Source organism: Bradyrhizobium sp. AZCC 1577 (genome assembly GCF_036924575.1).
Taxonomy (GTDB): domain Bacteria; phylum Pseudomonadota; class Alphaproteobacteria; order Rhizobiales; family Xanthobacteraceae; genus Bradyrhizobium.
The window spans coordinates 6,483,341-6,540,812 of record NZ_JAZHRQ010000001.1 but is presented as its reverse complement, the minus strand read 5'-3'; the positions used below and the strand labels follow the sequence as shown (position 1 = coordinate 6,540,812).

The window sequence follows — 57,472 nt, the reverse complement described above, 5'->3', positions numbered from 1 at the left end:
TCCCCGCCGCATATGACCCACGCAAGGGACTGGGCTCGACATGTCCTGTCATTCATCGCCGACGTCGATTGAATTGCTGACCGTTTGACCGTTGAGTGTCTGGTTTGTCTGCCGACCGCCCATTTATCGGCGCGCAGTCCTTTGGAGGTTCATGCCTTCCATACAGCGCGTTGTCCATGTGCTCACTTGAACTGCGCACGATGCTCGGTTGGAGCCCGTGCAAGTTGAAGCCTAAGGCTGCCAGGAGCGGACAAACTGAATGATGTGAAACGGCGCACATTTGGTGCGAGCGGATTGGACTAAGATTATTGCTGGAAGTCGTGGTGCGATTGTCCCTGTTTTCTAGGGAGCTTGCCATGAACAAACTGTCCTTGATCGCGCAGGTCGCAGCTGCGTTCGAAATGGCAAATGCAACAACCAGGAAGCTTCCCAATTGCATTAGCCCGGAATTGCCGGAACCAAGGAGCAATGTCGCGCTCTGAAGGTTCGCTCTTAGAGGAAAACCGATGAGAGCTCATGTAGATCAGCAATTGGATCGGGTGCGACATGGATTGCCCGAGCTGCGGCAGAGTCAACCCAGAGGGTAAGAAAGTCTGCGGCGACTGCGGCGCGCCGCTATTCGTGCGCTGCCCTGCGTGCGGAGCCGACAACCCGTCGGGTAAAAGGTTCTGCGGCGACTGCGGCGCAGCGCTTACGCCGACGGAAGCCGCGCGAGTATCGGCAGCGGCTCGACCGGCGACGTCCACCGTGGTGCGGGTCACGGAGCCATCGACCTTGTCATCCGCGCCAAAATCTTCCGCCGAGCGCCGCCAACTCACAGTGATGTTCTGCGACCTCGTCGGCTCGACGGCGCTTGCGATCATGCTCGACCCGGAAGATCTACGGGAGGTCATCGCCGAGTACCGCGATGGTGTGGCGGCCATCGTCCGCAAGTACGGGGGCACGATCAGCCGCTACATCGGCGATGGCATGCTGATCCTGTTCGGTCATCCTTCAGCGCGTGAGGATGATCCCGAGAGCGCGGTGCGCGCCGCGCTTGAGATCGCCGCGGCCCGGCACGCGCCGAGCGCCCCACCGGATCTCGAGCTGCGGGTGCGTCTCGGGCTCGCGACTGGTCTGGTTATCGTGGGGGACCTCATCGGCAGTGAGGCCGCCGAGCCGCAGGCGGTGCTCGGCGAAACGCCGAACCTGGCCGCCCGACTGCAAGCGCTCGCCGAGCCCGACGGGGTGGTAATCGCCGAGGACACGCGGCGGCTCATCGGCGGGCTCTTTGATTACGAGGATCTCGGCGCGGTGATGCTGAAGGGCTTCGCCGCCCCGGTGCGCGCCTGGCGGGTGCTGCGTGAGGGAACGGCGGAAAGCCGCTTCGAGGCGTTCCACGCGGCAGAGCTCACGCCATTGGTTGGGCGCGAGGAGGAGCTTGAGCTGCTGGTACAGCATTGGCAGCGTGCCAGGACGGGCACTGGCCAGGTAGTGTTGCTGGCGGGGGAGCCGGGGATTGGCAAATCGCGCCTCGTCGCGGCTCTCCAGGAGCGCATCGGGGACGAGCCGCACACTCGCTTGCGATATTTCTGCGCGCCGCATCATCAGGATAGCGCGCTGTATCCCTTCATTGCTCAGCTGCAGCGAACCGTCGATTTCGAGCGCGAGGACACGCCGGAGCACAGGTTCAGCAAGCTGCGGGCGGTGCTATCCCCAACATTGCCGCCCGACGAGGACATAGCAATCCTTGCCGAGCTGCTATCGATCCCGACCAGCGAGCGATATCTGCTGATTGCCCTTACGCCCCAGCGAAAGAAAGAGAAGACCTTTGACGCCCTGTTTCGGCAGCTTGAAGGTCTGGCCCGGCGACACCCAGTCATGATGGTCTTCGAGGACGCGCAATGGATCGATCCGAGCTCGCGCGAGTTGCTGGACCGGACCATCGATCGGGTGGCGACCCTGCCGGTGCTGTCGCTGATCACCTTCCGCCCCGAGTTTCAGTCTGTATGGACCAGAAAGTCACACGTCAGCACGATGGTTCTGAACCGCCTTGATCAGAACGCTGGCGCCGCGCTGATCCGGAGCATGACAGGCGACCGGGGACTGCCGCCCGAGCTCGTCACTGAGATCGCCGAGCGAACGGACGGTGTGCCGCTGTTCGTCGAGGAACTGACCAAGGCTGTGCTCGAAGCGGGTGCCACCGGGGTCGAGCGCGCCGTCTCCACTGCACCGCTCCCGCGGCTCGCAGTGCCGCCCACCTTGCACGCTTCGCTGATGGCGAGGCTCGACCGTATTGGCCCGGTCGCCAAGGAGGTCGCGCAACTCGGCGCGGCCATCGGCCGGGAGTTCTCCTACGATCTGCTCGCCGCCGCCGCGCGCCGGAGCGAGAGCGAGCTGCGATCGGCGCTAGACCGGCTGACAGGTGCCGGGTTGGTGTTTCGGCGCGGCGAACCACCCGATGCCCACTTCCTCTTTAAACACGCATTGGTGCAGGACGCGGCATACGGCACGCTGCTGCGCGGCCAGCGTCGCGAGTTGCACGGCCGTATCGCTGGCGCACTGGAGGCGAAGCTCGCGACAACGGCAGAAGCACAACCCGAGATCCTCGCGCACCACTTTGGAAATGCCGGTCTGATCGAGAAGGCGGTTTCCTATTGGCAGGAGGCCGGCGAACGTTCCAAGGCGCGCTCAGCCACGGCAGAAGCGATCAGACAGATGCGGAAGGCGCTCGATCTATTGTCCGATCTACCGGACACCGCCGAGAGCCGCCGCACCGAACTCCAACTGCAACTCGCAATCGGCGGCGCACTGATCGCCGCAAGGGGCCATGCGGCCGAAGAGACCGGAAAGTCCTACGCGCGGGCGCGTCGTCTCTGCGAGCTTCTGAACGACACGCCGAACCTGCTCAAGGCGTTGTGGGGCGAGTTCGTTCATCACCACGTGCGCGCCGAGACGAAACTGTCGCATCGCGCCGCCGAAGAACTGCTTGAGTTGGCCGGACGACAAAACGACAGGGCCGCCCGGGTGGCCGGTCATCGGGCGGTCGGCGATAGTTGGCTCCATCGCGGAGAGTTGCGCCTGGCGCGCGCGCACCTCGAGCAGGGGCTTGCACTTTACGATCCCACGCAGCATCGATCTCTGACGCTTCTGTTCGCCGAGAACGCCCGGGTGGCGATGCTCTCCTTCCTGTCGCTGACACTCGGGCTTTTGGGCTTCGCCGATCAGGCCCGGGCGCGGAGCAGGGAGGCCCTGGCAGAGGCGCGCGAGCTGTCGCATCCCATCAGCCTCGCATTCGCGTTAAGCGTCGCCTGCCGGCTGCATTTCGTGCTCGACGATCCACGGACCGTGCGCCTGCTCGCGGATGAGCTCATCGCGCTTACTACCGAGCAGGGCTTTGCCTTCTTTCTCGCGATGGGAACGGCATATCGCGGCTGGACCTTGGTCGAGGCCGGCGAACCAGACGCCGGGATGGATCTGCTGCGGCTCGGGATCAAGGGATTCCAAGCATCCGGCGCGGCGTGGACTCTTCCGTTCTACCTCGCGCAGCTTGCCACGGCGCACGTGAAGACCGGAACGCCCGAAGACGGGCTCGGCCGACTATCTGAGGCTTTGTCTCTAACCGAGAAATCGGGCGTGCGGTGGTTCGAGGCCGAACTGCGATGCCGGCGAGGCCAGCTGTTGCGGACCATTCACCAGGACGCTGAGGCCGAGGCGGAGGCCGACTTTCTCCGCGCGATCGCGATCGCGCGCCAGCAGGAGGCGAAGCTCTGGGAACTCCGCTCCGCCATCAGCCTCGCCCGACTCTGGTGCGACCAGGACAGGCGCAATGAAGCACGCTGTCTCCTCGCGCAGGTTTATGGCTGGTTCACCGAGGGCTTCGATACACCCGACTTGAAGAATGCGGGAGCCTTACTCGACGAACTAAGCGCATAGAAGTCGAAGCCCGGCTGATCGTCATTGCCCGCCCGAATTCTGACTGCCTTGAAGCACATTGGATGTCGTCTTTTTGCGGAAGAGCGGACCTGCTTCCTGCAGAGGCCGACTTCCGAGTCTGATCCTGGCTGTGTGAAAACGCGGCTACTTTGCTATGATTCTCTCGTGATTCTGCGGGGGAAGCTGATGAGGCGCTTCGTTGAGGAGGCCGATCGTGGGCAATGGACGCTACTGCCCGAGTGCCTCGATGATTTCATTGACGAGGGCAACCCCGTCCGCGTCATCGACGTGTTTGTCGGTGCGCTCGATTTGGCGGAGATGAGCTTTGAAGGAGTGGAGCCGGCGGCGACTGGTCGGCCCTCGTACCATCCCTCGGTTCTGCTTAAGCTTTACATTTACGGCTACCTAAACCGGGTGCAGTCGAGCCGCCGGCTCGAACGAGAAGCCGGACGCAATGTCGAGGTGATGTGGCGGCTGGGCCGGCTCGCTCCCGATCACAAGACGATCGCGGACTTCCGGAAGGATAATGGCCTGGCGCTGCGCAAGGTCTGTGCGCGCTTCGTCGAACTCTGCCGTGAGATGGGCCTTCTCGCGACGGCGAGCGTCGCCATCGATGGCAGCAAGTTCAAAGCCGTGAACAACCGGGATAAGAACTTCACACGGGCGAAAGTGGAGCGGCGGCGTGCCCAGCTGGAGGAGAGCGTCGCGCGCTATTGATACCGCCGATCGACAGGAACCGACGGAGGCGCTGGCGGCGAAGGTGACAAGGCTTACCGAGAAACTGACGAAGCTGAAGGAAGAAATGGCAAGCTTGCCGTCTACGAGAAGCAGATGCTCGCGTCGCCCGACCAGCAAATCTCTCTGACCGATCCCGACAGCCGATCGATGGCGACGAGCGGCCGTGGTTCCGGCGTCGTCGGCTACTGGACCACAGCCTGTCAAGATTGTGCGCTTAAATCGCAGTGTACGACAGGACCGGAGCGGCGGATTCCGCGATGGGAGCATGAGCATCTGCTCGAAGCCGTGCAGCGGCGCCTTGATGCAAACCCGCATGCCATGCGCGTGCGTCGCGAGACGGTCGAGCATCCGTTCGGCACGATGAAGGCCCGCATGGGGCGACACACTTCCTCACCAAAACGCTTCCAAAAGTAGCCGCCGAGATGGCTCTCTCGGTCCTGGCCTATAACCTGACACGGGTCATGAACATCGTCGGGACCAAGCCGCTGATGGCTGCGATCGTCGCCTGAGACCGAACCGGTCCTGGCCTCTCATCGACTTCCTGGAAGAGCGTTTTTGCACGGCCAAGACCCATTTCGGAACTAAGGCGGTGACGGATCTTTGGGCTTCCGCAGTGGTCGCGCACGGACGTGTCAAAAAAACTTGGCCAGATGTCGGCAGGCGTTAATTGACTTCGTCCTTAGGGCTTAAACCAGCCCGCCGGGCTTGGGTCAAAGTGAGTGGATATGCAATGGCAAAGAACACTATTTGTCTATGGTACGATGGGGATGCTGAGGCAGCCGCTCGTTTTTATGCCGAAACCTTTCCTGATAGCACTGTGGGTGCCGTCCACCGTGCGCCGGGTGACTACCCATCCGGCAAGAAGGGAGATGTGCTTACGGTCGAATTCAATGTTGCCGGCGTCTCGTGTATCGGCATCAACGGCGGTCCCATGTTCAAACACAACGAAGCCTTCTCGTTTCAGATCGCCACTGACGATCAAACTGAGACCGACCGCTATTGGAATGCCATCGTCGGCAATGGCGGCCAAGAGAGCGCCTGCGGCTGGTGCAAAGATAAATGGGGCGTTTCGTGGCAAATTACGCCCCGCGTGCTGACCGCAGCAATGGCGGCAGGTGGCAACGAAGCCAAGCGCGCGTTTGATGCGATGATGAAAATGAGGAAAATAGACATCGCTGTGATCGAGGCGGCGCGCCGCGGCTGAGTCGAGGCAGGAAGTCCGTGATGGCTGCTATTGGTCACGTATGAGACATACCCGCCTATCCTGAGAATGTCCGTTCACCGGGGTACACCGGAAGTCGCCGTTGGTCCGGTCAACCGCCACCCATAGCGGACATTCGCCTGTAAATCACAGGCCGTCCGGATCGGGCGGCGGCGACGGAAACGGAGCTCTACGCAGCCTCAACCCTTCCAGCCGGCCTTGCGCAAGCCTTCGACGAGATGAGCGTGGTCCTCCGGACGAAACCACGGAGCTCTGTTGCGGACATACATGTCAAATGCTAGCGGTGCGCGCGAGACGGCCTTCTCCAATGCTCCCTTCGCTTCCGTTGTGCGCCCAAGTTGGCCCAGCGCCGCCGCGGGCCAGCGGTAGATCATTGGAAAATCGGGATACGACCGGATCAGCCGTTTCGCGGCTTCGATCGAAGCCTCGTATTCGCCGCAGAAATACAGACCACAGGCAACGTGCAACAAACGTACTGCCAGATACGGATCGCGGGGATCGAGCCTAATACAGGTTTCGAGAGCCGCGAGCCCTTCCCTTTGCCGTCCTGCGAAGATCAACGTCGCGCCTCTGTGGCCATGCGCGATGGCCAGATTTGGACTCATAGAGAGAGCTCGCTCGATCTCCGCCAACGCACCGTCGGCGTCGCCGCGCGCTTGCAAGGTCCAGCCGAGGCATGAACGGGATTCTGCATCGGCGCCATCGAGCGCGACCGCCCGACGGGCCAGGGTTTCGGCCGAGCGTTGCGCGTTTGGCAGATCCAGCTTTTGGTAAATCGCGGCCGCTTGCAACTGGTACAAGGCGAGCGCGCTGTAGCCCCCGGCGAAGGTCGGGTCGAGCTCGATTGCCTGCTTAAAAAAAACCTCTGCCGTCGCATCGTCGTCTGGGGTAGCTTTGCTCAGATGCCACAGACCGCGTTGATAAGCCGCCCAGGCATCGAGGCTCTCCGGTGGCTTGCGCATGGCGCGTCGCAGCTCGGCGTCTGCAATGGCGGGGGCCAGGGCGGTCGTCAGCGCTTCGGTGAGCTCGTCCTGCATCGCGAAAATATCGGCGAGATCGCGGTCGTAGCGCTCGGCCCACACATGCTTGCTGGTTCCCGCCTCTATCAATTGCGCAGTGACGCGGATCCGATTGCCGGACTTGCGCACGCTACCTTCGAGCACATAGCGCACGCCGAGCTCGCGTCCGACTTGTTTCACATCGACCGCTCGACCCTTGTAGGTGAAGGAAGAGTTCCGGGCGATGACGAACAGCGACGGATAGTGCGATAGTGCCGTGATCACATCCTCCGCGATCCCGTCGGAGACGAACTCTTGCTCGGGATCGCCGCTCATGTTGGTGAATGGCAGCACGGCGACGGACGGTTTGTCGGGCAAGGCGAGCGCCGGGATCTCAGTTTTGCGCGTCGCGGGCCGCTGGCTGGGATCGATGATGATACGGTAAACGTGGACAGGCCGGGCGATATTCTTCAGCGTTTGTTCGCCCGCGTCCTCGACGTCGAAAGACACCTTATCGCGCGCGTGACTGAGGACTGTACGCGAGATACATATGCCGCCGGGTTCGGCCAGCTCCTCAAGTCGCGCCGCGATGTTCACGCCATCGCCATAGAGGTCTCGGCGTTCGATCATCACGTCGCCAAGGTTAACCCCGACGCGAAACTCAATTCGTTTTTCCTGCGGCACGTTGGCATTGCGGTCAACCATGCCCTGCTGAACCTCGATCGCGCAGCGTACTGCATCCACCACGCTTGGAAACTCAATTAGAATTCCATCACCGGTCGTTTTCACGATGCGGCCGCGATGTTGCTTGTTCTTTGGATCGATCAGCTCGCGGCGAAGGAGATTGAGGCGAGCAAGCGTACCCTCCTCGTCCGCACCCATCAGCCGGCTATAGCCGGCGATATCGGCGGCGAGAATAGCGGCGAGCTTGCGTTTGGTCTGATCTGAGGCCATTGGGGGCTTCCCCCAGTTCCTCTCCATATTATCACGGAATGTTGTGCCTCTGGGATAATTCACGCGGGATGGCCGCCGAGAGACTCGGACCTTGCGCTGATGCCGGATGCGGATCCCAGCGCCACCACGATGAGGAACGCCATCGTCATCCAGCCAGCGTTGCACAGGTCCGGAACCTGGCGCCTGTCGAAGTAACGGGTCGAGCTGACATGTCCGCTCATTGCGGCAAGCCAGACGTGGCCCTCAACACGCGGGACTTCCAACTCAGACATCCGGACTTAATAAGCTATTTGACTTTATCGTGACGATCGAAGATGTGGCGCACGCGAAGCCAGCTCCAGACTTGCCCCTATCACGCACTTGTTTTAGCGCAATAGGATGCGGGCTCCGGCCTATTTGGCTCTAAGCGCTCTGAGAGCCGCAATAGCCTCAGCCGCAGATTCTCGTGCGTGAGGCTCGCAAGACATCCAAAACCGATATTTGCGCGGCTCGCGGCGTTTTGAGGATCGGCCAAGTAAATGCCATCGCGCGCGTGATACTGCCATCTTATCAACGAGCCAAATCCGACCGAGGCTCAACGGAATAGGCGTTTCTTCAATTCGCTTCCATTTGCTGGGATTAGGTTCAACGGCCCGTCGAAATCTCTTGAACAGCATTGGCTTCCCCTCGTTTTCCCGCACGTATACTACTAATAGCCAAAACCCAGCCGTCCAGCGGGCGGTTACACACGCCGCCTGTGCGGTGGTCCGGCTACCGCGCTCCCCTTCTTGAGGCCTCCGGACCGATGACTAGCCCGGGGCTTCTCTGGTACATCGGGTCATCAGGCCAATTTTAACGTTAGGGCGGCAGGTTCAGGCGGATCAACGATAGAGCGTTTGATCTAAGAACCGGGCCTACGTTATCGGGCCGGACGGCCACGTTATCAATCGGGTCGATATCCGCTGCTCTGACGAGAAGCGGCTCGTAAGGTCGCCGTTGATGACCACGCCCTTGAGCTTTGACAAGCCGACCGCTTCATAGAACGCTTTGAACCAGAGCAGTAAGGCCTGCCTCAGTTGCGGGAGCCTATCTTTTTCGAATGTCGCCTGTTGGCACGAAGCGGCCTTACGAAGCAGCTACAATCCCGCTCGTCATTGACTGAGTGGGATCGCTTGTGGAGAAAACTTGGATGCCTCAGCCGCGCTTACTGCGCGCGAGGTAACCGGCAGTGACCTCGCCTTTGTGGGTGGCAAAGGCTGCCAGGACTTCGGCTTTCTCGCGCTTCGGAACCTTGGCGAAATCCAGGCTCCGACCGAGTTCGACTGCGACCTCGTCAAATTCTGCCGGGGAGATCCGGAGCTCGCGGTGGGCCTCCTCAAGGCCAAGCGGCGTCGTCCCGGGCTTGGTGGCCTTGAACTGGAAAGGCCCACCCGAAACGTCGCAGATCCATAACGTGCGCATGAACTTGAGACCTGGCAGCCTCGTCAGGTTCTTGGTGTGCCATTGCCTCAGCTGCGGGTTCTGGGATTTCTGACCAACGATGGGATTCTTCACGACGGCATCGCTAAAGTGATCAACTACTGCCGCGATGGCGAAAACACCGCCCATCCGCTCATACAGAGCCTTTTCGGGCTTGGTCTGCTGCGCCTGCGCGTACGCGTTGCCAGCTCCGGCCAAGGCCGCCGGGGCGGCGGCCAGCGCCAGGCCGGCGATAATGTTTCGTCTTGTCATGGAAGTCGAAAGAGGTCGTGCCATTGGTTACTTCCTTTGATGATGGTTCGAAGGTGTTCCCTTCCAGCCGGTGTGGACGCTGGACTAGTTTGGCAACGACCGGTGACAAACGGGTCCGTCGGCTCTGCGCGCGGCCGCCTACTTTCCCATCAGCGCTTTGTTGCCGTCCCGTTGGATGGGATTGAATAGAAAAGGTTCCCGGTAAAAACGCCGCTGATTCACTACCTGAGCGATGGCGCTCTCAGCGCGAGTTGGGAAACAGCTGGAGTCCGTTCCTCGTGGTAAATCGGAAATCATTCAGGAGCGCGCCGAAGCCCGAAAATGATCCCGAAGCAGAAATCGGCCGTTGTTGATTTTCGCGGGAATCGAATTCAGGTCATTGCCGGGCGACCATGGCGTTCCACCATGGACAAACGCCGCTTAGCCTCTGGTAATTGCCGTCCATCACCTGGAGCGGGGCACGGCGTCCTTCGGGGGGCGCCGGCAGGCGCACGAGCAGCTGATCATCGAGGTCCATTTCGGCCGCTCGCGCGGAAAGCGCCAGCATCGCCGCAATGGCGGCCAAACGGGCGAATTTTCGAAGACGCGGCTTCTGATCGCGCATCGAATTTGCGCAGCGCGGCAACAAGTTTGCACTGCCATCAGGTCGACGGTTGTGCTCTCTTTGGCTGCGCGACCTCTCGCTGATCATTTCAGCCCCAGCCCCATGATCGGCTCGAGAGGGAGCGCTGCCCCGGCGTTGATCCCCACGATTCGAGCCGGTCGCCTTCATGAGTTCACCTGGAGTGACAGCCATGGTGCAGAACCTAGTAGTCGGATTGGTCGTGGTGGTTTTGATCATCATGGGCGTGCTTGCCTACGCCCAGAAACATGAGGGTTGCTTGCACGGGCGCTCACTCCAAACCTTCAAGCCCTGCGGATCAGTTAGCGTTGACCTGTAGCGCTGGCCGCGACGCTGCAGCCAACCTCGCGCGATTTGGTGCCGATGATCCCGGGGCAAATCGCGGTTCGCCTATTTCCGTCTGTACGGGCCGAGCCGAGCTGTTCTTCAATCGAACATGGGTTGGGTTCTTGACAAACTGAGCGACTGATCAGGCGACGCTTTGGGCTCGCTTCCGTTGGTGGTCTGTCGAAGTCTGTTCTTGGCACATCGCGTCATATCGCTGCACTGAGAAATTTTGTCTCTATCGAGGCGTAGCGGACTCTGGCAAGCCGACCGCCGGAGATTTGTAGGTTCACGGGCGGTCATGCGCCCGGCGCGAAGCGCGTGCCCAGTTCGCGACATACTGATGAAGACCGACAGGTCCGTGCCAACCACGTCGTCATAAACTACCTTTCTTCATCCGGATCCACCCAGACATAGCGCGCGTGATCTACCGTGTTTCAGGCGGCACGGATTTCAAGTCCGCCTCCCGCAACCCGCGCATTAGGTTGCGGGAAGCGTCACGGCGTTGTCAGAGATCGACGCCGATGCTGACGTTGCGGCCCGTTAGTTCGGCAAAGGTAGCTGTATGTGCATACAGCTTCGCAAATTCCGGGTCGTTTGCTACCTTCTCCTGCGTCTTGCCATACACTTCCCAACTGGCGTAGCGCGTGACAATCAACCACTCTCCCGCCCACATGCCGGTGTGGAAGCGGGACATCCGAAGAAATTCGGCACCATGTTTTTCGAAAATTGCCTTCGCTTGCTTGGCGGTCTTGACCATTTCCTCGGTCTTGTCGCTCTTAAAGCGCGTGAATTGCGTGATCGTCGGCATGCGAACTTCCTCCCCTTAGTTCCATCCCCTGAAATCCGGGGACCATTAGATCGGTCTAGGGGACGATCCCCAAGGTTCAAGGAGGCGATGCCGGTGATCCTGACAACCGATGAGGGGCGCAACGTCTGGATGCGCGCGTCATGGCAAGAAGCGAAGGCTTTGCAGCAAGCGATGCTGGACAAAGCAATGAAGGTAGTGGCACGCGGCCCCGAAAAACCGAAAAAGAGGACGTCGCCAGCGCCGCATGACCGATGGTTTTGCGTGTGGGCAAGAATGCGCCCCCTCGAGGTGCGGTTGGCGGTCATAAAGATCATCCAAATGTGATCGAGTGCTTTTCAACAACAAGTTCCATCGAAACGATTTCCCTCTTTTATCTCAATGGGAAGCGACAATGCGCAAGAACGTGCAGATCTTATCCGTGGCCGTGCTCCATTGAACCTTACATCAAGCTGTCGAACGTACCTTCGTGGAAGGAAACCAGGAGGTTTCCCATGAAGCATCTGATCATATCTGCAATTGCAGTCGTTGCCGTTCTTACTACTGCAACCACCATGCCGTCGTCGTACTCACCTTCGACCGAGCGTCAAGCCGCCAGTACAGTCATAGGTCATTGCAAGAATTTCCACAGCCTGGCCGGGACAAAAGCTTCCGAGCTATTGCCTTACTAAGCGCGAAGACATTCTGTGCAAGGTGCCGGATGCGCACGCCGTAGGACGAGGCAAAGGAATACGCCATGGCTACTATTACTGATCTGCGAGAACGTTTCAACGAAGTCGTCTCGAATGAAGAAGAGCGCCGGCCAATCCGGTCTGCTGGACATTTCACCCAAGGGCGACCTTGCAGGCTTCGTGAAGGTGCTCGACGATCACACCCTTGCGATTCCTGACAGGCTCGGCAACCGCCGCCTGGATACCTTCCACAATGTGCTTCGAAATCCGAACGTCGGAATAATCTTCCTTATTCCGGGCGTGACACACACACTTCGGGTAAGCGGGAAGGCTATCATCGTGAGAGACGATATCCTCCGAGATTCGATGAAGGTGAATGGCAAGGCGCCAAATCACGTCTTGATGGTGGGAGTGGAAAGGGTTTTCTCACACTGCCCGAGGTGCATGATGAGATCTGGTCTCTGGCAACCCGATACATGGGGCGAGCCAACCGCCGTGCCATCCTTTGCTGCAACGCTGGTCGCTCACGCCAAGACACAGCACAGCGTCGAGGAGATGCAGGCCATCATCGAGAAAGGTCACAAGGAAAGGCTGTGAGGGATGTCCGCTGGTGGCACTTTTGAGACATGCCGACCGGCCCTGACGATGTCCGTTCACCGGGATACACCGGAAGTCTTCGTCGGACGGTGAAAACGACGCTTTTGACCCAAAAGGAGACTGACGCGAGCGGGATCCCTAGGTGCGACGTGGAGTCAGGGCCAAGGCCCCAGGAACTAAGGTTTCTCACGCCAGTTGCTTGAAGAGAAGCTAAGGGAGAACTCCCATGGACATGACCGACGCCTCTGCGATGACCGAAGCTTCCGGGCTGACGAGCGACCAGGAGCGGATCGAGCACGCTTCCGAGGCCATACGTGACATGACTGACGACATGACGGGCAATTCCGCACCGCTTGCGCCAAGGTCGCGATCGCTTACCGAACCCCTGGCCGATCACTTGCGCCGGATGACGCTTGCGGCTCCCCTACACTCGTTGGTGATAGCGTTCTTGCTCGGCACGTTTGTAGGTCGACGATACTGAACTGCGCGGTAGTGAGTCAAAGACGCGATCCCGCGGGGAGGGTAGCTTCTGGCGGATTGTGTTGAAGAAGTCCGCGAACTGGCAATTTGGGATCGGACAATGCGACCGGCGCACGGGTGCTTGGTTGTGCCTAAGCGGGCAGGAGCGCAGGGATCGGGATCAGCTTTGCGAGTTTCCGGCCGAGCTGGCAGAACCAGCGATAAGCGAGGTTCAGGTGCACCTCCTCGCACAACCGCCGTTCGGAACGAACGCCGATCTTCCGCCGTTCTTCCACGTATTCGAGGACCCTGCTCGACGAGGTGCTTGTGGACGGGCACGCGGCGCAACCGTTTGCCCTTGGTGACTTCTGGCCTGAGCACGAAACACCAATGGTTCATTATTTGCTGGATGTCGGAAGTGAAATCGCGTCATGACCCAAGCCGAACAACGCTTGAGCCATAGTTATCTCCGCTCTAACTAGCGGGCCGAATCTCCGTTTGCGGGTCGCCGCGACAGCGGCCGGGAGCGGGGTGCGAACCAGGGACGTGGTCTCCAGGAGATGCACGACGGTTGCCAGAACTTTTCGTCTCCCGCCGGACACCCGCTTTCTTCCTGCGGCGCACACAATTCTCCGCGGGCGCCGCTTCGATGTGCCACGCCCATCAGTCGAGCGATTTCTCGAGCTTTTGTGCCGCCCGAAAGTCATCCATGTGATGTAGGTTCGGGCCGTGTGCGGCCTCCTTCGTCAGGAGGTGATAGATCCTTCCTACCACGATCTGGAGATGCCTCATCCGTCCGACGGGCATCGCCCGAGCCTTGCAAAGCGCTCGGACAGCATGGGCTCGGAAATAGTGAAAAGCGTCCGACATGCGGATCCAACGTCCGTCGGGGATTTTGGTTCTTCCGCCCGCCCCTCCAGGAACCCCTCGGAGATCACCTGGTTGAAAAGGCATGACAAGAATTCTCTACAAAAGCGCCAACGGTGACGTCTGGCGGCTGGTCCGCGATCCGCAATCGGGTGTCGCGATGGTGGAGCACAAGCCCAATGCCAGCTCCGGGGGACGTGCGTCCCTGATCGAAATCGGAAAATTCCTTCGAGCTGGCGCCAACGGTCCCGAACACCAGGCTCTACTCCAGTTGATCGGCACCCTGGTCAACGACTGACGAGCGTCAGGAAGGTCGACTGGCCGCCGACTGCATTGGCGGTCTGCGCGCGAGGGTCGAGTTCGACACCATGCGATCGAGGATTTCGATGCCGCGACGCGGGCGTGGTTTCTGTTCGTACTCGCGATGGACAGCCTGTGCCGCGCCATCGGCACCTCGGACATGTACCCATTCGTGTTGACGCGCCCGGTGATCGGCAAGCTGGCGTTTATTCAATAGCTGGTTCAACGCGAGCGGTCGGCGTTACCGCCGGCTCCGGCGGCGGGGTAGGGGGACAGTCGCCCAGGTGACGTTCCCTTGAAACAAAGCCGGTCTAATCGCATTGTAGCACATCACCAGCAATGGTCAGCCAAAGACGCGGGTGGAGATAGTGTGTGCTCCCGATATGATACAGGAGGTGCGCATGTGCGATTTGTGCCGCGAGCTGGACTATAAGATCGAAGCGTGTCGGAGATTAGAAAACTCAACCGATGACAAGCTAACGCGCGAAGCTCTCGCTGACCTCATCAGGGAATACGAGGAGGACAAAGCCAGGCTCCATCCACACCAGTCGGAGGAGGCATGGCGAAGTTAAGTTGCTTCGCAGTGTTCAATCCTGCGCAAGCCTTATGCTCGACCGATTGAGCGGCGAGTTGCAAAAGATGGCTCTGCGCTAACTCACCGGCACGCCGTCCGTAATGTCAGTATTGAACGTAGCCGATGGCCGGTAGAGTCCCTTCGCTTCAGACACGGGCCCGGATCGAGCGGCATACAAAGACTTTGGATCGCTAAAGCTGCGGGAGTTCAAGGGTCGCTCCGAACAAGGGCGGCTGCTTTTTATGCCTGGTGGGTGACGGGAACCAAAGCATGGATAGCGCTTTTACTGGATAGCGGACAGCCGCCCTTGCGCGTTGCAGGGGATGCGTTCCGGGATTGTTCATGAACAAGGTCAAGGATAAGAGACTAGCCCGGGCGGCGGCAAGCCTTCGGCGTGCTACCGTGCTGGAAGGTAAGCCCTTTCCGCTTGGGGCCACCTGGGATGGCCTTGGCGTTAATTTCGCACTGTTTTCGGCTCATGCCACCAAGGTCGAGCTCTGCCTCTTCGATGACAGCGGAAAGAAAGAGATCGAACGCATCGAGCTGCCCGAATACACCGATGAAGTCTGGCACGGTTATATACCGACCGCACGTCCGGGTACAGTCTACGCCTACCGGGTCCACGGCCCTTACGAGCCAGATGCGGGACACCGTTTCAATCCCAACAAGCTCGTGATTGATCCTTATGCTAAGCAGCTTGTGGGCGCGCTGCGTTGGGGACCAGAATTATTCGGCTATGAGCTCGGTCACTCGGACAAGGACAAGTCCTTCGATTCACGCGACAGCGCGCATCTTATGCAAAAATGCCGCGTGATAGACCCCGCCTTCACCTGGGGCCGTGCGGCAAAGCCCGAGGTGTCCTGGGACCGCACCATCTTTTACGAGATGCACGTCAAAGGTTTTACCCGAAGCCATCCGCTTGTACCAGAAGGCGACCGCGGTACCTTCGCCGGACTTTGCCATCCGCATATCCCTCCTTATCTTCGCGCGCTTGGGATCACGAGCGCTGAATTTCTACCCATCCATGCATTTGTGGACGATAGTTATCTTACGGAGAAGGGCCTGCGTAACTATTGGGGCTATAACTCGCTGGCATTTTTCGCGCCCGAGCCGCGCTATCTCAAGACGCTTTTTGCGAATGAGTTCAAGGAAGCCGTCAATCAGTTCCACGCCCATGGTATCGAGGTGATTCTCGACGTCGTCTATAATCATACTGCCGAAGGGAACGAACTCGGGCCAACGCTTTCCTTCAAGGGCATCGATAATGCGAGCTATTATCGCCTGCTTCCGGACCAGAAGCGCTACTACATCAATGATACCGGTACCGGCAATACCGTAAACTTGTCGCACCCGCGCGTGCTCCAGATGGTCGCGGACAGCCTTCGCTACTGGGCGACCGAAATGCGCGTGGATGGTTTCCGCTTCGACCTTGCGACCATTCTTGCGAGGGAGCCCTACGGTTTCGATGAAGGCGGCGGCTTTCTGGATGCCTGTCGGCAGGATCCGATCCTTTCGTCTGTCAAGCTGATCGCCGAGCCTTGGGATGTAGGCCCGGGCGGCTATCAGGTCGGCCGATTTCCCCCGGGATGGGCGGAATGGAATGATAAATTCAGGGATGACGTGCGGCGCTTTTGGAAAGGGGATGAAGGCATGACACCCGAATTTGCGCGGCGCATCACCGCATCGGGCGACCTCTTCAACAAGCGTGGCCGCAGGCCATGGTCGTCCGTCAATTTCGTTACGGCGCATGACGGCTTCACACTGTACGACGTCGTTTCCTACAATGATAAACACAACGAGGCCAATGGCGAAGACAACCGCGACGGACACTCGGACAATCATTCGTGGAATCACGGCGCTGAAGGGCCGACTGATGATCCAGAGATCATCGAGCTTCGCGAGCAGCAAAAGCGCAATCTCCTAGCGACGACGCTGCTGTCGCACGGGACGCCTATGATTCTCGCGGGTGACGAGTTTGGCCATACCCAGGGCGGCAACAACAACGCCTATGCTCAGGACAATGACACGACATGGCTCAACTGGATCGGTATCTCGGCCGAAGGTCGCGCGTTGCGGGAATTCGTCCGCAAGCTAATCGCGACACGGCAGGCCTTTCCCATCCTGCATCGCTCAAGGTTCGTCATCGGCAACGTCAATGAAGAACTAGACGTGAAGGACGTAAGCTGGCTCGCTCCGAACGGCCTGGAGATGACAACGGCGGATTGGGACAATCCGGCCACGCGATGTTTCGGTATGCTGCTTGACGGAAGGGCCCAGGACACTGGCGTCAAACGGCAAGGCTCGGATGCGACGCTGCTGCTTATTTATAACGCGCATCATGATTTCGTCGAATTCGTCTTGCCCGAAGTGCCGCAGGGCCGCGCCTGGGCCGGGCTCATTGATACGCATGTACCGGATGTGACGGTGACGGTTTATCCTTTTGGCCATCGCTTAAAGGCCGCTGGTCGATCAATGCTGGCGCTCGGCCTCGCGACGGAAGAGACCATGACGCGACGGCTCCGCCAGGGTCTTGGTGCCATCATGGATATTGCCGAATTTCCACTTCCGGTCTAGGCCACGCCTCCTTCTTCGAGAACGCGCAGGACGCCTTGCAATGGCACGGAAATCCAAGCCGGCCGGTAGGAAAGCTCGTATTCGACCTCATAGAGCGCTTTTTCGAGCAGAAAGAAATTCAACATCGCTTTCGTATCCTCGGCGCGGTCAGGCCACAGAACCGAGGCGCCTATCGCTTCCTGATAAGCGCTCAGAAAGCCATCGGTGGACTGTTGGCGCCATGCGAATAAGGCTCGCGACGTCAGGGTGTTGAGCTTTTCTGACTTCTGCCTCTGCTGCCTCGAGGCCATGGCGGCGTAGTCCAGTGAGCGCAAAACACCTGCGACGTCGCGCGCAGCAGGAGCCTTGCGCCTCCGGTCGGCCAAGGGTCGGCTGGGCTCGCCCTCGAAGTCTATGATGACTGCGTCCTCATTGGCTACAAGCACCTGGCCCAAATGCAAATCGCCGTGATGGCGTATCTTGCAGCGGCCAAGCGAAGGACGGATAAGGTTAGCTGCGTAATCATACAGTCGGGGTTTGACCCGCAACAAGCGCTCCATGAGGGGGCGGTCGTTCACATCCAGCGGCGATTCCTCCAACCTCTTGAATATACGAGCAGCGCGCTCCATAACGTCGCCGATCCAGAAATCGAGATCGCCTTCGTCGATCGCCTCAGGTTTGAACGCCCCTATGTCATCGCGGCTCGCCAATGAGCGATGCATCTCCGCGACACGGCATCCCAGACGCCGCACCCACTGGAGATAATCCCGCCGTGCGGTGATCGCTTTGTCGCGTTCTTCAGAGCCTTTCCCCATAGAGTCAAGGTAAATGCTGAGGCGCTCAGCCGACCAGGTCCAGGCATCACCGCGGTTCGGCACAAATGCGTGGACGATACCAAGGGCATAACTCGCCGAAGCATGAGCAGCCTCGAGGTGGCCAAGCAGCGCGGGCGTATACGCAAAGTTCGCGGCCTCGGTCAGAAAGTGTCCCATCTCGATTTCGGAGTTTTCGCCAGGCTCGATTTGGCGGTACAGCTTCACGACATAGTCCTGATCAACCAGCGCCGTACTGTTAGATTGTTCGCCTTGAATTGCGCGGATCCGGGATGGAGTATTCGGTGGTTGGCTCCCGAGTTTGCTCGTGGGCTTGAAGTCTAGCCGCCAACCCGAGCCGGCGATGGAGGCCTCCCGTCGAAGGTGCTCAAGGATTCGTCGGATGAAAGCCGGGTCAGCAGCGACGTCGCACAGCAATCCTTCACGCTTACCCTGGTGCAAACGGGCCACGATGGATTTATCCAGTTCGGGAGCCGCATCAACGGACCAGTCGACCCGTAAGGGCAGGAGATAGCGCGCGTGATGGTTGGTTTCGATGATGGCGAAAGTGGTTGAGTCCGTGGTGAAAGGAAGGCGTGCAATGATCTTTGGCTTAATTCGCGTTTCAGAGTTACCAGGGAACCACCGGGCTTTGGCGAGATAGGCCGGAAGAAAATGTCTTTCGAGAGCTGCGGTCACCTCTCTGTTCGCAACCCATGAGGAACCTTCCGGTATGTCCAAGAACGCTAGTTTTTCACCGGCGGTTCCCATGTTCGTTAACCCAAGCATCGGAAAATAAGCACGGGATCGTGTATGGGATCGATCCAAAGCCGCATCCCGCCATAGGCGACGGGCGAGGTCGGACCGGATTTGAGGTTTTCGAGCGCGGTCACGGGCTTCAAGTCGCCATGGCCTGGCCGCACTTGCACATCACCGAGCGGGAGCCAGAATTCCCGGAAACCACCCGTTAACGCGATGACGGTCACGACTACGTTTGTCTGATCGGCGGAATGTTTGACGTAGGCTATGACCGAGTTGTCCTCCACGGGCAGAAACCGGATCGCGGAGGTCTGTTGCAGTGCCGGGTTTTCGCGTCGGATACGATTGATCTGGGCGATATAAGGCTTGATGTTTCCGGGCTTGTCCCAATCGCGGGATTTCAATTCGTATTTTTCGGAATTGAGATACTCCTCGCGGCCGGGTATCGGCTCATGCTCGAGGAGTTCAAAACCGTTATAGATGCCGTAGTTGCTTGATAACGTTGCGGCCAGCGCAAGCCGCGTCTTGAACGTCCATGGCTCGCCGCGCTGAAGATGGAACGGCAGGATGTCGGGCGTGCTAACAAAGAAATTAGGACGATAAAATTCGCGCTCGGGGTAACCCGCGAGCTCGTTCACATATTGCTCGATCTCCCATCTTTCCGTGCGCCACGTGAAGTACGTGTAAGACTGCGTGAAGCCGAGCTTGGCAAGCCCCTTCATGACTTTGGGCCTGGTGAATGCCTCCGAAAGGAACAGCACGTCAGGATCGCGCGCTTGTACTTCCTTGATCAGCCATTCCCAAAAGCGAAACGGCTTCGTGTGTGGGTTGTCGACACGAAAGATTTTGACGCCTTGCGAGACCCAGAACAGGATGACATCGCGCAACGCTCGGTATAACCCCTCAGCATCGTCTGATTCGAAATCAACATTCACGATGTCTTCGTATTTCTTTGGGGGGTTCTCCGCGTATTTCATCGAGCCGTCTGGACGGCGTTTGAACCACTCCGGATGCTGCTTGAGCCAGGGGTGATCCGGTGAACATTGAATAGCGAAGTCGAGCGCGACCTCCATGCCGGCGGCAGCGCATGCCGCAACAAACCGACGAAATTCATCCAGGCTTCCAAGCTGCGGGTGGATGGCATCATGTCCACCCTCATGTGAGCCAATCGCGTAAAAGCTGCCCGGATCACCGTCGATCGCCCTGAGAGCATTGTTGCGTCCCTTGCGGTTCGTGCGTCCAATCGGGTGGATGGGCGTCAAATACACGACATCGAAGCCCATGGCCTGGATGTCAGGAAGACGATCAATGCAGTCGTTCCACGTGCCGTGCTGTCCCGGGTGAGGACTCTGGCTGCGCGGCACCATCTCGTACCAGGAGCTGTAGCGAGCCTGGGGCCTATCCACCATGAGTGTAAGCGGCTTCGATCGGGTGAGATCCGTACGCTCTTGCCCTTCAGCCATCGCCTTTTTGAGGTCATCGGAGAGCAGGACCTCGCACTTGCCCGACTGTAAGAAGGTTTCGCATGCACGTGCAATCTTCACTGTAGCTTTCTGACCGCCGCTCACGGCGCGGGTAAGCAGGGAAGCTCCCTCCATGGCGTCAAGCTCGGTCGCCACATTAGCTTTCCGTTTTTGCTCAAAGCCATGTCGCCACGTCGCGAATTCGTCAGTCCACGACTCAATCGCGTAGCTGTAGAGGCCGGTCTTCTCAGGCACGAAGGATCCCACCCAGCGGTCATTGCCATGGTGAATCATGGCGGTCCGCTGCCAATCGGATTCGGGCTCGCGGCGCCATATCAAGTCGGCGGCAACGACATCGTGGCCGTGGCGATAGATATCTGCCCAGACCTCGACGGCCTCGCCCACGATCCGTTTGACCGCAAAGCGGCCACAGTCAATTGAGGGGAAAATCTCCTCGATATGAAAAGCCTGTTTTACAGGAGCGCTCATGGCATGATGGGGACGCGGCAGCACAGAGACTTATGTACGAATGCCGAATGTGCCGGATTGGTTCCTGAGTGCTGCCGGCGCCTCGGGAAGGAACTGTTTGGGGATAACGCGGTTAGACTTTCCGGACCATCTATCTTGGTCTTCGGCGACGCATTGAGCTACCAAGAGGCACTCGAATATTTCGAGTTGCCGCTACGCATCAGTGCTTATCCTCTTGCCACCACTAGTTCTAACGGACTGGTCGCTAAACATGCCGCGGCCTAAAGTGCGCGGCTGCGCGCATTAACGAGGAATGTCATCATAGCCCGAAAACGGAGACAATCGGCAACATGAAAAAGGACCCGGATGACGCGCAGGCATAGTATCGACGAACAAGCCGACAACACGCCTTGGGTTAAAGCTCTCGCGAAGGTGCAGCTGATGGCGGCGCGGGAGGGGTACTGCTACCAGCACGTCCAGGTCATCGCGGTGGCCATCGACCAGTACGCGGAGAAGGCGCTGGGCAATCGCGAGTACTTCCTCAACAAGCCCTACAGCATTAGTGGTGGCAGGAAGGATCACGTCCCCTGATTGTTCGAGATTCAGGGAAATAAGCAAAAATGCCCGCTCGCCCTCCAGCATGGCGCTCCGATCACGCCGCCGCAACTGCGGTAAGCACGACAGTCCCTATTCGCCGGGGCAACTGGCGATGGGCAGCCGGAGGCGAGCCCCGCAGGCCATTGCTGAAAGCTAGGACCGCGGCCCAAGCTTATTAGTTTTTACGGATGGCTTAAGCCAAAGTCCGCGTTTGGCACTTTTCGGACATGCCGCGATTTCCGAGTTGAGTCTGTTTTCGGGGGTAAAGCGGAAGTTGGATCTCGAGCCTGCCAAGGGCAGCTTTTGGCGCAAACCGGACATTCGGCCCGACCCGCTCCGCACGCGCATCAAAGAATGCACGTTGGCGTCATTCGAGCAGCCGCTGGCGTCTCGTCCATCCGGATGCGATAGGGCGCGACGCCCGTGGTCCGGTCGGGCGGATCAGCCCTAACCGGATCTCGGCTTTCACCTAGTCGTGAGTTGGGTCCGCTGCCTGCGCGGGTCTACATCAAGGGCGGGTTGATCGAGACGGTCTCTCGCGCCACGAGCGCCATCGGACCTGAGTCGACAGTGCCAGTGCCCGACGGGGCCAGCGCCGACAGTGCCAGCGTCCTAGCGGCCAGAGAAAGCGAGCATCAACCTCCGCGCCCCACGCGGCGCAAGCGCTTGCGCCGCGAGTTGGGCGCGGTTGGTTAGTTATAGGCCGTTTTCGTCTGATGATCCTGTAAGCCTTCGCGAGCCTCTTGCGCGGTGGTGCGACGTGAATGTCATCGCCACGCGCTCGCCCGCTGTGGGTTCACTGTCATGAGCGAAAGCATCTCATCGGTATTGCTCGATGCGCACTGCGCAAGAAGGCAAGGTCTCAACGCCATCGCCCAGCGACAACGCGCTCGGCTTGGCGAGGCCGTCGCCTTCGCTCGCGCCAACTCGCCCTATTATCGCGAACTCTATCAGGGTCTACCGGAGCGGATTGAGAGTTCGTCCGTGCTCCCGGTGGCTAATAAGCAAGAGCTAATGCGTCATTTTGACGACTGGGTTACCGACCGCGAGGTTAGTTTCGCGGCAGTGCGAGCGTTCGTCGATAACCCTGAGCTGATCGGGCAACGTCTCCTTGGCAAGTATTCCGTGGCAACCACTTCGGGCAGCACCGGGACACCTGGAATATTTCTGTTGGACACACACAATTGGACGGTCACTCTCGCTTTTTCGCTGCGCATGATGATGGGCTGGCTTAGCGCCAGCGACATGTTTCGTCTCCTCGTCCGCGGCGGCCGCGCGGCGTCGGTCCTGGCGATGGGCGGCCATTACATCGGCGCAACCAGCTTTGCTGCAATCCGCACAAAACGGTCGGCCCGACGATTACGGGCGCTTCCGGCGCAGGCGCCGTTGCGCAATCTGGTCGCCGAACTCAATCGGTACCGCCCGGCTCTGCTCATCGGATACGCCAGCGTCATGGCACTATTGGCCGCCGAGCAGGATGCCGGTCGCCTGCATATTCAGCCGGTGCTGGTTCTTCCGACTTCGGAAGGGCTTTCGCAGGACGGATACGACCGGATCGCAAGGGCATTCCACGCCAAGGTCCGGACCGTTTACGTCGCGACGGAATGCCTGTTCATGGCCATCGGCTGTGAACACGGTTGGTATCATATCAACAGCGATTGGGTGATTCTCGAACCCGTCGATGCGAGCTATCGGCCGGTTCCGCAAGGCGAGGAGTCGCATACGGTCCTCGTGAGCAACCTCGCCAATCGCGTGCAGCCGATCCTCCGCTACGATCTAGGCGACCGCATCCTGCGACGACCTGATCCTTGTCCTTGCGGCAACCCGCTTCCGGCGATCCGCGTGCGGGGCCGCACTGCCGACATCCTCACCTTCCCAGCCGAACGCGGAGAGAAAGTCGCAGTGCCACCGCTCGCGCTTGAGATCGATCATGTACCCGGTGTGGAGTTGTTTCAGATAGTGCAGACTGCGCCAACACAATTGCGCGTTCGCCTACATCCCGCAGCCGACGCAGACCCAAACCGGGTTTGGCGGGCGGTGCATTCCGAATTGACCAAGCTGTTGAATGAGCATGGGCTTGGTCACGTGTCTGTTGAGTTGGCGGCCGAACCGCCAGTTCCATCTTCCGCCGGAAAGTGCCGCACCGTCATCCCATTGGTTTCGAGCGCTTGAAGACTGATGAGAGCTTAGGCGGATCGCGCTGCTGCTAAGTGGCCCTAACGAGAGCCAAGGTTATGAAACTAACCTATACGGATTCACGGGATGGAAGGGTGATTATTGGGTTCACCGATGAGCGCGGTGAACACGAAATCGCTCTAAGCACAGTAGAGACGGCAGACCTTATCGGTGCGTTGAGGACCTCGTTAGAGGAGGCGATTGGAAGTCCGGCCGCAGACAGCATGGCCCTTCCCAGCATTGAACGAGTGCAGATCGTTGAGACTGCGGAAGAAATGGTTTTCCGCGTTTATATGAATGATCGCATTTCCCATGATTATCCGGTTCCGAAAGGGACCGTTCTTGCGGATGAGCTTCGGATGCTGGCTGACCGGATGGAGGCGCGCAATTCGGCAAAGGCCACGCATCCATCGCCCGATGCCCAAAAGGGCAAACTGAATTAGCGGATGGCGCATGCTCACAATCGCGACCCTTCTGCAATTTCTAAGTGGTGTCTGCTTAGCTCCCACGAGCGGCGGAAAAGCGGAAATCGCGAGAGGTCCGGCCCCTGACGGCCATTCTCTCAGCCCAATAACACGACCATGTCATGACGACCACAAGCGCTGTCTTCGGCTCGATATCATTTACATACGCTCCACCTTTTATTTCGGGCGCTCCTCAACGCAAAGCGACCCCCACGAGAGACGGCGTCACTTCGGCGCGCATTCCGGGGTTACTACGTCCGAGTGCGATAGGTCAGTCCGACCAACACGGAAGTTTGACCGCAAAGCGCGGACGCTCAGAACAGCACGTAATTCGACAGCTCGATCGTGACGGCGTTGAAATCTCGGTCGAGCGTGCCGTCCGGATGGATCCTGAACACGCTGCGACGGCTGGGATATTTCAGTCCGTTGACGTCGACATCGTCGAATATGAAGTGCGCGGCGGGCGTGTCCGCCCATACATCAACCGTATAGTCGTGGCGGCGGAGTAACCCATCCGAGCCGAAGTAGAAGCGCTGTTCCCTTGTGTGGCTGTGGACGCCTTCCGGGAATCGCACGGCTACGCCACGAAGCGTCTCACCCTCATTCTCGATCGGAGCAACGTCGTGCGCTTCATAGCCCGGCTCGCCGAACACTAACGGCGTCGCATGGTAGGTCCACATGGCATAGCCGTTGAAGTAGGCGAGGTTCAGCGGATCCCATTTCCCGTCGAAGCTGCGATCGAATGCCTCGCGTCCATCGTCGCGAGCGCCGATAATCGAGCCATCTCCGACGGTGATCTCCACATGCAGGGGCGTCCAGGTCATCGTCCAATCCGGTTCGCCAAAAGGGGGTAACCTGTGTCCGCTGGCGGTGGAATTCGCTCGTCGCGCGTGCGCCGCGGCACCGGGATCAAAGGCGCGCCTTTCAGCTCCCAGAGCTTGCCGCCGGTCAGGATGGTCGATGCCATACCCTTGAACTTGACCCAGCGGTCGTGCCCACCATGCGCTTCCAGTGCTACTTTCAACAATGGGTGCAATGCGTCGCTCATCGCGCTTCTCCTCAGGTGAGATTCACGAAGGACCGTCTAATGTGCCTTAATCCTGGATGGTACGTCGTACATAATACCCTCGCGGGATGCAAAGTACTCTCCGGATTGCGACCGAAGGCCTGTTCGGCCTGGCGCGAATCCGAAAGTACGCGTGGACTTGGATGACTGACTGCCCAGAGACGACTCGCTCGATGCAAGGGGCTTTCAGGTGAACTCCTACCGTCAGACGGAAATGAGCGCATAGGGCAACCCTGAAGGCTTCTGCACGCCCATGGCGACGTTGTACACTCGCGCTCCGGCGGGCGTGCGGCCCTCATACTTCCCGCGATGCGCATGACCATGCACGACGGCGCATACTTTGAAGCGGTCAATGGTCTCTGCAAGGCGCGAGCACCCGAGGAAGGGATAAATTTCGAGAGGTTCACCCTCTACCGTGTCGACAATCGGAGCATAGTGAAGGACCACGACGGCGCGCCGGCTGTTCACCGTGCGCATGATGTTCTCCAGCCGCATCGCTTCATTCATCGCTTCGGCAACAAACGTCTTGATCGCCGGCTCGCCGAAAGAGCTCAGCATTCGTGGACCAAATCCGCCGGCAAAGCCTTTCACACCAATAAATGCCACGCCATTAACTTCGGCTGCCTGGCCATCGAGCAGGTGTACGCCCGCGTCACAAAGGATTCGTTTCACCTCGTCGGCATGTCCCGACTCGTAATCGTGATTCCCAAGGACGCCGATTACTGGGATAGAGCAGGCACGCAGCTCTTTAGCGAGGATTTCCGCCTGTGCCGGAGTTCCGGTATCGGTGAGGTCGCCGCAAAGGACCAGGGCACCGGCACTCTTCGAGATTGCTTGAAACAATTCACGAAGCGAGCCCGACTGCCCATCCTTCACATGAAGATCTCCGATGCTTGCAAATGTGAATGAACTTGCATCATCGTTCATTGCCGCACTCGTCTTCGACGTTCAGGAAGCCCCATTTCTCGGTCGCACTTCGGTAATCGGAGCCGGAAAGCAACCGACCGCGGCAGAGTTTCGTCGCCGGTGGCGGATCTTCCCGCTGCCGACTCAATCGTTCAAGAAGATCGTCAAGCAGCCAATCCGGAATGGCATCTCGCTCGCTCGGATAGATCCAACGATACGTGAGCAGATGACAAAGCAGTATCTCCCAATGTGGGTTCATGTACATGATCAGGCGCTGCCAATCGATTGCCTCTCGCTGCTTAAGAATGAGATGGACGATATCGACGCCATCATGACGGTTCCGCTTCTGGATGAACGCCTTGGACCAGATCAGCTCGGTGGGGTTGATCACAGGCACGCAATGCCCGAGCACTTGAGCCTGTGCTGCATACTGAAACCACTCTTCCTGAACCGGCACGGCGCCATTGCTGGAACCAAAGATGACGTCAACGAAATCGCGGCCGCGGTGAACTTTTCCCAGCCAACTCTCATCCGCCGATACCCGATTGTTCCGCTGCAGGTGAGAGAGCAGGCGGGGGAATTCCGCGGCAGTTGTAAAAATGTCCAAGTCCTTTGTCGGGCGCCGTGCGTGGGTATAAAGATTTACGGCGTACCCGCCTCCGATCATGAACGGAAGATCCGATTCGAGGAGATCCCTCAGGACATTTGAATAGAACTGCTCCCTTTGGGTAAGAGACGCGAGCTTGAACGCATCGACATCTGTCGAACGTTCCGTACCCGGCGCTGGGCGATCTCGCGCGAGCACTGATCACTCCATTTGTTCCTGAATATTAATCGGCGCGCATCGTGGAAGTTCCCTTGAGTTCCGAATTGAACGACTCGGCGCGAACGGCCGCGGCGGCAGCAGAAGGCGTGCGCGATCAAGACTATCGAGGCGTAACCGCAATGCCGCACCGACGCGGATTCCGTTCTTATGTGGTCAGTATCGTACAGACGCAACTGGAATGAAGGGTAGGCTTCGCGTGTGTAGGGCAAATGCAGCGGCGGTTGCGGACTCGTCGAGGAGCCTACAAGCCTCGAACGAGTCCGCTCGCGCCGCTCTTCGACTAATTGCGCGTATCGACTGCGCCAAGCCATCAAACATTGGCTAGGAAGTTAGACGTTCTTCGGTCTATTTTTCTTGCGCTTATCGCATACTGAACGACCGGTATTGGCGCAAAGCGGACGTTCGGCCGGACGCGCACGTCTCAGAAGGGCCAATGGCGGACGTGGCCGATCGTGTCGACAGCCCTCATTTTTCCAGCCCTCGGGCTATCTTGCCCCTGATCCCCTCCGCGTCGGCTGGATCGGGCTTGAGCGACAAGGCCTGCTCCCAGGATTTGCGCGCCTCGTCCTGGCGTCCCGTCCGCCAGTACGCGTCGCCGAGATGGTTTCTTATTTCGCTGCTCTTTGGTTCGAGAGCGGCCGCGCGCTCTATCAGCTTGATCGCCTCGTGATAGTCGCCGAGGCGGTAGTGCGCCCAGCCGAGGCTGTCGAGCATATCGCCGTTGTCCGGTTGGAGCTTTACGGCCTTCTCGAGCAGCGCCAGGCCCTCCTTCAGCTTGAGATTCCGATCGACCCAATTGAAGCCGAGTTCATTGAGAACCGAGGGCTGATCGGGATCGAGCTCCAGCGCCTTGAGATAATCCGCCTCGGCCTCGGGCCATTTGCCGAGCCGCTCGTAGCTCGCGCCGCGAAAGTACCAGTAGATCCAGTGCGCCTTCTCCGGCTTGCCGGCCAACTCGATCGCCTTGTCGTAATCCCTGGCGGCGCGTTCGAAATCGCTCTTGCCGCGCCAGGTATCGCCGCGACCGCCGTAGGCCCGCGCATGTTTCGGATCGAGACGGATCGCCGCGCTGTAATCCCGGGCGGGCGCGGTCGTGATCGCCCTTGCCCTTGTGGGCATTGCCGCGATTGTACCAGGCAACCACGTACTTCGGATCGAGGCGGATCGCCTCGTCGAAATCCCTGATGGCGCGATCCTTATCGCCTTTGTCGGAGTAGGCGGTTCCGCGATTGTACCAGGCCATCGGATTTTTCGGCTCAAGGCGGATTGCTTCGTCGAAATCCTCGATGGCGCGGTCGGTGTCGCCCTTGTTGAAGTAAACAGACCCGCGATTGAACCAGGCATCCGCAAATTTCGGGTCGAGGCGGATGGCCTCGTCGAAGTCCTTGATGGCGCGGTCGCTATCGCCCTTGCTCAGGTAGACGTTGCCGCGATTGAACCAGGCCGTCACAAATTTCGGATCGAGACGGATTGCCTCGTCGTACTCATTGATGGCGCGGTCGTAGTCGCCATTTTCGGAGTAGGCATATCCGCGATTGAAATAGGCAACCACGCGTCGGATCGCCTCGTCGTACTCCTTGACGGCGCGGCCGTAGTCACCCTTTCCGGAGGAGGCCATGCCGCGATTGTCAGGCGCTGGCGCGGCTTGCCGCCGGAGCCGTTCCGCCTCGTCGAAATCCTTCCTGGCCCGGGCGGAGTCTCCCTCGTCTTCATAGGCCCGCCCGCGAATCTCATAGGCAAGCCCATATGTCGGATCGAGTCGTATCGCTTCGCCGTAGTCCTTGATGGCGCGGTCGTAGTCGTTTTTAAAGAACCAGGCGCCCCCACGATGCAACCAGGCGCTCGAATTTTTCGGATCGAGGCGGATCGCCTCGCTGTAATCCTTGATGGCGCGGTCGTGATCGCGCCTGCCTGAGTAGGAAAGTCCGCGATTGAAATAGACCTCCGCAAATGTCGGATCGAGGCGGATCGCCTCGTCGTGATCCTTGATCGCGCGGTCGGTGTCGCCCTTGTCGGCGTAGGCAAGCCCGCGATAGCTATAGGCATCCGCAAGTTTCGGATCGAGGCGGATCGCCTCGTCGAAATCCTTGATGGCACGGTCGTTGTCGCCCTTGCTGTGGTAGGCTTTGCCGCGACTGTTGTAAGCAAGCGCATATTGTGGATGGAGGCGGATCGCCTCGTCCAGATCCGTGATGGCGCTGTCGTGGTCGCCCTTCATGTAGTACGCGCGGGCGCGAGCGTTATAGGCACGCGCAGCTTTCGGATCGAGACGGATTGCCTCGTCGAAATCCTTGATGGCGCGGTCGTAATCGCGCGTGCTGTAGGCATAGCCGCGATTGACGTAGGCGGTGACGCGGTTTGTCTCGCTCTCCGCGGCGCCGCGGCCCAACACCTTCGTGCATCCGGCGATCTTGCGATCCTGATCGGCCGTTTGACCGCAATCCTCCCACGCCTTGTCCGCCGCGCGGGCCTGCGGCGCGAGCAGCGGAAGGAACGCCAGAGCCAGCAAAAGGCAGCGCGGCAACATCTGATCCTCCATCCAAAGCGCGCAGCCGAAAGCGCGGCGCATATTTTGTCGTCACAGCGCGGATTACGGTTCAGCGGCATGGCCGGTCATAACCCGCAACGGGAATGAGCCCGCAAGTTAGAGCATGATCCGGAAAAGCATGCCCTCGGACTTGATCCGGGGGTGGATACCGGTTTTCCGGAAAAGATCATGCTCAAACAAGAATTTAGAGCGTTATGGCGCTTCAACCTGGAGCCATAGCGCTCTAGCGGCCGTAGGGGAAGCAGCGGGCGCGATCGAGTGTGAGACCGAAATGCGCTCCCAGCGCAGCGATGGCCGCCTCATGCTGAGGATAAGGATCGGCATTGGATGCGGCAACGATGATGATGCGGAAACCGCCGCGATCCTTTCCGCCCGGCGGCAGCATCGCTGTAGTCAGTGCATTGCCCTCCCTGTCGCGCAACGTGAGGAAAAGCGGCATCTCTCGCTGTACATGGGCCTTGAGGCCGACGTCGCGCTCGATCGCGTTGGGTCGCTCCGGACGCCAGGACTGGACTGCCTTCTCCCGCTCGCGGCGAAAATATTTCTCGACCGTATGGCCCATCAGGCGCGACTCATGCGCCGCTTCACCTTCTGTCTCGATACGGAACCAGGCCTTACCGTTCGGCGCGTCGCAAACATACTGCATTTCGCTCGTCCTGCGATCCCCGCAATTCTAGGGCGGCGAGCCTGCAAAACCAATATGAGATTCGCTTCCGTGTAACGCTGCACGATTGTATAACCGCAAGTTCGGCTGCAAGACCGCGCGACTATCGCTCGACAGGCGATAGTAGAGCTCCGATCTGATGAAGCTTCACAAAGCGGTCCGATACGCCCAGCCTAGTAAATCTGTTCACCGCAACATCCGGTTTGGGTCAATCGCGTCGTTCTGACCCTGCGCCAATGACTTCCGGTCTACCCCGATCAGCGGGCATTCGCAGGGTACGTAGGCCCGTCTCAAACGGGTCAAAGGCCGACCTCCCCCGGTCTCGAACGCGTGTCTGCTTTGCCCTCAAGAGCAGAAGCCGCCCGCAGCCGATGACGGGCTATGGTGGCGACGCCCTTTTGCCCCGTCCCCTTCCTCAACCGGGAGCCGCAGGCGGCCGGAAAAGCCAGTCTACGTTCCATTGTAGAGGAGCGGCACGAAGCCGGCATCTCGACTGCGCGTGGGCAAGCTTCGGAGTGCTCGGTTCAGCGGTTGCGATTGTCCTTTCCATCGGAAGATGGAATGGGCTCGGAATAGAAGCAGCGATGCCGGCCAGAATGGGCTCGACCAAGGAGGTCGCTGCAATCGTTATCATCACTACAGATACTAGGACCACGAGCGCATCGGTCATGATGCGCCTCGAAAATTGCTTCGTCATGATTTGAGCCCTCACAACCGAATTCAAGTACGTGCGCAGTTACAATCTAGTTCGTGCGTAAATGGGTATGTGAACGGGGTGCTCACCGCGCGTGGCGGATCATCCCTTTAATAGGCTGGCAGTGAGCAATAGTGTAGCAGCGATCCAGACCTAATAAGCCAATCCGTCCGGTTCCCAGATCCGTCGAAATTGATGCGCCACAGGAGCGCCATAGCCTCTATCTCTAGTCAGTACGCAGCGAAGGTGCACTTTGGATTAGGGTGAGCGCGGGCGGCCCCGCCGTCGGCTCGGATTGAATTCGTCGACCGCGTTCTGCCAAGCAATGATCTCGTCCTCGAACTAGTCCCTGCGATTCGGCGAGATGTAAGTCGATCTCGGAAACCGGCCGGACTTCCCGTCCACCCCGACAAGCAGACCTTTTCAGGGGCCGTCGCCACGGCTCAAATGGGCCATGAGCGGAAGTGGACGTTTCTATTCAATGACCTCGTCGGCGCGGGCGAGTAGGGAGGCTGGAATTACGAGTCCAAGCGATTTTGCGGTCTTGAGGTTGATGGAAAGCAGGAATTTCGAGGGCTGCTCGATCGGAAGGTCGGCCGGTTTGACGCCTTTGAGAATTCGATCGACATAATGGGCGCCACGCCGTGCCAAGACACGCAAGTCAGGGCCGTATGAGATTAATCCACCTGCTCGCACAAGCTCTCGTATCAAGTAGATCGACGGAAGGCCCGCCTGCGACGCAAGATCTGGCACCACGTTCGGCGGAGTGTGAAAGATTGGATCGCCTACTATCCACAATGCATCCGCCCGGGCTTTGGCGGTAGCAATTGCGCCGGGAATTTCACCTGCTTCTCGCACGTCAAGGACGTCAAGCTGAAAGCCAAGCTTAATAGCCGCAGCTGGTGCTTCCCTCGGAAACAGCAACCGCAAGACCTCGTTTGAAAGATTGACCAAAGCAGCCACGCGCTTCGCTTCTGGCAACAGCTCTCGAAGCACCTCAAGCGCCTTTCCGATGAAAGTGCCCGGAACCAACGTGGCCACACCGGTTAGGTTGCCGCCGGGACGGGCAAGGCTTGAAGCAAGTCCGACACCGACCGGATCGGCGACGAACAGTATCACGATCGGTATTTCGGAGGTCGCGTCTCTAGCGGCGCGCGCGGGTTGAGGAGAAACGGCCACGATGAGATCGGGTTTCGATCGCACCAGGTCGGCGGCAAGCGCCGGCAGCCGATCGAAGCGACGACCGGCTTCCTTACGCTCGATCAGGATGGTGGTGCCCTCGATCCAACCGAGCTTACGAAGCTCGTCCGATAAAGCGTCGTAAGCGTCCCCTGTGCACGAAACGGAGCACAGCAGTCCCACGCGCGCCATCCTCGGTGCTGGTTGAGTTGCGGCTGCCGACGCGAAGACAAGCAGCGCAACAAGGACCGGCATCGTAACGGCAACTCGTCTCATTCGATCACCGTGTCGCCGCACCGAAGATTTCCGCAATCGAGAGCCGAGCGTCTTGGCCCCCAAGAAGTCTAAGTATAGCAGCTTCTGGCCGACTGGGCGGATCACAATTGTCCGGTTCGGGTCATGTGTGGACGACGCCCGCGTTGCAAGAAGAATCTGACGTTCGGCTTGCGGTCGGGTGCAAGTCATGTGTCCGGCCTGTTTGCGCGGCACCATGACCGCTGGCCCTGATGTAGTCCGCGGATCCGGTCCCAATCATTCGCACGGGCTTTGACGCCCATGACCAAGAAGCGGGTTGTCCCAATCGACGGCTCGACCGTTTCGCATCACGCCATCATCACCCCCGCAATTCGGTTGTCTTGCTCCGCCGTCGCCTCAGGCTCCTATTGCCAAGCCTCTTCAGGCGGCTGCAGCAAGCTCCGGCGCTCGATAGTGTCCTCCCTTGGCCATGATCGCCCAAGCGATGCGCGCCATCTTGTTGGCAACGGCAACGGCGACGAGCTTGGCCGGCTTCTTGGCCAGCAGCCTCATGACCCAGGGATGCTTTTGCGGCTGCTGCCGGGCGTGTCGAACAACGGCTGTTGCACCGATGACGAGCAACCGTCGGAGATAGCGATCTCCTTGCTTGGAGATGCCGCCGAGCCGCTCCTTGCCCCCCGTCGAGTGCTGCCGCGGCACAAGTCCGATCCATGCCGCAAAATCCCGACCGGATTTGAAGTCACTCGGGTCTGTGACAGTAGAAGCAATGGCCGTGGCCCCGATCACGCCAATCCCGGGCACGGTCTCGAGGCGGCAGCTCATGTCATTGGCACGATGATGGGCGTGAATGGCGCGATCCAGAGTCCCGATTTGCAATTCCAGAGCAGCGAGTTGATCGACAATGGCCTGCAGCGCCTGTTTCATCGCAGATGGAAGAGCTTCGCGGTTACTTTCGTCCGTGATGATCGCGGCAAGTTGCGCGAGACCTTCGCGCCCCGTCTCCGCAACGAGGCCGAACTCGGCAAGGTGGGCTCGGAGCGCATTGATCAGCTGCGTGCGCTGACGGATTAAAAGATCCCGCGTTCGATGCAACATCAGCACGGCTTGCTGATCGGCCGACTTGATCGGCACGAACCGCATCGATGGGCGTGTCACGGCCTCACAGATGGCGGCTGCGTCGGCAGCATCGTTTTTCGACCGTCTGACATAGCCCCTCACGTAGCTCGGCGGCATCAGGCGCACGGTGTGACCGAGCTTGGAGACTTCACGTGCCCAATGATGAGCGGTTCCGCAGGCTTCCATGCCGACCAGGCAAGGGGGAATCTTGCTAAAGAAGTCAATGACCTGCTTGCGCCGCAACTGATGAGTGATGACGACCTTGCCCGCACTATCCACGCCGTGCACTTGGAACACGTTCTTGGCGAGATCAACGCCGATGGTGCTAACCTGCATGTGGACGACCCCCCTCCGGTGATTCGTTGTTGAACAATCACCCTTTGGCACATTCGATGCCGGGAGCGGGCGTCGTTCACCACATCATTCGCGTCGGTGTAGCCGGACCACGGCAACTTCCGGTCCACCCCGGTGAACGGACATTCTCAGGATAGGCAGGCATGTCTCACAGGTGCCAACAGGCGACATTGCAGGCTTAGCTTGAAATGAAAGAGACCACCAACAGAGGGGCTTCCACGTTAACGCCGCGGTCGTGGTCCCGCGTGGTCAGCTCCACTTCAGTTTATCGGATCCGCCTCGTTACTCATTCACGCACAACTCGCCGCGAGCGTGCGAATCAAATCCGCCGCCTTGGCGACCAATGCCTGTGAGTAAAATGAGCCGGCCGGTGGAGTTGCCGAAACGATCGGTTCCCTTGACGATCTTATCCAGTTGGCTGAAGGCCTGGGACTCGGTATCGTACATGCCGGCAGTGGTGGTCGTGAACGTTCCCCCTTTTGCGGTGACTACCACCGTTCCCGCGTAAGATTGCAGTGTCTTGGGCAACGAAGGCAGTCCTGCTGTCTCGGCCATTCCGTGCGCAGTGAAAAACCACATTGCGCCGCTTAGAGCGGGCTCGTTGCTCAAGACTGTTCCGACGGTGCAAAGGTCGATCTGACTTAAGCAACCTTCTTTAGTCATCTGAAGCGCAATTGTCGCCTCAAAGTTTCTGCACTGCGCGGACTGTTGTGCGAAGGTGGCGCTCGTCGAAAGTGCAAGGATCAGTGTTGAAAGAAAGGTGGTTTTCATCATGCCCTCCCTCTCTACTGGATGTACACTCTACGCTCGATGGAAGGGGTAAACTAGAGTGTGCAAGCGCACCCGAATACCGAGTTGACGCTGGCAGGTCGAAAGTCCTTATGGGTCATAAGCGGCTTTGGAGGCGAGCGTAAACCGAAGTCCGGTTTACCTCTGGCAGCCGACGTGACAACGGCTTAAGAGCTATTCCGCAAAGGGCCATGAGCGGAAGAATTGTTCAGTAGTACAGTGCGGCCTCCTGTCCGTGAGCAGACGCCTTAACATCAAGGCATCCAGCCTGCTTGGCACCGTGAGGGTAGATCAGCGGTCGTAGTGTCAGTCGCACCAGGCTTTGCATCCTTACTGGAGACCTGTGCTGGAAGGGGGTAGATAGGCAATGCCATACTTCGCGTAGATCTGCGCTGGTATCCGCTGCTCGACAACTCGTGACACCGCAGCATCCACGGCTGCAAGCAGCGCATCGTCCGCTCGGCGAAGCCCGACTGAAACACTCCAGCGCAGTGTCGGTTCTGGCTCGTATCCGTCGGGTATCCTTACTGCCGTGCTGGGATGTTCGTGCCGATACCAGCCGACAATCACGGGGTTTGTGGCGCCGACTTCGATTTCGCCTGCCTCGATCGCGGCAATTATGTCTTCTTGAGAGGCGAAGACCGAAACGCGGAAGCCGTGTTTGGCCAGCCACTCGTGCTCGACGGTGCCAACCATGACGCCAATCTTCTGACCGTGCAAATCCTCAAGCCGACGAACCGAAGATCGAGATGAAATGACGAGGACAACACCGCTGTCTGCGTAAGGTCTCGAATAGCGAAGAGGTAGATGGGTTGTCAGCGGCCCGGTAAGTCCCTCCCGATCGTAGCTTGCAGCGGAGGCGACGACGTCCATCAAGATATCGCAATCCGAGTTCTTAATATCACCGGCGTTTCGAACCCAGGTCACACCGAGCTCAAATCCCATCTCGTGCGCCAACGCTTCCGCGAGTTCGACTTCGAATCCGGCAAGACCGCCTCTATCGGTGAGGTTCGAATAAGGAAGTGCGGATGGGTTGGCGCAGAGGCGTAGGATACCGGTCTGCCGCACCTCCGCCAGAGATCTAGCGTCCGCACAATTTCTTGTGCCTAGGGCGATAAGCGTCGCGAGTACGGCAATGCCAAGCATCAGACCATGATGCATCAACGAGGCTCCAGATTCCAAAGCGCGCGCCGAGGCAAGTATTCACCCACCTTAAATAGTAGCGGTGTGGTCAGGCGACAACCCGAGTACCGCCGTCAACACGATCAGTTGCCCCGCTCCTCACATCTGAGGTTCGCATCTAGGCGCCATTGGAAGCGCGCTGCCAAGGTCGCCTTAGGGTCATTCACGTCGGTCCGCCCCTAACTTCGGGACTTCCGGTCTACCCCGGACTCCGGACATGTCGCTGCAATGCGCCAACTGAAGCGGTGGGCCAACATCGGAAGTTGGGCGCGCTAGTCAATCACGTCTTTGTCGCTACGCCGCTCCATCCAGGCTCGATACGACCGCCGCGATGGCGTGGATGACTGGCGGCGGCAATCATTACTTGTCGCGGACCATCGCGCCGGCGCGCCCAACCGGATCTCGCATATGGCTTCGACGCCTATCTGAACGGCTGTTCAGGAAACTATTCCCCGTGTACTGGAACGTGTGGAGTGCTTGAAACGTTGACTGCGCTCATCTACCAATGGAGGAGAAATCACGTGTTAAAGAAATTCTTGATCGTCGCCGGCACCATACTGTTCGCTTCATCTGCGTTCGCGCAGTCGGCGACCACGAAGAGCGCTCCCGGCCAGCAGATGCAGAAAGCACAGGAAACCGGCAAGCCGTCCACGGGTCCGGGCGCTTCGGAATATACACCGGGCCACAAGATGAAGGCCGCCAAGAAGACCGGAGCGAAATCTGCCGGACCGGGTGCCTCTGAATACGCGCCGGGCCATCAGACAACGACCGGTTCTTCCACGACGACTAAGAAGAAGTAAGCTCTATCTTCGAGGCAAAAGGAATGGCTCGGCAACGTAATGTGTGCCGGGCCTTTTTGCTGCTCACGCGTATAACCGTACAATTCACGAGAAAACTTCTTTTGCCCGCTTCACCCCCGCCGTCAGAGTTTTTATCATGCCTGCGTGCGGAGGTCAGTGCGCGGGTTGCTCCATGTCGGCTCTGGCTCATTCGCGTCGGTTTGCCCTGCCGCAAACTACTTCCAGTCTTCCCCCAACTGCGGACATCACGCATTGGGACCACCACTTCCGAAAAGTGCCAAGAGCCGGCATTCAGTTCGCTCTCGCGGATGGACTAGCTCCGCTCGCGGGGGCGCTGCGGCGGCTGAGGATTGTTGGCGGGGTTGGTATCGTACTTGGATATTCGCGTGATGAGCCCGCTAGTGGCGAGCGGTTGCAAGTCCGCCTCCAGCGCGTCAGCAATCTCCTCGGCATAGACCTCCCGGTCGTCCACGTAGACTGTAAATGATCTCAAATACTTTTCCTTCTTCGCCGGATTCTCGATCGTCGCCTTCGTCCACTGGTAGAGCGGATAATTTTCGACGCCGTGCTCTTCTGCTGCGACGACATACTCCGCAAAGGCGTCGAACTGGCATTTCAGCGCAGCGCGATGCTCGGCGATGATATCGAACAGCGGCGCCAGTGCCGGAACACGGAGTTTTCGGCGTACCGATTCCGCCGTTTCAGAATCGTTCAGATCGAACCTAACCTGGTACTGCCACTGAGAAGTCACGCTAGTCTCGCATTCTGTCGCACCCGATTTGTCCCTTTCCGATCGCAAGGCGCTACCGCTTCCTCACGAGCAGGTCTGGCACGCGTGTGTCAAGAGCTGGCCGCAATGTCAGGCCGACCGTTTCGTTAGTAGCTCCTCTTTTTGGCGAGGCGCTCGTTGAACGAACGAAGATCGATCATGATTCGTTGGTGGGTTCCGCTGCGCGATGCCTTCTTGAAGTCCGGTTCGCCCTCAATTGCGGTCATTGGCGTGCAGCGCAGCGAACGACGCGAAGGGCCATTTTCGGACTCACGCATCGCAGCGAATTGCGTGCTGTCCCATCAACTCTTGCCGCGAGCACAGGCGGGTCTCACTCGGGCAGCCCGGCTTTGCGAAGGCCCTCCGCCAACAGCTTTAAGGTTGTTTGCCTCTGAGAAAGCCGCCCAGATATTGTATAGGCCGGATCGATCTCAAGCACACGTGCCGCCGCATCATGCGCCTCGGCATCCCGTCCAAGATGCGCCAAAGCGGACGCCAAACCACGGAAAGTTGTTGGATCGGAGGAGTTTTGACGTAGAGCCTTCTTGGAAACCGCGACAGCCTCGTCGAAGCGACGAAGTTCGATCAAGGCATAACCGATGCCAGCAAGATTAGTGTGAACAAAGGGGTCCAACGGGCTCAAGCGCATGCCGCGTTCAAAGCTCCGGATTGCTTCTTCGAACCGGCCTCCAACTAGGTAGACCCATCCTCTACGGTCCCACGCGCTGAAAAGATTTGGATTGGACGCGACCGCACGATCAACGAAATCGATGGCGGTCTCGTCGCCGATAAGAAAAGCGTTAACCAACCCCGCGATGCCCAGCGCTCCCGCGTCATTCTCGTCGAGGCTCAATGCCAAGCGCGCCAATCGAATTGCCTCGTTGCGGTCGAATTGACGATCGGTAGAAAAGCCTTTAACGTTGTTGAGGTGGCCGCTAGCCGCCAACTGGGCGGCAGAAACAGAACTAGGGTTAAGATCCAAGGCACGATGCGTCAGTCGTATCACTTCGGCAAACCTTCACGGCTCCTAAGACTTTGTTTCTGCATGGCCCTTAGCCACAAATCATAGGCCGTCGGGTTTTCCGGTGGGCGGCGGGCCGCCATCTCAATCTCTGTTTGAAGCAGCTTGGGCTGAATGGCTCCGACAACGGCCACCGTTACTTCGTCTTGCAGAGCGAAAACGTCTGTCAGGTCACGCTCGAACCTGTCCGCCCAAATGTGCGCGCCCGTCACCGCATCAATCAACTGGCCTGCGATGCGAACCTTCCCCGCTGCCTTGCGCACAGACCCCTCAAGGACGTAGCGCACGCCAAGCTCACGTCCGACCCGCTTTACATCGACGGCCTTACCTTCGAACGTAAAGCTCGAATTGCGAGCGATCACGAACAACCACTTGAACCGCGAGAGCTCCGTGATGATTTCCTCAACCATCCCGTCCGCGAAATACTCCTGCTCGGGGTCGCCGCTCATGTTCTGGAACAGCAATACCGCAATCGAGGGCTTGTCGGGCAGCGCCAGTGCGGGCTTTGACAACTCCACATGGCTTTCCGAGGCGACGGCGGCACTAGAAGGTCCATCCTCTTCACGCACCGCACCGACGAAGCGGAAGCCTTTCCTCGGCAATGTTTTGATTAAGCACTGCTTCTCGCCCGTGTCGCCGACTGCGCTACGAGCGGCATTCAGCCGGGTAGTCAGTGCTCCATCCGAAACGCTGCGCCCATTCCAAACGGCATAGATGAGATCGTCCTTGCTGACGACGCGCTCCCTGTTTCGGATTAGGTATTCGAGCAGATCGAACACCTGTGGTGTAATGGAAACGACCTCTGCCCCGCGATGCAGTTCGCGCCGGTCGGTGTCAAATGCGAACTCCTCGAAGCGATAGCGCAAGTTGCCAGCCCCTCACGCAGCCTCCCATCGCAATAAGCCGCTGGTATAAAAAATGTAAGCCAATGGTTGACCGGGTTTTGAGCCGTGGCATCTCATCTGATGCAGTGGAGCCCGACTTCCGGTATGGGTCAATCGCGTCATTCTGACTGCCGGCAGATCACTTCCGGTCGACACCGATAAACAGACATCCAGGGCCTGCTTCGGCATGTCTCAAAGGTGCCAGGAACGGACTCGTGCACCGCTGCAGTTATTGTCGCTATTCGATCACCTCGTCGGCGCGGGCGAGCAGTGTCATTGGAATGTCGAGGCCGAGAGCCTAGCGGTCTTGAGGTTGATATTCAGGGTAACGTCCGTCGCTTGCTGGACGGGAAGCTCCGCCGGACGCGCCCCTTTGAGGATGCGATCAACGTAGTCCGCGGCGCGTTGCCATCGTTTGAAAAGTTAGCCGAGTACGACATCAGTCCTCCTCTCCGAACCGAGTTCCGAAGCAGCGTCAGTGGCTTCGCAACGTTGAGGAACATTCATCCGGTTTGATTCTTTACTAAGGGGCGGAGAAAGTTCAGGTGACACTTGAATGTTGGTGAGAAGACCATCGAACGAGACGACTCGTTAAGCCCAGCACGGGCCGTTTATCGCACACTGGTGCACTTCTTCTCCTATCACTTCATTCTTACCCGTAAACAGTCAACCACGACCCACGTCGAAGGACTTGATCTCGCGGTGTTGCCATCGGTCTTCCATCCGAAGATCTTCCTGACCAGCGCATTTTTCGCGCGATTTCTGCAATCGTTAGACTTACAGGGAAAAAACGTCGTAGAAATCGGCACCGGCTCTGGAATACTCTCACTGTCGGCAGCCAAGGCGGGCGCTAAGTCGGTCATTGCCTTGGACATAAATCCCGCGGCCGTCAAGGCTGCCAACTTAAACGCAGCAAAGAATGGTTTTGAGGAAGTAAGAGCGTTTCAATCCGATCTGTTTTCCGCTATACCGGCGGAGCGCAAGTTTGATATCATCATCTCTAGCCCACCATCTTTCTCGGGTGAGCCACGCGACGATGCTGACCGAGCTTGGCATGCTGGTCCTGGTTACCGGGATATCTTGCCTCTGTTCAAGCAGTCCGCTCAGAGGTTGCACCCGAACGGAAGAATGTATCTCCTACTTTCATCAGACAGCAACCTCGCTTTGATGGATCGCCTGATCCGTTCAGCCGGCCTTAGCTCGAAGCAGATTGCAAAGCGCTCAATTTGGGTAGAGGCGTTCTATCTGTATGAGCTTTCGTTGGCAGAAACTAATCTAATACCCGATTACGAACATCAGATTTGACGGTCTCGGCGTCGTTCCAGGGCCGCCAACCCCGTCCAAATTTCAAACTCTTTGGCCGCTCCCGACCACTTTCGATGTCCGTTGAGGGTCACAAGCTGCGGTCGAAGGATCGCTGATGCGAAGTCGGGACTGCCCTCAATACCAGACCAGCCGCAAGCGACGAAGTTGGTCGGCTTGGGGCCACAAGCGGTCATTCGATCACCTCGTCGGCGATGGCGAGGAGTGCCCGCGGCAGTTCAATCCCGAGCGCCTTGGCCGTCTTCAGATTGACGACGAACTCGAATTGGTGCCGATGCGCGGCAACATGGTGTCGCCGCCGTCTGGACCCAAGAGATCGCGGCCGTGTTCAAGGAACGCGATGTCATTTACCTTGCGGACAACGACAAGCCGGGCGCGATAAAGCTGCCAGGGCGGGACAGGCGCTCACAGGCGTTGCCAGGAGCATTCGCATTGCGAGCTGCCGGTCTTCGGCCGAGCGATGTGGCCAGCGTGGATATTTCGTTGGGGCAGGATCGTGAGGTGTACCGTGTCGATCACTCCCTGGTTTTTCGAGCCGTTGTTGCCGCGTTCATTCCGGCTCGTGCTGATTGATCCGCCGTGGGAATTTCAAACCTACTCGCGTGCCGGACAAGGCAAGTCTGCTCAGGCACATTACACCGTGATGCCGCTCGACGCGATCAAGGCGCTTCCTGTCCGCGATCTCTGCCAGGATGACGCCATCGTGATGTGTTGGGCCACCATACCTATGCTGCCGGACGCGCTCGCCTGCCTTGAAGCGTGGCGTGTCAGGTATAAAAGTAACATCGTCTGGCGCAAGGTCACGAGGCGCGGGAAGCTGCGTATGGGTTGCGGATTTTGGACGCGATCAATGCACGAGCAGGTCCTGATCGGCACCATCGGAAAGCCGCCACTGATCACGTTTCCATCGATCTTTGACGGCATCGCGCGCCAGCACAGCCGCAAGCCGGATGAGCTTTATCAGATGATCGCGGATCGCACGCCGGGTTGGCGGCGCGCCGACATCTTCTCGCGTGAGACGCGCCACGGCTGGCACGCGTGGGGTAGCGAGGCTGGCAAGTACGATGATGAGGTGCGCGGCGCCCCAATCCGTCAGGCTGGCATCAAGCAGCGCCAGGCGCAAAAGGAAACGATAGGCGAAAGCGATGCCCCAAAGCTGGATTGTGTTCCGGCTCCGAACATTGACGCCTTTCGGCGTCCAACCTTGACCCCGGTCGCGGCAATCTTTTTCGGACGCGGCCTCAGTCAGTTAATCGATCCATAGTGGGGTCAATATTGGACGCCAAAAGGGGCAAACCAGACACCGATCTACACCTTTGGATATGGCCACTACTTTTTCATGCCGACGAGAATCGAGCGCGCGTGGTCGCCGAAATCGACACGCAGCCGTACGAGCCTCTCCGAATGTGCCACGTCCTTGACAGCGAGAGTGGTCCCGACGCGGACGTCGATCTTGTCGAGGTCAGAGATGGGGATGAGGGGTTTGATGTGCGCCGGATTCATGTTCCACTCTTTGCTGAGGCTCGGTCGATCGCGTCGAATTCGGTCTCACTCAAGCGCCAACCGAGTGCATCGAGATTGGTCCTGGCGTGATGAGGCTTGGTCGCGCCGGGGATGGGGATCACGTGACTGTCGCGCGCCAACAGCCAGTTCAGGGCGACCTGGCCGATGCTGGCGTCGTGCGCGCGGGCAATATCGGCGAGACACGTCAGCAGCGCTTTCGTGCCCATGCTGTCCGACGGCTGCGTGAGGCGGCCGGACGCAAGGGGAAAATACGCCACCAGTGCCACATCGAGCTCACGGCAGGCTTCGAGCACGCCATTCGTTTCCGCTGCTCGTCGGAGCAGGCTGTAGTTGACCTGATTGGCGGCGAGCGGCACGCCTGCCCTTGCGAGGTGATCGGCGATGCGGCGCATCTGGTCCGCATTGAAATTTGCCACGCCGACCGCGCGTGCCTTGCCGGACTTCACCGCTTCGACGAGGCCTTCGGCGAACACTCCCGCGTCGATGAAGGGCAGCGGATAATGGACATAGTAGAGATCGATTGTCTTGAGGCCCAAGCGCGCGAGCGAACCGTCAAGCGCGCTCATCAGGCGTCGCGGAGAGGTTCGGCCCGGAAAGGGAAGGAACTTTGATGCTATCACCGCGCGGGTGGGACCGGCGCGCAAGCAGTCACCCACGACGCGCTCCGAGAAATAGATCTCAGCCGTGTCGATCATGCACGGGCCGGCATCATGAATGGTCCTGTAGGTTTCCAACACGGCCCCACGATCGGCACGCCGCCACTTGTTCGTGCCGATGCCCAAGGGCAGCACATCGATGCCGGTTCGACCCAGAGGGCGCGTATCATGATCTGCGGGCATCGCTGGACCTCTCACAAGGCGCCGTTGGCTGGCTGGTGTGATGACGCTGGCGTTTCAAGGTTACGCCATAGCGACTACGGCCGCATCATCTTCTGCGGCTACGTCCGTATCAGGACGACGCCAAGGATCAGGAAGGTTGCACCGGCAAGCCGGATCAGGCTCGCGGGGTGAACGGGAATGCCAGCAGACGGAGGCGGTCAGATGAGGCAGAATTGATGTCCGCTTGTCCCCCCAATAGCGGGGCGTGGGTCCGGGTTGGGCCAAACCCGGGCATTCGGCACTCTCCGTTAGCACGGCCGATCTCTAGAACCGCTCGTTGAGTACGGGCCCTATAGTCCTCTTGAGCGATGGCCTACCAGTGCTCAGCCGCGCAGCAGCGGCGCTAGATCGGTGATCGCCTTGACGATTGTATCAACCTGGAATCCCAATTCCTCGGGAACCTCGACGGTACTGCGCTGAATCCAAAATGTCCGCAGTCCGGCCGACGCGGCGGCGACAGCGTCCCAGTTATTCGCCGAGACGAAGCCGAGCTCGGGGTTGCTTACCTTCATGCGCTCGGGCGCGAGGTTGTAGACGCGCGGGCTGACCTTGAAGATCTTCACCTCCTCGACGCTGATGATGTCGTCGAGCAGATCGCGGATGCCTGCGCTTTTCGCGGCCGCCTCGAGCATTCTGGGCTCACCGTTGGACAGGATCGCAAGCTTGATCCCCTGTTTCTTCAGTGCATCGAGGCCCGGCTTCACGTCCGGGAAGGCCGCGAGGCTCAAATAAGCATCCATCAGCTGTTTCTTCTTGTCGGCCGTCAGGTCGAGCTGGAGATTCTTGCTCGCCCAGACCAACCCGTCCTCGGTCAGGCCCCAGAAGTCGCGATGGCGGCCCATGAGGCTGCGCATTAGGCTGTATTGCAACTGCTTGAACCGCCAGATTTGCGCCAGCTGGTTGCCCTTGCCAGGGAACAACTGCTCGCACAACGCCGTAACTGAGAAGACGTCGAACAGTGTGCCGTAGGCATCAAATGCCAACGCCTTGATAGACTTGAACTGCCCGCTCATCTGGGCGGCGGCCGGTGTCGCAGCCCATGCCGTGCCCACCACTGCCGCCGTGGCACCGGCGAGTTTCATGAACTCTCTACGATCGCTCGACATTTTCGCCTCCTTGTGGATTGCCGTTCCGAGTCAACGAGACCTTTTGGCCACGAGACTTCCGTTGTGGGTCAGCCGCGTCGTTCTGACGGCGCGCAGGCCACTTCCGGTCTACCTCAAAAAGCAGACATGTTTAGAGTCCGGAGGCACGTCTCAAAGGGGCCATTCCAGACGTACGAAGGCACTCGCTCGTCATTCTTAAACGATAGCCGCTTTGTCCTTTTTCATCGGCCTAAGAAAGCGCTCGATGGGCCGCAGAACGTCGGTAGCCAGAATACGCACGCAGGATTGAAGGTTCGAATACTGAGGTCGTCCTTGCCTGGATGCAATCGAATAAACATGCTTGAATGTCCCGGTGGCCGACCTTTGCCAGGAAAGAGCTTCGTAATGAGCTTTGATCCCGAAGCAATCCGCGCCTTCGAACATGCTGGGTGGCAACGCGCTGCTGCAAGCTACGGTGATAGCTTCGCACATGCGACGGCGCCCTTCGTCGGGCCGTTGCTTGAAGCCGCCGAATTCTCGCCGGGCCAGCATGTGCTCGACGTTGCGTGTGGGCCTGGCCATCTCGCGGCGGCCGCCGCGGCACGTGGCGCGACCGCACAAGGACTGGATTTTTCTGCAGCGATGGTCGGCGTTGCACGGAACATGCATCCTGAAATCGTTGTGACTGAAGGGGACGCAGAAGACATGCCGTATCCCGACGGTATGTTCCATGCTGCCGTATCTGGTTTTGGTATGCACCACGTACCACGGCCGCAGGTCGCACTTGCTGAGTGCAGGCGCGTGCTGAAACCCGGTGCCCGCATAGCCTTTACGGTATGGGCTGCATCCGATGAGAACATTGCCTGGTCTCTCGTGTTCGACGCGGTGGCTCGGCACGGCAACCGGTCGGCCACGGATGCTCCACCGCCGGGCGCACTGACCCGGCCCGAGCAATGCCTGCGCGCCCTCGAAGCAACCGATTTTATAGACTGCTCTGCTGAGGTAGTTCGCGCTGAATGGCTCTTGCCAAGTGCCGATGGGCTGGTTGCAGCACTTTCAGTCGGTACCGTGCGGATGGCGGCACTGATCACGGCGCAAGAGCCATCGGCGCTGGCCGCGATGATAAATGACATCGCGGGTCAGGCCGAACGCTTCCGCCGAAACGACCACCTTGCAATTCCCATTGCCGCAGTGCTGGCCCGTGGCCGCAAGTCTACTGAATGACGATCATCGACAGCTACGACATCAGTGCAGCTGACGAGCCGGAGTTGCTCGAAACGCTTCCGCGCGCCACCCATGGCACTCGCGTGCCGTAAAGGCGCGCGAGTGGCAAGCAGGTCCGCGGCGTTTTACCGTGTCCGCCGCGGCAGCGGTCAAGCGCTCTAGAGATATTGAAGGGCATATCCGCCTTGGGTCAATATGACTTGGCGGGCAGGGCAGCTTCTGACCCAAAGCCGACATGGCCGCCGGCGCTGCCGATGTCCGCTTCCAGGAGCAAGACGGACTTGGCGCTGCCGCCATTGCTAGGCTGGCGTGTCAATTACAAATCACGCTGATCGCCGGAATATTCTTTTTGCACGCATCAAGCGCTAACCGGCAGGCAACCCCGGCGACCCGGCAGCATCTCTGACGATCGGAGTTCACCGCGCGCCGGTCGTTGTGAGTTTTTACTGCACTTCGCGCTCGAAAATTTCCTCGGGTACCGCCGCGAGTTTCTGCCAGCGCGGGGATTGATCGTAAGAAATGTCCACATCGGAAAGCCCCGTGTCCGTCGAGGCGTTTTTTGGCCGCCCGTCGCGTTGGGCAGCGGCCTGTTCGCAGCCGATGCAACCCGGGCAGCGGCGTTTGGTGCTTGATAGATCAAACACTCGACTAATCCGTAAAAACGACCACGCATGTTCACCGCCGTTCCGCTTCCAGGTCACATCCACAGCGTTCCCGAGGAGCGTTGCGCCGGGCAATTCTTGCTTGCGCGCCCCGACGAGATACATGCCCTTGGCTGCGGTACAGGGGGCTGGATTGAGCCAACGCGGTTTCTCGCCGGAGCGCGCACACAAGAGAGCTCCTCTGATTTGCGATATTATGAAAACTGAATCGTTCGGAAAGCCGGCAGTCCGGATGTACCAATTTGGGTAGTACTGGGTAGCTGTCAGAACCGATCCGGTTCAGGTTCGTGGCTAGGGAGCCATCCCGATCCCGATACCGATAATTGCCAGCGATATGACGATCACCAGCACGTCAATCGTCAGCCATGTGGGTATGCGCTTTGCAGGTTGGGTCATAGCGTGTGCCCTCCGCAGCCACGTTATGTACCGGAAGAGCGCAAGTGGCTGTGAACGAGTTCACATGTTTGCAAAACCGCGGCCAGCATCACCGCCCTGGCACTTACCGGACATCTTGAGCCTAACCGGCGATGTCCGTTACACGTGGATAGTGTTGCAAAAGTCGAAAATTGAACGACGCCGAAAATCTCGCAAAAGCTGATTTTTAACCGGCTCCGCCACTGCAATACTGCGTAGCGCCCATACGAAGCTCCGTGGTCGTTTTTGTGTGAAACGATGTGGTCCCTCATTCGCTGCGTGCGAAAGGCATCAGCGGTCCTGAAAAATTTTGGTCGTCACCCCAAAAGACTTTTTCAACACTATCCGTGTGAACCGGACATTCCCGGCCTAAGCCGCGATGTCCGCCAATGACCCCGAAGCGGACGTGGCGACAGTCGCCGCGCTCGAAAAGCGGGTGGCGACTCTCTAGGCTTTCCTGTCGGTAGATTTCGCGGCCTAAACAACTTTGGTGCTGTCGGCTTGCCCCTTTTCGGCGGTCCAGCCCTGTCCCGTTGCGGATTAAGCGGGATCGGCTTCAGCGGTGCGGCGCCGGGCAGGGCTCTGGCGTGACAAACCCATTGCCGACGCGGTGCGCGATGCCGCTTCAGCCGCGTCATCGCGCACCTCCCGCAAGCGCGAGGACCTACATCTCCTTCTTTGTCTTCTTGGTCTTCTTCGTCTTCTTCGCGGCCTTCTTGGCGGCCGACATCTCGGAGTTACCCAGCGCGACCGGCTGGTCTACTGCCGCCTGCGCCTTTGCGTCCACAGAAGACTTGGTATCGTGAGCTACGGCGCTACCGGCAGCAATTGCTGCAGATCCGGCGAGGAGCGATGCAACAAGAACCGGAACAGATATATTCTTGAGCATGTGGTATCCTTTCAGCTTAGGGGCTGGAAACCGGCCACCTCTGGTGGCCGTGAGATCACGTTAGCCGACGAAACTGAATTCACCGTGAACAGAAGGCCCGGCTTCCGTTCACGTTCAGCCTCGACGAGCTGGGCTATCTTCCCTTCGCACAATCCGGCGGCTCCTGTTCCATCTCGTCAGCCGGCTCTACGAGCGTACCTCCGGACTTCCGGAGTGACGTCCCATGACTTCCGCTTTTGGCGCAAAGCGGACAGCCGAGAGAAGAACCGTGTGAGTCAGCTCACAAATGAGCAGCTTACTAAGAGCTACAGTGCCTTCTAAGGGGCCGATGTCTCAACTTCCATAGAGCTTCCCCAACGCGCCATCGGGCGCTCAGAACGGGGAACAGTGACACTAGTTCGAACTGCACCTCGACTGACCTGGCGGCCCTTGTGTAAGGGCAGGGAAGCACGGAAGCCAACTCAGCTCCGATCTTCCCACGTTGCAACGGTCTAATATAGTCGAGCGCGCAACGGAGGAGGGTACCTTGGCGATAGCTTCACCCGAGACGGATTCTGTTAGGCGCCTTGAGGATCTCCCGTCACCGCGCGGGCTGCCGTTAGTCGGCAATTTTCATCAATTACTCAATTTTGAAGAGTTGCATAGACGCATTGAGAGCTGGGAAGCAGAGCTTGGACAGTCCTTCACCTTTCGCATGTTTTCAAAGTTGGTTTTGGTTACTTCAGACCCCAAGCTCGCTGACATTGTTTTGCACGAGAGACCAGAGGCGTTTCGGCGGCTATCGACCATTCAGACAGTTGCCGACGAATTGGGTCTGAACGGCCTATTTTCGGTCGAAGGAGCGGCTTGGTTTCGACAACGCAACTTGATCCTCCAGGCACTCGCTCCAAACCAGCTGCCAGAGTTCTTTCCGACACTCCGCACGATCACAGGGCGGCTGCGCAGCCGATGGGAACGCGTCGCGAAAATCGGCGGGGTCACAGACGTCGTTGAGGATCTCACCCGGTACACCGTCGATGTAACTTCGAGCTTATCCTTCGGTCAGGATGTCAACACACTTGAACATGAAGAGGATGCAGTCCAACGGCATCTTGGAGTGATTTTTCCTAAGCTTACCTCTCGAATCTTCAGTCCGGTGCCTTACTGGCAATACGTGAGATTGCCGAGCGATCGAAAACTAGAACGGTCGCTCGGGGAAATTCGAGCGCACATCCAGAATATAATTAACCGCGCTCACGCGGACCTGAAAGCTCAGTCCGGTGTTCCAAAGAATTTGCTGCAATCGATGTTGAGCGCCGCGGCTGAGCCAAACTCTGGCATTACGGATAGAGACGTCTATGCGAACGTATTGACGCTCCTTCTTGCTGGCGAAGACACCACGGCGCATGCGCTGGCGTGGACCTTATATTTTCTCTCGCAACGGTCCGACCTGCAGGCCTTGCTTCGGGGTGAGGCCAAGGAAACGCTTGGCGAAGCCGCAATCGCTCCGGATTACGAAACAACAGCAAAGTTGACGCTTTTCGATGGGGTCGCCTTTGAGGCTATGCGCTTCAAGCCAGTTACCCCGCTGCTTGGTCTAGAAACAAATCGAGACTTCGTTCTAGATGGCATCTTATTGCCCGCGGGTACGCAGGTATTTCTTTGCGCGCGGCCAGCTATGATGGATGACAAGTACTTCACCAACGCCCAGGCGTTCGAGCCTAGCCGATGGTCGCGCCGAGCCGAGGGGACTTCCTCCCGTCAGGCCTTTACCCAGTTCGGTGGAGGCCCTCGAGTCTGCCCGGGAAGGTCGCTCGCCATACGTGAGATTCGGATGGTGCTTTCTATGCTGTCACGAAACTTTTCGATCGAGTTCGTCGGCGACCCGAGCGAGGTTCGTGAGATCTTTTCCTTTACCATGAAGCCGAGTTCCGTGCCGCTGCGCCTACGGATGCTAAATTGACGGGGATCGAGCGGCGTTGATTGCTCCTTCGACGTGCCAGTAGAGCTTGCGAAAGCTGCGACCGATAGGTTGAATTGTGACCATGGGGACGTGCTTCGAGAACTTGCTACAAATGCGCCGGACCGGTGCGTCCGGTCTTGGCGCGGAAGCGACCACCGCTCGTGCTGCCGGTGGTCGACAATCAGAGCTCGATTTGCTCAGCAATATTTAGAGCGTCATCCACCTCAACTCCTAGATATCGGACGGTGCTCTCCAGCTTCGTATGGCCGAGGAGGAGTTGAATGGCGCGAAGGTTGCCTCTCTTGCGGTAGATCTGAGTGGCCTTCGTACGCCGCATCGAATGGGTACCATAGGAGATTGATTCCAAACCCATGCTATCAACCCAGCGGTGCACCAGTCGAGAATATTGTCGGGTGGATAGGTGAGGGTTTGCATGCAGTCTGCTGGGGAAGAGATATCGAGAGCCGGTCGTCCGGATCGATCGTAACCAGATCTCCAAGGAAGTCCTTGTCTGCTCCGTAATCTCGAATTGTACGGGTCGGCCTGTCTTCTTTTGAACGACCGTCGCTCGAACTCGGACCCTAGCGCCAGAACATATTTCGTCGACACGCAGTTTGACCAAATCACACGCGCGAAGTTTGCTATCGATCGCCAGATTGAACAGGGAAAGATCTCGCCACATCTGGGCGACCTCCAATCGAACGCGAATCGACCAAACGTGCTTGGGCTGAAGAGGCTTTTTCTGGCCGACGAGCAACCCCTTATTCCATGGTATTGGACGGCTTTTGCAAACAGGACGAACATGCATGGCGGGTTCTCCGCCAACCCGCCCGGCCGCGTCGCTCAATAGCGAGCACGGTATTATAGCGACGAGTGCGTCTTGATATCACCCAGCTACGATTTCAGGACGACAGGTTTTGGCGCAAAAGCGGCCGTTCGTACGCAAACAGCCGCCCCCGACCTGCTCAATAGCGAAGCCGCTTACTTCAGTTCAAGTTTCTCGCGTCGGGTCGCCTTGGCCGGATGTAGTAATCCATTCCCCGAAACACCTCGATGTTGGGCATGCCTTTTGCTTTCCTCACAAGGAACAGTCCTTGTCGAGGGTCGCATGTTCAGAATCCCGCGCCGCTACAGCCACTTTGTCTATGGATTTATTCAGTCGGGATTGACCTGTGGGATCGCGGCGGCGATCGCCAGTTTTCCGCTCATGGCGTCTGGTAATTTCGTTCTGCATTGGCTGCAAGCATGGCTGTTCTCTTGGCTTCTGATGCTACCGGTCGTGCTGTTGGCAGCGCCCGCCATCCGACGCTTGGCCCATGCCGTGACTACGGAAGAGTAGCAGGCTCGCTTCATACGGCCGAGCCTGCCTCTCTCTAACTACTGCGCCTACTTCTTCATGCTGTCCTTCGACATGGAGTCGTGCTTTTTCATGCCGTCCTTGGACATGCATCGTCCGTTTTCATGCCGTCCGGCCGAAATAGGGGTTCGATTCCCTGCGGAGCGCCACCTTTTCCATATGCCCGCGGCACAACCTCCGCGTCCCTCAAGCTGATTTGTGCAGACGGCGATGCTCGGGGAAATACCACCGCATGACGTGTCGCAGATTGTCGGAATCTCCGCGCGCCCAGTTGCGCATGATCTCGCAGCCGAAGGAGATCGCAGTGATGGGTTTTGCCCCCGCCTTAATCATTCGGTCAAACGCGCGCTCGTGTGCGGTGGGCGAGATGCCGCCCACAGCGTCGGCAACCGGATAGACCTCGTAGCCTTCGGCCAGCATGTCGAGGGTCGGAAAGGCCAGGCAGACCTCGGTCCAAAGCGCGGCGATGACCACCTTGCGCCGCCCCGTGCCTTGGACGGCCTTGCGGAAGTCCTCGTCCTCCCAGGCATTGACGCCCGTGCGGTCGATCTCTTCCACTCCCGGCAGAGCCTCGCGGATCGCCGGAATCGTGCCTTCGTTCACGCCCATGTCCACTGCGACCGTCGAGAGCACCACGGGGATATTGTAGGCTTGCGCGAGTTTGCACAGCGCAACCACATTGAGGGTGATCTCCTCACGGGAGGATGAGGTCACGGTCGAATATTGCTCAGGCTGGTAGTCGATCAGAACCAGAACGCAGTTTTGCGGGGTCAGTAGATGATCGGCCTTGGGGTCGCGGACGGGCTCGGGCTGGGTCTTTGCCACGTTTTTCTCCTTCGAGTCGAAGTGAAGCGGTCGTCACTGATGATTTAAACCTATATCAGACACAATCGCATAGCGGTTCCAGTTTCATCCTCTCCAGCGCACCCGACACGATTCGAACCTGACCTCCACCTTCGGAGGGTGGCGCTCTACGTGCATCTTTTTGCTTACGCGGTGCTTACGCAGATTTCTTGCGAGTGGGAAGCGACGAACAACGTGTGGCAAGCAGCGGTGCGTCGTTCAGTGGGCAACGGGGTCCCCATATCGGCGTCGGTTGGACATCTCAGCCATCGATTTTCCTAGCCGGACGCCGCAACAGGCTTTTCAGGATCACGCCGGACCGAGAAGTGTCGTAGACCTTGTACCCATGCCTTTGCCAGGGTGAGATCAGCCTGCGAAAGCTGATGTCCGACTGGCAGCGTACGGTGCTGCACCTCGGCGCCGGCCTGCTGCAGCATTGTGGCGAGACGTGCCGAGTTGTCGCGCGGAATGATCGGATCCGATTTCCCCGACACGATCAGTACAGGCTTGCCGGCGAGATCGGTCGTCGGCGCTTGGCGCAACGGCACCATTGCCCGGAGCAGGATGGCGCCCGCGAGCACGTCCGGGCGCAGCAGCACGACCGCGGCGGCGATGTTGGCGCCGTTGGAGTAGCCGAGTGCGATCGGCGCCGCGAGGCCGTAGCGACTACGCGCGGCGACAACGAAATCCGCCAGTTCGTTGGCGCGGCGGCGCACGTCGTCTTCGTCGAACACGCCTTCGGCCAGCCGGCGGAAGAAGCGCGGCATGCCCTGCTCCAGAACCTGACCGCGCACTGACAGCAGCGGTGCGGCGGGCGCGACGGCCCGACCGAGAGGCAGCAGATCGTTTTCGTCGCCGCCGGTGCCGTGCAGGAGCAGGAGAGGCGGTGCCTCTAGCCGGTTACCCGGCTCAAGGCGGTGAATAAAGGTGAGGTCGTTGCTCATTACGCAGCCCTTTCCAATGGCGGTAATACTCCTTCGATGTCGTTGCGGTGCGGCTCGAGGAACGCCGGCAGCTTGAGATGTTCGCCGAGCGACTCGACAGGCTCGTCGACGGCAAAGCCGGGGATGTCGGTGGCAATTTCGAGCAGAATGCCGCCGGGTTCGCGGAAATAGACCGAACGGAAGTAGTTGCGGTCCTTCTGTTCAGTCGGATGCTGGCCGTGGGTCTCCACGAGCTTGCGCGACATCTCGGCCTGGTCGGCGTCGTCGACGGCGCGGAAGGCGACGTGATGCACCGAGCCGGCGCCTTGGCGTCCGGGCAGGAAACCCTTTGCCTCATAGATGTCAACGATGCCACCGGCGGCATTGTCCGCCGTGAGACGGATGATTGAGCCTTCGCGGACGGTTTCCTTGAAGCCGAACACGTCGGTCAGGATCGAACTGGTCTTGGCGGCATTCTCAAGCAGCAGCGTGACTCCATGAAAACCGCGGATCGCATGTTCCCCCGGCACGTCACCGTTGCTCCAGCCGGCCTCGTTCTCGGCGCCGGGGACGCCGACTAGTGCGAGGCTCATGCCGTCCGGATCGGTGAAGGGCAGCACGGCTTCGCCAAAGCGCTTCTCCAGTGCCTCGTGGGCGATGCCCTTTTCAATGAAACGGTGCGTCCAATAGCCGAGCGAGCGAGCCGGCACGCGGAACGCGGTCTGCTGGGTCTGGCCGACACCGCCGCGGCCTGCCGCTGCGCCTTCCCACGGGAAGAAGGTGAGGATTGTGCCGGGATGGCCGGTCTCGTCGCCGTAGTAGAAGTGATAGGTACCGGGGTCGTCGAAATTGACGGTCTTCTTGACGAAGCGGAGACCGAGCGACCGGGTGTAAAAGTCGAAGTTTCGCAGGGCGTTACCTGCGATGGCGGTGACATGATGGATGCCTGACAAGGTCTTTCTCCTGGATTAGGAAGCGCCCGGCCTCCGTTACAGGGATAATTGGCGTAGGCTAATTCAAAGACAATCCGGTCTTTCATGACATGACTGTCTATGATTTGATGACAATCATGGATAAGCTCAACAGCCTCCGCGCCTTCGTCAAAGTGGTCGAATTCGGTAGTTTCTCACAAGCCGGTCGGCAACTCAGGCTCTCGCGCTCAGCGATCAGCAAGTATGTCAGCGATCTTGAGCAGGACCTCGGCGTACAACTCCTGAACCGCACCACCCGGCACGCCAGCCCGAACGAAAACGGCCAGGCCTATTTCGAGCGCGCACTCGTGATTCTTACCGACCTCGACGCGGCCGATCACGCCGTCGCGCAGTTGCAGGCGACGCCGCGCGGCCTGTTGCGCGTCAATGCGCCGATGTCCTTCGGCACGCTCCAGCTTGGCCCGGCCGTCGCGGATTTCATGGCGCTTTATCCAGAGCTCCGTATTCACCTTGTGCTCAGCGACGAGCAGATCGATCCGGTGCAGGGTGGTTATGACGTCACCTTGCGCATCGCTGATCTTGAATCGTCGAGCCTGATTGCGCGCAAGATCCTGGCGATCGATCGGGCAATCTGCGCGGCGCCGGATTATCTTGAGCAGTATGGCACGCCGAAACATCCCAACGAATTGCGGAGTCACGCGCTGCTGACCTATGGCTTTCTGCTGACCGGCAATCAGTGGAAATTGACTGGCCCCGATGGGGACCACTGGGTTCAGCCGGAATGGACGCTGTGCGCCAACAACGCCGAGGTGCTGCGCGACGCCGCGATCGCGGGCAGGGGCGTTGCGTTGCTGCCGACCTTCATCGCCGGCGATGCCCTGCGCGAAGGCGCGCTACAGAGATTCCTCGAAGGATATCAGGCACCGCCACTGCACCTTTACGCGATCTATCCACCGACGCGGCACTTGGCAGTCAAGGTGCGACTTTTCATCGATTTTCTGGTCGAACGCTTCGCGAGCCAGCCACCAGGGGATCTAGTAGAACCATGATCCATCATCCGATCGAACGAGCCTAGGTACGCGACCGCAAACCCTCGACTGGCCCGTCAGCGAGAGGATCTTGAAGTCTTGGAATCTGGCCTTCGGGACGCCTAACACCTTGCACGATCACTGATCAACGTTGGGCACCCATTCCTCCGCGGTTGAGTCCCAATGATGGGTGTCGTCGAAGTGTTTCCAGAGTGGCCGCCTTGGTTTGCTTTCACCCCTCTGTCGTAACGCATTCAGTGCGCTGAGTTGGACGACGAGAGCTCCAGCCATCATCATCCATTCGCGAACGTTGTATCGGGAGTTCCATTTGATTGTCGCGAGCATCGGATGCCTCCTTCAAAGTAAGAAGCCTTACCCAATCTTAGCCTGGGCCGAGAACACAGGATATAAAGTACTTCACAGTCAGCCACCATCTTCGACATAGCCGCGGGCGCCTTAGCGGCGGCAATTTGAAGCGAAGTACCAGTCGCCCAACAGAATCCGACCTGAACTGTCAAACGCCTCGGTGTGGGTCATAAGCTGCCCTCTGGCGAACGACCTCTTCTGGCGCAAAGCGGACATTCCGCTTCTGGCGCAAAGCGGCCGTTCGTTGCTTGCGACCGATAAGGCCAGCCTGAATATCTGCATCGACTCTTGGAGGACGCGGGCTATGGCAACCGTGATGTCTGCTTCTAGGGAAAAAGCGAACCTGGTTAGGCCGTCTGAATGTCGCCTTGTGGCCAAACTGGAAGTGGCTGTCACGCAGTGCGATGTCTGCTGTTGAGGCAAAACCAGGCGCAGTCTCAGTCGTCGTCTCGGCCATTGGCCGGCTTATGTCATAACATCTGATTTGCGTATTGCGGCAAGTGTGAGTAAGAGACAATTTGCGGTACCGCGCGCCGGAAATAAAGCCGACTCCGGGACGCGTGAGGCGGGACGTCTTTGATCGGGAGCCCGTTCCCTCTAGGATCGTTGCATCGTACCGCGAAACATCGCTTCGTTTGTCGTAAGCCCTCGCAGAATTGTAAACGAAGGTCCTAGAATATTTGCCGAGCCTTTCAGTCCATTAATGGGCGGAAAATTGGAAGTGTCCGCGGCGGCTCTCTGCCTAGTCGGACCTTCCGGACCATCGTGCAGCAAGCCGCGAGTAGATATCCGCCGCGTCGCGAATGCGTTGAACCGAACAATATTCATCTGTTTGATGAGCCTTCGCTGCTTCGCCTGGGCCTAAGATGACGGTCGGAGGATTGCCGAAGGCGGGGGTCAAGGCTGAAGCGTCCGTAAAATAGGGCGCCGTTCGGGGTTCGGAGCCGGCGTCTTCACCAGTGACACCACGGACGATCTCGTACACGTCCTCTATCCAAGGCGAGGACGGATCGGTCCAGACAGCGCCGACGTCGACCGTGGGCTCCAGCGAAATGTCGTCTCCAAGCTCCGCCTTCAAATGCTCCTGAATGCGTGAGTGATCCAGTCCTGGAATGCTACGGATATCGATACCGATTTCCGCGCGATCGGGCACAGAATTGACATTGAGGCCGGCGTGAACGGTGCCGACATTGAGCGTCGGCGATCCCAGATAAGGATGTGGCGCTACGTTGAACTGAAAAGTTTCCAGAGCCGTGAGCACGCGCGCGGCTTTGTAGGCGGCGTTGACGCCGAGATGAGGCATCGATCCATGGGCGGTGATGCCCTTGAGGATCAATCGGAGCCAGAGCGCGCCCTTGTGTCCGACCAGGGCTGCATTTGAGGTGGGCTCCGCCACGACGATTGCGCCCGCACGTCCGAGATTACCAGCGCGCGCGAGATGGAATGCGCCCTCGCAGCCGATTTCTTCTCCCGCGGTGATAACGAGAAGCGCGCCGCTGGTGCCTTCTAACTGCTCGGTCATGTTACCGATGGCCGCGACGAAAGCTGCTACGCCGCATTTCATATCCGTCGAGCCGCGGCCATACATCTTCCCGTCAATGATCTCGCCGGCAAACGCATCGACGGTCCATGGCGCATTTCCAAGCGGAACCGTATCGACATGACCGGTGAAGCACAGCGGAGGCTTGCTGCCGACCCCGCCAATTCTTGCGATCAAATTTGCGCGGTCTGGAGCGAAGGTATGGAGCGAGGTTTCCAATCCAGCGCCAGCAAGGATTCTTTCCAAGTGACGAATGCAACTTAGCTCATTACCTGGCGGGTTGATTGTATTGAAGGCAATGAGTTCGCGTGAAAGTTCGATGGGATCAATCGGCATGGTTACGTCACAGGCCTCCGCTTGATGCGATTGTACCATCAACGCCTCTGCACGCCAGACTCCGCCGGTGTATCCGTTCGAGTACGGTTCAAGGTGCGTGTCGTGGAGCAGAGGGTTCCCGCATTGTCACCGGCCCACCTTACGGGGTGAGTCATGATGCTGCTTGGAGGGCGCGCGCAGGCCTCAACCCATGATTGGTCGGTTCACCAAGTGGGCTTTTTATAGACGGGAAATCGCGCCTGGTCGGGAGTTGACCCTAGCGAATGCGAATGTTCCAGTTTCCCACGGTTTGCGTCGATGGCTGTCCGTGCCTCTTCCAAAATACACAGTGCAGGCCTCTTGCTGTTCCGCCAAAAGGACAAGGACGTTCAAGTCTTGCTCGGGCACCCGGGCGGTCCGTTTTGGAGCCGTAAGGATCAGGGTGCCTGGACCATTCCGAAAGGCCTGATCGCACCTGGCGAGTCCACGCGTTCGGCTGCGCAGCGTGAGTTCGAAGAAGAGACCGGGCATTGTCCGGCCGGCCAAGCCATTCCGCTTGGCAGTGCTAAACTACCAGGTGGCAAGGTCGTGCACGTGTGGGCAATTCAAGATGACTGGGACCCAGAAGGCCCCAAAGCAAGCAAAGCGGATCATCATGGCGGCTCCTCGTTGTCTTAAGTGCACGGCTTAACATTGGCGCCGGGAATATCGTTCCTTTGCTCTGCTCGGATCCAAGCTCCCGCCGGTTCACGCTGGCCGGCCTTATCTTCCGATCGAGCTGATCACGGCAGCCGCGCCAAGCGCAAGCCGTCAAGTCAGTTAAAACCTTGCACGCCTTACTCGGAACGACTTCTGCATGATGCGTTATCGTGGATGCAGCCAGCAAACATGGAGGCAACGGGACATCGACAATCGGATCATTGCCGGTGTTGTCGCGGCCGTTATCGTTGTTCTTGGGCTGATAGGTTGGACTGGCGGCTGGTTCGGGGGTGAGACACCGGCGCCAACGACGCCACCAGCCGGGCAACAACCACCGAAGTAAGATCACGGATATTGCGGATCGCCCGGCCGGTTGCCGGGCTTTTCGTTTTCGGAGTGAAACGGCCCCAGCGCCTCGGGGAAGA

At 58.9% G+C, this 57,472-nt stretch carries 51 protein-coding genes and 6 pseudogenes; 23 read left to right on the top strand and 34 right to left on the bottom strand.

Annotation, left to right across the window (positions count from 1 at the left end; genetic code table 11):
* Positions 1 to 546: 546 nt before the first annotated feature.
* The 4 genes and pseudogenes from V1278_RS37075 to V1278_RS30860 form a co-directional block, all read left to right on the top strand.
* Positions 547 to 624: pseudogene (locus V1278_RS37075) on the top strand (zinc-ribbon domain-containing protein); the annotation flags it as partial.
* 237 nt (positions 625 to 861) lie between these two features.
* Positions 862 to 3,915, top strand: coding sequence for an AAA family ATPase (locus V1278_RS30870; RefSeq protein ID WP_334383366.1), 3,054 nt, complete (start codon positions 862 to 864; stop codon positions 3,913 to 3,915).
* A gap of 186 nt (positions 3,916 to 4,101) precedes the next feature.
* Positions 4,102 to 5,162: pseudogene (locus tag V1278_RS30865) on the top strand (transposase).
* Positions 5,163 to 5,383: 221 nt separating this feature from the next.
* Positions 5,384 to 5,857, top strand: a complete 474-nt coding sequence (locus V1278_RS30860) for a VOC family protein (protein WP_334383365.1) — start codon at positions 5,384 to 5,386, stop codon at positions 5,855 to 5,857.
* A gap of 197 nt (positions 5,858 to 6,054) precedes the next feature.
* Here the strand turns inward: V1278_RS30860 and V1278_RS30855 are convergent, their stop codons facing one another.
* The 5 genes from V1278_RS30855 to V1278_RS30835 form a co-directional block, all read right to left on the bottom strand.
* Complete coding sequence (locus V1278_RS30855; protein WP_334383364.1) at positions 6,055 to 7,827, bottom strand: adenylate/guanylate cyclase domain-containing protein; 1,773 nt, start codon at positions 7,825 to 7,827, stop codon at positions 6,055 to 6,057.
* A gap of 59 nt (positions 7,828 to 7,886) precedes the next feature.
* A complete protein-coding gene (locus V1278_RS30850; RefSeq protein WP_334383363.1) occupies positions 7,887 to 8,090 on the bottom strand; it encodes a hypothetical protein in 204 nt (67 codons plus the stop codon).
* 910 nt (positions 8,091 to 9,000) lie between these two features.
* Entirely contained in the window at positions 9,001 to 9,561 is a 561-nt protein-coding gene (locus tag V1278_RS30845) for a globin domain-containing protein (RefSeq protein ID WP_334383362.1), read from the bottom strand.
* A gap of 352 nt (positions 9,562 to 9,913) precedes the next feature.
* Entirely contained in the window at positions 9,914 to 10,381 is a 468-nt protein-coding gene (locus tag V1278_RS30840) for a hypothetical protein (protein WP_334383361.1), read from the bottom strand.
* A gap of 610 nt (positions 10,382 to 10,991) precedes the next feature.
* Positions 10,992 to 11,294, bottom strand: coding sequence for a DUF6854 domain-containing protein (locus V1278_RS30835; protein WP_334383360.1), 303 nt, complete (start codon positions 11,292 to 11,294; stop codon positions 10,992 to 10,994).
* 93 nt (positions 11,295 to 11,387) lie between these two features.
* On the opposite strand from V1278_RS30835, the gene V1278_RS30830 reads away from it, so the two are divergent.
* From V1278_RS30830 to V1278_RS30815, 4 genes are all read left to right on the top strand, one after another.
* Positions 11,388 to 11,618, top strand: coding sequence for a hypothetical protein (locus V1278_RS30830; RefSeq protein ID WP_334383359.1), 231 nt, complete (start codon positions 11,388 to 11,390; stop codon positions 11,616 to 11,618).
* 167 nt (positions 11,619 to 11,785) lie between these two features.
* Positions 11,786 to 11,962: a hypothetical protein gene (locus V1278_RS30825; protein ID WP_334383358.1), complete on the top strand. Its 177-nt coding sequence runs from the start codon at positions 11,786 to 11,788 to the stop codon at positions 11,960 to 11,962.
* 114 nt (positions 11,963 to 12,076) lie between these two features.
* Positions 12,077 to 12,559: an MSMEG_1061 family FMN-dependent PPOX-type flavoprotein gene (locus V1278_RS30820; protein ID WP_334383357.1), complete on the top strand. Its 483-nt coding sequence runs from the start codon at positions 12,077 to 12,079 to the stop codon at positions 12,557 to 12,559.
* 226 nt (positions 12,560 to 12,785) lie between these two features.
* On the top strand, positions 12,786 to 13,040 hold the full coding sequence (locus tag V1278_RS30815) for a hypothetical protein (RefSeq protein WP_334367568.1): 255 nt from the start codon (positions 12,786 to 12,788) through the stop codon (positions 13,038 to 13,040).
* A gap of 178 nt (positions 13,041 to 13,218) precedes the next feature.
* Here V1278_RS30815 and V1278_RS30810 read toward each other — a convergent pair.
* Positions 13,219 to 13,293: pseudogene (locus V1278_RS30810) on the bottom strand (transposase); the annotation flags it as partial.
* 677 nt (positions 13,294 to 13,970) lie between these two features.
* Between V1278_RS30810 and V1278_RS30805 the strand changes: the two are divergent.
* From V1278_RS30805 to glgX, 3 genes are all read left to right on the top strand, one after another.
* Positions 13,971 to 14,183 (top strand): hypothetical protein, encoded by a 213-nt coding sequence (locus V1278_RS30805; protein WP_334383356.1) that lies wholly within the window; start codon positions 13,971 to 13,973, stop codon positions 14,181 to 14,183.
* A 30-nt stretch (positions 14,184 to 14,213) separates the two neighbouring features.
* Positions 14,214 to 14,402 (top strand): putative zinc-binding metallopeptidase, encoded by a 189-nt coding sequence (locus V1278_RS37070; RefSeq protein WP_442894654.1) that lies wholly within the window; start codon positions 14,214 to 14,216, stop codon positions 14,400 to 14,402.
* Between the two features lie 699 nt (positions 14,403 to 15,101).
* Positions 15,102 to 17,333: a glycogen debranching protein GlgX gene (gene glgX / locus V1278_RS30800; RefSeq protein WP_334383355.1), complete on the top strand. Its 2,232-nt coding sequence runs from the start codon at positions 15,102 to 15,104 to the stop codon at positions 17,331 to 17,333.
* Here the strand turns inward: glgX and V1278_RS30795 are convergent.
* Positions 17,330 to 18,895 carry a putative maltokinase gene (locus V1278_RS30795; RefSeq protein WP_334383354.1) on the bottom strand — a complete coding sequence of 522 codons (1,566 nt, stop codon included), beginning with the start codon at positions 18,893 to 18,895 and terminating at the stop codon, positions 17,330 to 17,332. The genes glgX and V1278_RS30795 overlap by 4 nt on opposite strands.
* A gap of 5 nt (positions 18,896 to 18,900) precedes the next feature.
* Positions 18,901 to 20,835: an alpha-1,4-glucan--maltose-1-phosphate maltosyltransferase gene (locus V1278_RS30790; protein WP_334383353.1), complete on the bottom strand. Its 1,935-nt coding sequence runs from the start codon at positions 20,833 to 20,835 to the stop codon at positions 18,901 to 18,903.
* Positions 20,836 to 21,180: 345 nt separating this feature from the next.
* Here V1278_RS30790 and V1278_RS30785 point away from each other — a divergent pair, with 345 nt between their 5' ends.
* The 3 genes from V1278_RS30785 to V1278_RS30775 all read left to right on the top strand — a co-directional run bounded on the left by V1278_RS30785 (position 21,181) and on the right by V1278_RS30775 (position 24,029).
* Complete coding sequence (locus V1278_RS30785) at positions 21,181 to 21,405, top strand: hypothetical protein (RefSeq protein WP_334383352.1); 225 nt, start codon at positions 21,181 to 21,183, stop codon at positions 21,403 to 21,405.
* Positions 21,406 to 22,215: 810 nt separating this feature from the next.
* On the top strand, positions 22,216 to 23,583 hold the full coding sequence (locus V1278_RS30780; RefSeq protein ID WP_334383351.1) for a phenylacetate--CoA ligase family protein: 1,368 nt from the start codon (positions 22,216 to 22,218) through the stop codon (positions 23,581 to 23,583).
* Between the two features lie 62 nt (positions 23,584 to 23,645).
* Entirely contained in the window at positions 23,646 to 24,029 is a 384-nt protein-coding gene (locus V1278_RS30775) for a hypothetical protein (protein ID WP_334367008.1), read from the top strand.
* A gap of 335 nt (positions 24,030 to 24,364) precedes the next feature.
* Here V1278_RS30775 and V1278_RS30770 read toward each other — a convergent pair whose 3' ends face one another.
* From V1278_RS30770 to V1278_RS30720, 12 genes and pseudogenes are all read right to left on the bottom strand, one after another.
* Positions 24,365 to 24,874: a hypothetical protein gene (locus V1278_RS30770; protein ID WP_334383350.1), complete on the bottom strand. Its 510-nt coding sequence runs from the start codon at positions 24,872 to 24,874 to the stop codon at positions 24,365 to 24,367.
* Positions 24,871 to 25,098, bottom strand: coding sequence for a hypothetical protein (locus V1278_RS30765; protein ID WP_334383349.1), 228 nt, complete (start codon positions 25,096 to 25,098; stop codon positions 24,871 to 24,873). Before V1278_RS30765 ends, V1278_RS30770 begins: the two co-directional genes overlap by 4 nt.
* A gap of 222 nt (positions 25,099 to 25,320) precedes the next feature.
* Entirely contained in the window at positions 25,321 to 26,043 is a 723-nt protein-coding gene (locus V1278_RS30760; RefSeq protein ID WP_334367011.1) for a metallophosphoesterase family protein, read from the bottom strand.
* Entirely contained in the window at positions 26,033 to 26,827 is a 795-nt protein-coding gene (locus V1278_RS30755) for a hypothetical protein (RefSeq protein ID WP_334367012.1), read from the bottom strand. Before V1278_RS30755 ends, V1278_RS30760 begins: the two co-directional genes overlap by 11 nt.
* 486 nt (positions 26,828 to 27,313) lie before the next feature.
* The gene (locus V1278_RS30750) at positions 27,314 to 27,802 is read right to left on the bottom strand and encodes a tetratricopeptide repeat protein (RefSeq protein WP_334383348.1); all 489 of its coding nucleotides are present in this window, start codon (positions 27,800 to 27,802) and stop codon (positions 27,314 to 27,316) included.
* Positions 27,803 to 27,859: 57 nt separating this feature from the next.
* A pseudogene (locus V1278_RS37065) lies at positions 27,860 to 27,967 on the bottom strand (hypothetical protein); the annotation flags it as partial.
* Positions 27,936 to 29,375, bottom strand: a pseudogene (locus V1278_RS30745) (tetratricopeptide repeat protein); the annotation flags it as partial. The pseudogenes V1278_RS30745 and V1278_RS37065, both read right to left, overlap by 32 nt.
* 244 nt (positions 29,376 to 29,619) lie before the next feature.
* Positions 29,620 to 30,042: a hypothetical protein gene (locus V1278_RS30740; protein WP_334383347.1), complete on the bottom strand. Its 423-nt coding sequence runs from the start codon at positions 30,040 to 30,042 to the stop codon at positions 29,620 to 29,622.
* 1,186 nt (positions 30,043 to 31,228) lie between these two features.
* A complete protein-coding gene (locus V1278_RS30735; RefSeq protein WP_334383346.1) occupies positions 31,229 to 32,116 on the bottom strand; it encodes an ABC transporter substrate-binding protein in 888 nt (295 codons plus the stop codon).
* Between the two features lie 492 nt (positions 32,117 to 32,608).
* Positions 32,609 to 33,640: an IS110 family transposase gene (locus V1278_RS30730; RefSeq protein ID WP_334384296.1), complete on the bottom strand. Its 1,032-nt coding sequence runs from the start codon at positions 33,638 to 33,640 to the stop codon at positions 32,609 to 32,611.
* Between the two features lie 300 nt (positions 33,641 to 33,940).
* Positions 33,941 to 34,429, bottom strand: a complete 489-nt coding sequence (locus tag V1278_RS30725) for a hypothetical protein (RefSeq protein ID WP_334383345.1) — start codon at positions 34,427 to 34,429, stop codon at positions 33,941 to 33,943.
* A gap of 348 nt (positions 34,430 to 34,777) precedes the next feature.
* Positions 34,778 to 35,608 (bottom strand): substrate-binding periplasmic protein, encoded by an 831-nt coding sequence (locus V1278_RS30720; RefSeq protein ID WP_334383343.1) that lies wholly within the window; start codon positions 35,606 to 35,608, stop codon positions 34,778 to 34,780.
* Positions 35,609 to 36,150: 542 nt separating this feature from the next.
* On the opposite strand from V1278_RS30720, the gene V1278_RS30715 reads away from it, so the two are divergent.
* Complete coding sequence (locus tag V1278_RS30715; protein ID WP_334383342.1) at positions 36,151 to 36,429, top strand: hypothetical protein; 279 nt, start codon at positions 36,151 to 36,153, stop codon at positions 36,427 to 36,429.
* Positions 36,430 to 36,742: 313 nt separating this feature from the next.
* Here the strand turns inward: V1278_RS30715 and V1278_RS30710 are convergent, their stop codons facing one another.
* The 4 genes and pseudogenes from V1278_RS30710 to V1278_RS30695 all read right to left on the bottom strand — a co-directional run.
* Positions 36,743 to 37,180 carry a hypothetical protein gene (locus tag V1278_RS30710; RefSeq protein ID WP_334383341.1) on the bottom strand — a complete coding sequence of 146 codons (438 nt, stop codon included), beginning with the start codon at positions 37,178 to 37,180 and terminating at the stop codon, positions 36,743 to 36,745.
* A 349-nt stretch (positions 37,181 to 37,529) separates the two neighbouring features.
* On the bottom strand, positions 37,530 to 38,204 hold the full coding sequence (locus V1278_RS30705) for a tetratricopeptide repeat protein (protein WP_334383340.1): 675 nt from the start codon (positions 38,202 to 38,204) through the stop codon (positions 37,530 to 37,532).
* Positions 38,201 to 39,085: a winged helix-turn-helix domain-containing protein gene (locus V1278_RS30700; RefSeq protein WP_334383339.1), complete on the bottom strand. Its 885-nt coding sequence runs from the start codon at positions 39,083 to 39,085 to the stop codon at positions 38,201 to 38,203. The genes V1278_RS30705 and V1278_RS30700 overlap by 4 nt, the downstream gene beginning before the upstream one ends.
* Positions 39,086 to 39,376: 291 nt before the next feature.
* Positions 39,377 to 39,496 (bottom strand): annotated as a pseudogene (locus tag V1278_RS30695) (ABC transporter substrate-binding protein); the annotation flags it as partial.
* Positions 39,497 to 39,655: 159 nt separating this feature from the next.
* Between V1278_RS30695 and V1278_RS30690 the strand changes: the two are divergent.
* The 3 genes from V1278_RS30690 (at position 39,656) to V1278_RS30680 (ending at position 41,690) form a co-directional block, all read left to right on the top strand.
* On the top strand, positions 39,656 to 40,408 hold the full coding sequence (locus tag V1278_RS30690) for a 50S ribosomal protein L11 methyltransferase (RefSeq protein ID WP_334383338.1): 753 nt from the start codon (positions 39,656 to 39,658) through the stop codon (positions 40,406 to 40,408).
* Positions 40,409 to 40,750: 342 nt separating this feature from the next.
* A complete protein-coding gene (locus V1278_RS30685) occupies positions 40,751 to 40,999 on the top strand; it encodes a hypothetical protein (protein ID WP_334383337.1) in 249 nt (82 codons plus the stop codon).
* Positions 40,989 to 41,690, top strand: coding sequence for an MT-A70 family methyltransferase (locus V1278_RS30680; RefSeq protein WP_334383336.1), 702 nt, complete (start codon positions 40,989 to 40,991; stop codon positions 41,688 to 41,690). Before V1278_RS30685 ends, V1278_RS30680 begins: the two co-directional genes overlap by 11 nt.
* 65 nt (positions 41,691 to 41,755) lie before the next feature.
* Here V1278_RS30680 and V1278_RS30675 read toward each other — a convergent pair whose 3' ends face one another.
* The 3 genes from V1278_RS30675 to V1278_RS30665 form a co-directional block, all read right to left on the bottom strand.
* Complete coding sequence (locus V1278_RS30675) at positions 41,756 to 41,929, bottom strand: hypothetical protein (RefSeq protein ID WP_334383335.1); 174 nt, start codon at positions 41,927 to 41,929, stop codon at positions 41,756 to 41,758.
* Positions 41,926 to 42,789: an aldo/keto reductase gene (locus V1278_RS30670; protein ID WP_334383334.1), complete on the bottom strand. Its 864-nt coding sequence runs from the start codon at positions 42,787 to 42,789 to the stop codon at positions 41,926 to 41,928. The genes V1278_RS30675 and V1278_RS30670 overlap by 4 nt, the downstream gene beginning before the upstream one ends.
* Positions 42,790 to 43,151: 362 nt before the next feature.
* Entirely contained in the window at positions 43,152 to 43,934 is a 783-nt protein-coding gene (locus tag V1278_RS30665) for a haloacid dehalogenase type II (RefSeq protein ID WP_334383333.1), read from the bottom strand.
* Positions 43,935 to 44,318: 384 nt separating this feature from the next.
* Here V1278_RS30665 and V1278_RS30660 point away from each other — a divergent pair, with 384 nt between their 5' ends.
* Complete coding sequence (locus V1278_RS30660) at positions 44,319 to 45,137, top strand: class I SAM-dependent methyltransferase (RefSeq protein ID WP_334383331.1); 819 nt, start codon at positions 44,319 to 44,321, stop codon at positions 45,135 to 45,137.
* Positions 45,138 to 45,580: 443 nt separating this feature from the next.
* On the opposite strand, the gene V1278_RS30655 is transcribed toward V1278_RS30660, so the two are convergent.
* Both V1278_RS30655 and V1278_RS30650 read right to left on the bottom strand, forming a co-directional pair.
* Positions 45,581 to 45,970 (bottom strand): hypothetical protein, encoded by a 390-nt coding sequence (locus V1278_RS30655; RefSeq protein ID WP_334383329.1) that lies wholly within the window; start codon positions 45,968 to 45,970, stop codon positions 45,581 to 45,583.
* A 907-nt stretch (positions 45,971 to 46,877) separates the two neighbouring features.
* Positions 46,878 to 47,102 (bottom strand): hypothetical protein, encoded by a 225-nt coding sequence (locus V1278_RS30650; protein ID WP_334383328.1) that lies wholly within the window; start codon positions 47,100 to 47,102, stop codon positions 46,878 to 46,880.
* Between the two features lie 526 nt (positions 47,103 to 47,628).
* On the opposite strand from V1278_RS30650, the gene V1278_RS30645 reads away from it, so the two are divergent.
* Positions 47,629 to 49,044 carry a cytochrome P450 gene (locus V1278_RS30645; protein WP_334383327.1) on the top strand — a complete coding sequence of 472 codons (1,416 nt, stop codon included), beginning with the start codon at positions 47,629 to 47,631 and terminating at the stop codon, positions 49,042 to 49,044.
* Positions 49,045 to 49,225: 181 nt separating this feature from the next.
* Here V1278_RS30645 and V1278_RS30640 read toward each other — a convergent pair whose 3' ends face one another.
* Positions 49,226 to 49,852: a tyrosine-type recombinase/integrase gene (locus tag V1278_RS30640; protein WP_334383326.1), complete on the bottom strand. Its 627-nt coding sequence runs from the start codon at positions 49,850 to 49,852 to the stop codon at positions 49,226 to 49,228.
* Positions 49,853 to 50,152: 300 nt separating this feature from the next.
* Between V1278_RS30640 and V1278_RS30635 the strand changes: the two genes are divergently transcribed.
* A complete protein-coding gene (locus V1278_RS30635; RefSeq protein ID WP_334383325.1) occupies positions 50,153 to 50,383 on the top strand; it encodes a DUF2798 domain-containing protein in 231 nt (76 codons plus the stop codon).
* Between the two features lie 204 nt (positions 50,384 to 50,587).
* On the opposite strand, the gene V1278_RS30630 is transcribed toward V1278_RS30635, so the two are convergent.
* The 3 genes from V1278_RS30630 to V1278_RS30620 form a co-directional block, all read right to left on the bottom strand.
* Complete coding sequence (locus V1278_RS30630) at positions 50,588 to 51,226, bottom strand: hydrolase (RefSeq protein WP_334383324.1); 639 nt, start codon at positions 51,224 to 51,226, stop codon at positions 50,588 to 50,590.
* A gap of 296 nt (positions 51,227 to 51,522) precedes the next feature.
* Positions 51,523 to 52,188, bottom strand: coding sequence for an alpha/beta hydrolase (locus tag V1278_RS30625; RefSeq protein WP_334383323.1), 666 nt, complete (start codon positions 52,186 to 52,188; stop codon positions 51,523 to 51,525).
* Positions 52,188 to 53,120, bottom strand: coding sequence for a ring-cleaving dioxygenase (locus V1278_RS30620; protein ID WP_334383322.1), 933 nt, complete (start codon positions 53,118 to 53,120; stop codon positions 52,188 to 52,190). Before V1278_RS30620 ends, V1278_RS30625 begins: the two co-directional genes overlap by 1 nt.
* 116 nt (positions 53,121 to 53,236) lie before the next feature.
* Between V1278_RS30620 and V1278_RS30615 the strand changes: the two genes are divergently transcribed.
* Entirely contained in the window at positions 53,237 to 54,148 is a 912-nt protein-coding gene (locus tag V1278_RS30615) for a LysR family transcriptional regulator (RefSeq protein WP_334383321.1), read from the top strand.
* Positions 54,149 to 55,235: 1,087 nt separating this feature from the next.
* Here the strand turns inward: V1278_RS30615 and V1278_RS30610 are convergent.
* A complete protein-coding gene (locus tag V1278_RS30610; protein ID WP_334367582.1) occupies positions 55,236 to 56,369 on the bottom strand; it encodes a M20 family metallopeptidase in 1,134 nt (377 codons plus the stop codon).
* A gap of 297 nt (positions 56,370 to 56,666) precedes the next feature.
* Here V1278_RS30610 and V1278_RS30605 point away from each other — a divergent pair, with 297 nt between their 5' ends.
* Positions 56,667 to 57,026 carry an NUDIX domain-containing protein gene (locus V1278_RS30605; protein WP_334367583.1) on the top strand — a complete coding sequence of 120 codons (360 nt, stop codon included), beginning with the start codon at positions 56,667 to 56,669 and terminating at the stop codon, positions 57,024 to 57,026.
* Positions 57,027 to 57,472 lie beyond the last annotated feature (446 nt).

What these genes read in the sequence shown, in the direction of transcription:
- V1278_RS30660 (WP_334383331.1), top strand. Translation starts at nt 44,319, where the DNA reads ATGAGCTTTGATCCCGAAGCAATCCGCGCCTTCGAACATGCTGGGTGG.
- V1278_RS30615 (WP_334383321.1), top strand. Translation starts at nt 53,237, where the DNA reads ATGGATAAGCTCAACAGCCTCCGCGCCTTCGTCAAAGTGGTCGAATTC.
- V1278_RS30730 (WP_334384296.1), bottom strand. Translation starts at nt 33,640, where the DNA reads ATGCAGGTTAGCACCATCGGCGTTGATCTCGCCAAGAACGTGTTCCAA.
- V1278_RS30855 (WP_334383364.1), bottom strand. Translation starts at nt 7,827, where the DNA reads ATGGCCTCAGATCAGACCAAACGCAAGCTCGCCGCTATTCTCGCCGCC.
- glgX (WP_334383355.1), top strand. Translation starts at nt 15,102, where the DNA reads ATGAACAAGGTCAAGGATAAGAGACTAGCCCGGGCGGCGGCAAGCCTT.
- V1278_RS30845 (WP_334383362.1), bottom strand. Translation starts at nt 9,561, where the DNA reads ATGGCACGACCTCTTTCGACTTCCATGACAAGACGAAACATTATCGCC.
- V1278_RS30670 (WP_334383334.1), bottom strand. Translation starts at nt 42,789, where the DNA reads ATGCCCGCAGATCATGATACGCGCCCTCTGGGTCGAACCGGCATCGAT.
- V1278_RS30835 (WP_334383360.1), bottom strand. Translation starts at nt 11,294, where the DNA reads ATGCCGACGATCACGCAATTCACGCGCTTTAAGAGCGACAAGACCGAG.
- V1278_RS30825 (WP_334383358.1), top strand. Translation starts at nt 11,786, where the DNA reads ATGAAGCATCTGATCATATCTGCAATTGCAGTCGTTGCCGTTCTTACT.
- V1278_RS30770 (WP_334383350.1), bottom strand. Translation starts at nt 24,874, where the DNA reads ATGACCTGGACGCCCCTGCATGTGGAGATCACCGTCGGAGATGGCTCG.
- V1278_RS30675 (WP_334383335.1), bottom strand. Translation starts at nt 41,929, where the DNA reads ATGAATCCGGCGCACATCAAACCCCTCATCCCCATCTCTGACCTCGAC.
- V1278_RS30775 (WP_334367008.1), top strand. Translation starts at nt 23,646, where the DNA reads ATGAAACTAACCTATACGGATTCACGGGATGGAAGGGTGATTATTGGG.
- V1278_RS30760 (WP_334367011.1), bottom strand. Translation starts at nt 26,043, where the DNA reads ATGAACGATGATGCAAGTTCATTCACATTTGCAAGCATCGGAGATCTT.
- V1278_RS30840 (WP_334383361.1), bottom strand. Translation starts at nt 10,381, where the DNA reads ATGATGATCAAAACCACCACGACCAATCCGACTACTAGGTTCTGCACC.
- V1278_RS30605 (WP_334367583.1), top strand. Translation starts at nt 56,667, where the DNA reads ATGGCTGTCCGTGCCTCTTCCAAAATACACAGTGCAGGCCTCTTGCTG.
- V1278_RS30815 (WP_334367568.1), top strand. Translation starts at nt 12,786, where the DNA reads ATGGACATGACCGACGCCTCTGCGATGACCGAAGCTTCCGGGCTGACG.
- V1278_RS30795 (WP_334383354.1), bottom strand. Translation starts at nt 18,895, where the DNA reads ATGGGAACCGCCGGTGAAAAACTAGCGTTCTTGGACATACCGGAAGGT.
- V1278_RS30790 (WP_334383353.1), bottom strand. Translation starts at nt 20,835, where the DNA reads ATGAGCGCTCCTGTAAAACAGGCTTTTCATATCGAGGAGATTTTCCCC.
- V1278_RS30860 (WP_334383365.1), top strand. Translation starts at nt 5,384, where the DNA reads ATGGCAAAGAACACTATTTGTCTATGGTACGATGGGGATGCTGAGGCA.
- V1278_RS30765 (WP_334383349.1), bottom strand. Translation starts at nt 25,098, where the DNA reads ATGAGCGACGCATTGCACCCATTGTTGAAAGTAGCACTGGAAGCGCAT.
- V1278_RS30805 (WP_334383356.1), top strand. Translation starts at nt 13,971, where the DNA reads ATGACAAGAATTCTCTACAAAAGCGCCAACGGTGACGTCTGGCGGCTG.
- V1278_RS30780 (WP_334383351.1), top strand. Translation starts at nt 22,216, where the DNA reads ATGAGCGAAAGCATCTCATCGGTATTGCTCGATGCGCACTGCGCAAGA.
- V1278_RS30740 (WP_334383347.1), bottom strand. Translation starts at nt 30,042, where the DNA reads ATGCAGTATGTTTGCGACGCGCCGAACGGTAAGGCCTGGTTCCGTATC.
- V1278_RS30610 (WP_334367582.1), bottom strand. Translation starts at nt 56,369, where the DNA reads ATGCCGATTGATCCCATCGAACTTTCACGCGAACTCATTGCCTTCAAT.
- V1278_RS30785 (WP_334383352.1), top strand. Translation starts at nt 21,181, where the DNA reads ATGACGCGCAGGCATAGTATCGACGAACAAGCCGACAACACGCCTTGG.
- V1278_RS30635 (WP_334383325.1), top strand. Translation starts at nt 50,153, where the DNA reads ATGTTCAGAATCCCGCGCCGCTACAGCCACTTTGTCTATGGATTTATT.
- V1278_RS30720 (WP_334383343.1), bottom strand. Translation starts at nt 35,608, where the DNA reads ATGCATCATGGTCTGATGCTTGGCATTGCCGTACTCGCGACGCTTATC.
- V1278_RS30725 (WP_334383345.1), bottom strand. Translation starts at nt 34,429, where the DNA reads ATGAAAACCACCTTTCTTTCAACACTGATCCTTGCACTTTCGACGAGC.
- V1278_RS30870 (WP_334383366.1), top strand. Translation starts at nt 862, where the DNA reads ATGCTCGACCCGGAAGATCTACGGGAGGTCATCGCCGAGTACCGCGAT.
- V1278_RS30665 (WP_334383333.1), bottom strand. Translation starts at nt 43,934, where the DNA reads ATGTCGAGCGATCGTAGAGAGTTCATGAAACTCGCCGGTGCCACGGCG.
- V1278_RS30625 (WP_334383323.1), bottom strand. Translation starts at nt 52,188, where the DNA reads ATGAGCAACGACCTCACCTTTATTCACCGCCTTGAGCCGGGTAACCGG.
- V1278_RS30640 (WP_334383326.1), bottom strand. Translation starts at nt 49,852, where the DNA reads ATGCATGTTCGTCCTGTTTGCAAAAGCCGTCCAATACCATGGAATAAG.
- V1278_RS30820 (WP_334383357.1), top strand. Translation starts at nt 12,077, where the DNA reads ATGAAGAAGAGCGCCGGCCAATCCGGTCTGCTGGACATTTCACCCAAG.
- V1278_RS30650 (WP_334383328.1), bottom strand. Translation starts at nt 47,102, where the DNA reads ATGCTCAAGAATATATCTGTTCCGGTTCTTGTTGCATCGCTCCTCGCC.